Genomic DNA, 56,049 nt, shown 5'->3' on the forward strand with positions numbered 1-56,049 from the left:
TTCAGGTGGTCGAGCGCCCGGCTGACCTTGTCCCACTGTTTGTCGAGCCAGGGCTGGTGCACCTTGTCCTCGGGACGGCTGCGTTTCTCGTTCATGATCGCCAGCAGGCTGTCCATCATGCCGTCGCAGAGCGCCTCCAGCACCTCGACGTCGGTGCGCTTCGGCTCCTTCTTCGGATAGAGCATCCCGCCCGACAGCCGGTCGAGGTAGTGCATGATGGCGACGCTGTCGTAGATCGGCGGCTCGCCGTCGCGCAGCAGCGTCGGGATCTTGCCGAGCGGGTTGTTGGTCAGGAGTTCCGGCGGATTGTCGCCCGTGGCGGTGACCACGGTCTGGAGGTCGATGCCGGCCTGGCGGGCTGCCATGCGCACCTTGGCGGCATAGGGGGAGGCGGGGGAATAGAGAAGCTTCATGGATGTTTCCTTGGATGGTGATCTTGTTCAGTTGACCGGCGGCAGCTCGACGCGGTCGAGCCGGCAGCCGCGGCGGTCCACTTCCGCGCAGTCGCGGAACTGCAGGTCCTTGGTCAGGCAGATCCGTACCTCCTCCAGCAGCCGTCCCTCGCAGCTGGCGGCAATGCCGCCTGCGCTCATGCCGGGATTGGCCGTGACGAAGGCCGTCTCGATGTCCGCCGCCGAGAGCGTCAGCCGGTTTTCACCCTCGGCGAGCGCGGCCGGGATGACGACGCGCTCGAAGGCCGCCCGGGTCTGAGAGAGATAGTCGGACTGGCTGAGCCCGCTGCAGCTTCCGTGCTTGCGCCACTGGTGGCCGATCAGCCCCATCGACGGCATGATGTCGACCATTGCCTCTCCGAGTGCCTGGGGCACCCGCTGCGGCTCGCGGCTCGGGCAGAATTCCGGATAGCTCTGCTCGCGCTGCGGCCAGAGCCCATGCACGACGAAAGCATAATCGCCCTCGCCATCGCATTGTTGTGAACTACGTTCTCCCTGCGGAGATGCGCAGTAGGTGGGCGACCAGGAGAGGGAAAGGACATAGAAATCGAAGCCGGACGACTGCCCGAATGCGGCACCGGTCGATGCGGCAAGGCACAAGGCAGCAAAAACGACCCTGAAAGGTTGATACCTCAATCTATAGCCTCCAATGTAGGCGAGTCGGCGAACGCCCTGCAGTCGCTGATATGCTTTGGAGGAGCGAAGATCGGCAAGACGGAATGACCCTGAAGAAATATCTCTGGCCCGTGGTGGGCGCGGCGACGATAGCTGTTTGCGGCTGGCTTCTCTACAAGGAACTGCGTGGACTTTCGCTGGATGACGTCTGGGACAGCCTGATGGCGATTTCCGCCATGCACTGGCTGCTTGCGGGCGCGTCGACACTGGTCGCCTATGCCGCGCTCGCCGGCTACGACCGCATTGCGCTCATGCAGCTCGGCAAGAACGTGAACCTGTGGTTCATCACGGTCTCGTCCTTCACCACCTATGCACTGTCCCACAATGTCGGCGCCTCGGTTATCTCCGGCGGGGTGGTGCGCTACAGGGCCTATTCCTCCAAGGGATTGAGCGCCCGCGAAATCGGTGGACTGATCGCCCTCTGCTCCTTCACCTTCATCCTTGGGACGCTGGTGCTGGCCGGGCTGGTGCTGGTCCTGAAGCCTCACATCATCGAGCGGTTCGGCGACGGCTTCGCCATCAGCGCCTCATCCGCCACGGGATACCTGATCCTGGCGCTTGTTGCCCTCTACGTCGCCGCAAGCTTTCTGCGCCTGCCGCCGGTCACGATCGGCGGGACGCAGCTCACCTATCCGTCGCCCCGTTTCGTCCTGTCGCAGCTGATCATCGGCCCGCTCGAGCTGATCGGCGCCGCCGGCATCATCTATTTCGCGCTGCCCGAGGTGGGCAATCCCGGCTTCGTCGTCGTCCTCGGGATCTTCCTCGTGTCCTTCTCCGCCGCCCTGATCTCCCACGCGCCGGGTGGTCTCGGCGTTCTGGAACTGGTCTTCGTCATGGGACTGCCGGACATGGACCCGGCCGACGTGATCGCCGCGCTGCTGGTCTTCCGGCTTTTCTACCTGCTGATCCCGTTCGCCATCGCGCTCGGAGTGATCTTCGTGTTCGAGCGGACCCAGTTCCGGGCCACTCAGTCCTCGGAAGAATCCTGATCGACTTCCTCGCCGCGCAGCCAGAAGGCGCGCTGCGAGGCAAATCGATCCCGGGCCATGGCCTCCTTGAGGACAGGCAGCATCACGTGCAGTTCCTCCTTCAGCGTGAAGGGCGGATTGACGATGACGAGCCCCGATCCGTTCAGGCCTTCCGTCTCGCGGTCGCTGCAGACCGTCAGTTCGGTGCAGAGCATCTTCGGGATGTCGAGCGCCTGCAGTGCTTGGTGGAAGGCCTTGATCGGCGCAGTCTTCTTCAAGGGGTACCACAGGCAGTAGGTGCCGCCGGGGAAGCGGCGGTAGGCATTGGCCAGGCCGCTGACCAGGTGCTCGTATTCGCCTTCCGCCTCGAACGGCGGATCGACGAGCACGATGCCGCGCTTTTCCTTCGGCGGCAGATGGGCGCCGAGCGCCAGCCAGCCGTCGAGCTCCGTCACCCGCACCTGGTAGTCGCCCTCGAACAGCCGGGAAAGCCGGTTGTAGTCGTCCGGATGCAGCTCCATGGCCGACAGGCGGTCCTGCGGGCGAAACAGCATCCGCGCCAGCTTCGGCGAGCCGGGGTACAGCTTCAGGTCGGGGCCCGGGTTGAGTTCGCGGATGGCGGAAAGGTAGGGCGCCAGCAGCTCGGCTGCCTTGGGCGGCAGCTCGGCGGCCATCAGCCGCCCGATGCCGTCACGCCATTCGCCGGTCTTCTGCGCCTCCTCGGAGGACAGGTCGTAGAGGCCGATCCCGGCATGCGTGTCGAGCATCCGGAAAGCCTTGTCCTTCTTCTGCATGTAGACGACGAGACGCGAAAGCACCGCATGCTTGAGCACGTCGGCGAAATTGCCCGCATGGTAGATGTGCCGATAGTTCATGCCTGCTTCTGCCCCGGATGAATTAAATTGATGCACTGCAGATCACGCTTTTTGCAGCCTTCACCTTCGCATATAGAAAACCCATGAACCTTGCGACCCCGATCACGGCGAAAGCTGCCTCGAATGTCTCCCGTGTCGGCCATACGGTCTGCCCGCACGATTGCCCGTCCGCCTGCGCGCTCGATGTCGACCTGACGGCAGAGGGCCGCATCGGCCGTGTTCGCGGCTCCAGCGAGAACACTTATACCGCAGGCGTGATCTGCGCCAAGGTCGCCCGCTACACGGAACGCCTCTACCATCCGCGACGGCTGCTCACGCCCCGACGCCGTATCGGCGCCAAGGGCGAGGGCGCCTGGCTGGAAATTTCCTGGAACGACGCGCTCGACGAGATCGCCGAGGCCTTCGTGAAGGCGGAAGCCCGGCACGGCTCCGAAGCGGTCTGGCCCTATTTCTACGCCGGCACCATGGGCCAGGTGCAGCGCGACTCCATTGAGCGGTTGCGGCATGCGAAGAAATACTCCGGCTTCTTCGGCTCCATCTGCACCAACATGGCCTGGACCGGCTACGTCATGGGAACCGGCGCCCTGCGCGGCCCCGATCCGCGCGAGATGGCCAAGTCCGACTGCGTCGTCATCTGGGGCACCAATGCGGTCTCCACCCAGATCAACGTGATGACCCATGCGGTGAAGGCCCGCAAAGAACGCGGCGCGAAGATCGTCGTCGTCGACATCTACGACAATCCGACGATGAAGCAGGCCGACATGGGCCTCATCCTGAAGCCCGGCACCGATGCGGCACTCGCCTGCGCCGTCATGCACATCGCCTTCCGCGACGGCTATGCCGACCGCGACTATATGGACCGCTTCGCCGATGATCCGGCCGGCCTCGAGGCGCATCTGCGCACGAAGACGCCGGAATGGGCGTCGGCCATCACCGGGCTCTCCGTCGAAGAGATCGAGGCCTTTGCCCGCCTCGTCGGAACGACGCCGAAAACCTTCTTCCGCCTCGGCTACGGCTTTGCCCGTCAGCGCAACGGCACCGTCTCGATGCATGCCGCGCTCTCCATCTCCACGGTGCTGGGCTCCTGGCAGCACGAGGGCGGCGGCGCCTTCCACAACAACGGCGACATCTTCCGCCTGAACAAGGCCGAGCTGATGGGCACGGCCTATGCCGACCCGGACATCCGCATGCTCGACCAGTCGCAGATCGGCCGCGTGCTGACCGGCAACGCCGAGGCGCTGCGCCATCGCGGGCCGGTGACGGCGCTGCTGATCCAGAACACCAACCCGATGAACGTCGCGCCCGAGCAGCGCCTGGTGAAGCAGGGCTTCCAGCGCGACGACCTGTTCGTCGCCGTGCACGAGCAGTTCATGACCGAAACGGCGGAAATCGCCGATATCGTCCTGCCGGCGACGATGTTCGTCGAGCATGACGACCTCTACCGCGCCGGCGGCCAGAACCATATCCTGCTCGGCCCGAAGCTCGTTGAACCACCGGAAACGGTGCGCACCAACCTCTTCGTCATCGAGGAACTGGCGAGACGCCTCGGCGTCTCCGACTACCCCGGCTTCGGTCTGTCCGAGCGCGAGCACATCGACGGCATGCTCGCCGCCAGCGGCTGGCCGGGTTATGAGACGCTGGCGCTTGAGCGCTGGATCGATGCGCAGCCGGATTTCGAGACGGCCCATTATCTGAAGGGCTTCGGCTACCCGGACGGCCGCTTCCGCTTCAGCCCCGACTGGGCCAACGGCCCGTCGCCCAATCGTCCACCCAAGAGCATCGGCGCCATGGGCCCGGTGGCCGAGCTGCCGCAGTTTCCCGATTACGTCGAGGTGATCGAGGTTGCCGATGCCGAGCATCCGTTCCGCCTCGCCACGTCTCCGGCGCGCAGCTTCCTGAACTCCACCTTCGCCGAGACGCCAAGCTCCGTGCAAAAGGAAGGCCGCCCCGAAGTCATGGTCGAGCCCTCCGATGCCGCCGCTCTGGGCATCGTCGATGGCGACGTCGTCCGGCTCGGCAATAGCCGCGGCGAGATCCGCCTGCATGCGCGTATCGTGTCCGGCGCCCGGCCCGGCGTGCTGATCGCCGAGGGCCTGTGGCCGAACAAGGCGCATCTTGATGGCGAGGGCATCAATGTCCTGACCGGCGGCGATGCCGTGGCTCCCTACGGCGGCGCCGCCTTCCACGACAACCACGTCTGGCTGCGCAAGGATAGCGAATGACGAAACTCGAAAATGCCACGGTCGAGATCGTCGAGGACAGGACGCTTTCGGACAACTGGTACCACCTGCGCAAGGTCACCTTCGACTACACCGGCTCCGGCGGCCAGACGAACCGGCTGGAGCGTGAGGTCTATGATCGCGGCAATGGCGCCACCATCCTTCTGTTCGACCCGCAGCGGCAGGTGGTCATCCTCGTCAGGCAGTTCCGCATGCCGGCCTATGTCAACGGCCATTCCGGCTGGCTGATCGAGACGCCGGCCGGCCTCCTGGACGGCGACCACCCGGAGGAGGCGATCCGCCGGGAGGCGGTCGAGGAAACGGGCTATGAGGTCCGCCACGTCCGCTTTCTCTTCGAATGCTTCATGTCCCCCGGCGCCGTCACCGAGCGGGTGCATTTCTTCTATGCGCCCGTCGACATCACCCACAGGGTCAACGACGGCGGCGGGCTCGACGAGGAGCACGAGGACATCGAGGTCCTGGAAATCCCGCTTGACGAGGCGCTTGCCATGATTGGCACCGGCGAGATCTGCGACGGCAAGACGATCATGCTGTTGCAATGGGCCGCTCTGAACCGCGCAACGCTGTCGGCATAAATCAGGGCGCCTGCCCGAACAGCGGCACGTGCTCGCGCCTGGCTGCCTCCGAAAGCTTCCGGTCAAGCGTCGCCAGCGGCAAGTTCTGCTCCACCGCCAGCGCCAGATAGGCGGCATCATAGGCCGTCAGGCCATGGCGCTCGGCGAGTGTGAGGATCAGCGCGTTGTTAGCGGTCGCCGACGTGGTCACACGAAGCTGCTCCAGCCGATGCATCGAGCGCCAAACTTCTTCAAGGGAGAGCCTGTGGCGACGATAGGAGATCGTCAGCACGTTTCACATCTCGTGCCAGAAAAGATCCGGTACGACTGCGGTGTCGTTCTTCAGCTGTCTCAACGCTTCGTCTGCGGTATCGCTGACTTCATCCGGTAGGAACCAGACGACTGCGACCGAGGCGTCGACAACGAAACCCTCTATCGGCGTCCGATCTGCTTCCACTCCGCGATCTCTTGCTGGGTCACCGGCTTGCGGCCGCTACGTTCGCGGATGATGGTTTCGATCAGTTCTGCTCTGGTATCGATCTGCGCGACTGCAGACATCCTTGCAATCGGCGTGTTGTTGCGGGTGAGGACCACATCCTCTCCCGCTTCCACCTTCGCCAGCAGTTCAGTGAGATCGGCATCGCCGACATTGACAGTGATCGTCATCGCTCTGCTCCACCTATGCGGTGAAGCATAATCTGGCGGCGAAGCACAATCAATCGATCCGGTCAGAGGCCGGCGGAAACGAGCCGCTGGTCCGCAAGGCGCTGATCCGTGGCGGGCAGCGAGACAACCCTGCCATCCTCCATCCGCAGCGTGCCTTCGGCCACGAGCTTCAGCGCCAGCGGATAAAGCTTGTGCTCGACGCCGAGCAGGCGCGCGGCCAGCGTCTCGGCGGTATCGGTGCCGAGCACGGGAACGGCCGCCTGCGCGATGATCGGTCCTTCATCCATGCCCTCGGTCACGAAGTGCACGGTGCACCCGGCTATCTTCATCCCGGCGTCGATGGCGCGCTGGTGTGTATGCAGGCCGGCAAACAGAGGCAGCAGGGAAGGGTGGATGTTGAGGATGCGGCCGTCGTAGCGGCCGATGAAGGCGCCCGAGATCAGCCGCATGTAGCCTGCAAGGCAGAGGATGTCCGGCTGCAGTTCGTCGAGCGCGGCAAGGATTGCGGCCTCGTGCTCCGCCTTGCCGTCATAGTTTTTCCGTTCGAAGGCGAAGGTCGGAATGCCGCGGGCTTTTGCTTTCGCCAGCCCGGCGGCCTCAGCCTTGTCGGAAAAGACAGCGACGATTTCGGCCGGAAATTCGGGCGCGGCGCAGGCATCCGCCAGCGCCAGCATGTTGGAGCCGCCGCCCGAGATGAAGACGACGACGCGCTTGGCATTCCCCTTGGCCGGCGTGGCTGTCATAGGGCGAGCGTACCCTGGTAGATCGTGCCGGCGCCGCCCTCGGGACGGGCGACCATGCGGCCGAGCGGGACCACGACTTCGCCCTCGGCCGTCAGGATATCGGTGACCGCCTGGACATTCTCCGGGGCGACGACCGCGATCATGCCGATGCCGCAGTTGAAGGTGCGCAGCATTTCCTTGGCTTCCACACCCCCGGTCTTTGCCAGCCAGGAGAAGACCGGCGGCACGGGGATGGAGTCGAGATCGATCTCGGCCGCGAGGTTCTCAGGCAGTACCCGCGGGATGTTTTCCGGGAAACCACCGCCGGTGATGTGGGCCAGCGCCTTGATGGCACCGGTGTCCCGGATCGCCTTCAGGAGCGCCTTCACATAGATGCGGGTCGGCGTCAGCAGTGCCTCGCCCAGCGTCTTGCCTTCGGCAAACGGGGCCGCGTCTTCCCACTGCAGGCGGGAGACGGCGACGATCTTGCGCACCAGCGAATAGCCGTTGGAATGCACGCCAGAGGAGGTGAGGCCGAGGATAAGGTCGCCCTCGGCAATATCGCCGACGGGCAGGAGCTGGCCGCGTTCGGCGGCTCCAACGGCAAACCCGGCGAGATCGTAGTCGCCGCCGGCATACATGCCCGGCATCTCGGCGGTCTCGCCACCGATCAGCGCACAGCCGGCCTGGCGGCAGCCCGCAGCAATGCCCTGGACGATGGCCGCACCCTGGTCGGGGTCGAGCTTCCCGGTCGCAAAATAGTCGAGGAAGAACAGCGGCTCGGCGCCCTGGACCACGAGGTCGTTGACGCACATGGCCACGAGGTCGATGCCGACGGTATCGTGCCGGTCGGCGTCGATGGCGATCTTGAGCTTGGTGCCGACGCCGTCATTGGCGGCCACCAGCACCGGATCCGTGAAGCCCGCGGCGCGCAGGTCGAACAGGCCGCCGAAGCCGCCGATCTCGCCGTCGGCGCCGGGACGGCGCGTTGAGCGGACGGCGGGCTTGATCTTCTCGACCATCAGGTTGCCCGCATCGATGTCGACGCCGGCATCGCTATAGGTGAGGCCATTCTTGCCCGTCTCGCTCATCGCCTGTCTCCGCTCGCTCTGGTGTCACGCGCCATTGCACGGGACGCCGCTTTATGCAAGCGCTCGGCCACGGCTTTGCCCGGTCACACACAGGCGGCTGCGGTCATGCACAGGCACAAGGCGCCCGCACTTGACCTTCGCCACGCTGCCAGCCTATCGGTGTCGCAGGCTTGGCCATCATCGGGAAATGCAGGGATGCCATATCACATCAGCGGCGCCAGCCTTCGGCGCCATCTCCTGTTCTGGTTCGCCGCGCTGGTGGTCTTCATCATCTTTCTGTGGGCCTTCCGGTCGATCCTTCTGCCCTTCGTGGCCGGCATGGCGCTTGCCTACTTCCTCGATCCGATCGCCGACTGGTTGGAGCGGCGCGGCCTGAGCCGCATGATGGCGACGGTGGTGATCCTCGTCTGCTTCGTGCTCATCTTCGCGCTCTCGCTGGTGATCGTCATCCCGATCATCGTCGGCCAGTTGAACCAGTTCGCCCTGGCGCTTCCCGGCTACGTCACCCAGTTGCAGGCGCTGGTCGCAAGCCCGGACGCCTTCCTTCCGGACTGGCTGAGCGCGCAGATCGAAACCGTCAAGCAGAACTTCTCCGATGTCATGTCGGAGGGAGCCGGCTTCATCGGTGGCCTGATCAAGCAGATCTGGGCATCCGGCAAGACGCTCCTCGACGTCGTCTCGCTTCTGGTGGTGACGCCGGTCGTCGCCTTCTACATCCTGCTCGACTGGGACAAGATGGTTGCCAAGGTCGACAGCTGGATCCCCCGCGACCAGACGGTCACCGTCCGCCGGCTCGCCCGTGAAATGGACGCGGTGATTGCGGGCTTCGTGCGCGGGCAGGGGTCGATCTGCCTCATCCTCGGGATCTTCTATGCACTCGGCCTGTCGCTCATCGGGCTGAACTTCGGCCTGCTCATCGGCTTCGTCGCCGGCATGATCAGCTTCATCCCCTATATCGGCTCCTTCATCGGGCTGATCCTCTCGGTCGGTGTCGCACTCGTGCAGTTCTGGCCGGACTATACCTGGATCATCGCAACGGCCGCGGTCTTCTTTGCCGGTCAGTTCATCGAGGGCAATATCCTGCAGCCGAAGCTGATGGGCTCGCGCATCGGGCTGCACCCGGTCTGGCTGATGTTCGCGCTGTTTGCCTTCGGCGCCATGTTCGGCTTCGTCGGTCTGCTGATTGCCGTGCCGGCTGCCGCCGTCGTCGGCGTGCTTGTCCGCTTTGCCCTGTCGCGCTATCTTCAGAGCGATCTCTACTATGGCCAGGCTGCCGCCCCGTTGCCGTGGCAGGATATGCCGCCTCCGGCACTGGAGCAGTCTCAGGACGGCGAATGAAAGACATCCCCGATCAGGACCGGCGGCGCCAGGAACAGTTGCCGCTTGCATTCCCCTATGACGCAGCCACCGGTCGCGACGATCTGCTCGTGTCGGCGCGCCTGGGCGCGGCCGTGTCGATCGTCGACCAGTGGCCACACTGGCCGTCTCCGGTCGTGATCCTCGCCGGCCCCGTCGGCTCGGGCAAGTCGCATCTGGCGGCGATCTGGCGCGAGCGCAGCGGCGCGGCGAGCATCCATCCCAAGGCCGGCTCCGGTGCCGCTGTCCTGGCCGCCGAAGGCCCGGTGCTGTTCGAGGATGCCGATCGCCGCGGCTTCGACGACGCGGAACTCTTCCACGTCATCAACAGCGTGCGGGAAAACGGCCACAGCCTGCTGATCACCGCCCGCCTCTGGCCGATGTCCTGGCCGGTGACGCTGCCCGACCTCCGTTCGCGCCTCAAGGCGGCGACGGTGGTGGAAATCGGCGAGCCGGACGAGGAACTGCTGGCGCAGGTGATCGTCAAGCTGTTTGCCGATCGGCAGCTTTACATAGATGACAAGCTTGTCGGCTATATCGTCCATCGTATGGAGCGCTCGCTCGCCGCGGCCCAGACCGTCGTCGAGCGTCTCGACCGTCTGGCGCTGGCGCGGGGCACCAGGATTACCCGCCATCTTGCTGCGGAGGTCCTGAACGAGGTCGGGAATCCGGACGAGGGTGGTTGACTGTCATAGTTCGGTCGCCAAACTGTAATACTTGCGGGCAAGTGAATGGGGGTTGAGCGATGGATTTGACGACGGGTACCAACAGCGAGGACACGGAAGCGGCGGCCTTCGACGAGATGATGTCGAGCCCGGACCGCTTCATCAACCGCGAGTTCTCCTGGCTCCAGTTCAACCGGCGGGTGCTCGAGGAGACGCTCAACACGGCCCATCCCTTGTTGGAGCGGGTCCGCTTCCTGTCGATCTCTGCCGCCAACCTCGATGAATTCTTCATGGTCCGGGTCGCCGGTCTCGAGGGCCAGGTGCGTCAGGGCATCGCCGTCCGCAGTCCCGACGGCAAGACGCCGGCCGAGCAGCTCGACAGCATCCTTCAGGAAATCGACAACCTGCAGATGGAGCAGCAGGCTTCGCTTGCGGTTCTGCAGCAGTATCTGGCGCAGGAGGACATCCTCATCGTCAGGCCGGCGGCGCTGTCTGCCGAAGACCGCACATGGCTTGCCAATTCCTTCGACGACGATCTCTTCCCGATCCTGACGCCGCTCGCCATCGATCCGGCCCACCCGTTCCCCTTCATCCCGAACCTCGGCTTCTCGATCGTCCTGCAACTGCACAGCCTTCATGGGCGCGAGCCGATGACCGGTCTCCTGCGCCTGCCGCCGACGCTCGATCGCTTCATCCGTCTGCCCGATGAAGGCGTCACGATCCGCTACATCACGCTCGAAGACGTGGTCGGCATGTTCACCCAGCGCCTGTTCCCGGGCTACCAGGTCACCGGTGCCGGCACGTTCCGGCTGATCCGCGACAGTGATATCGAGGTCGAGGAAGAGGCGGAAGATCTGGTCCGCTTCTTCGAGACCGCCCTGAAGCGGCGGCGCCGCGGCAAGGTCATCCGCATCGAGACCGACAGCGAGATGCCTCCGGAGCTGCGGCAGTTCGTGGTGCAGGAGCTTGGCGTGCCGGACAACCGCGTCGCGGTTCTGCCGGGCCTGCTGGCCCTCAACACCCTCTCGGAAATCACGAAGGCGCCGCGCGAGGATTTGCGCTTCGAGCCGTACAATGCCCGATTTCCCGAACGGGTCCGGGAACACGCCGGCGACTGCTTCGCGGCGATCCGCGAAAAGGACATGGTGGTCCATCATCCCTATGAGAGCTTTGACGTGGTGGTGCAGTTCCTGCTCCAGGCGGCGCGCGATCCGGAAGTTCTGGCGATCAAGCAGACGCTCTACCGCACGTCGAACGACAGCCCGATCGTCCGGGCGCTGATCGATGCTGCCGAACTGGGCAAGTCGGTAACCGCCCTGGTGGAGCTGAAGGCCCGTTTCGACGAGGAGGCCAACATCCGCTGGGCGCGCGATCTGGAGCGGGCCGGCGTCCAGGTGGTCTTCGGCTTCATCGAGCTGAAGACGCATGCCAAGATGTCCATGGTGGTGCGCCGCGAGGAAGGCAAGCTGAGGACCTACTGCCACCTCGGCACCGGCAACTACCATCCGATCACCGCCAAGATCTACACCGACGTGTCCTTCTTCACCTGCAATCCGAAGATCGCCCACGACATGGCGAATGTCTTCAATTTCATCACCGGCTATGGCGAGCCGGAAGACAGCATGAAGCTTGCCGTCTCGCCCTATACCCTGCGTCCGCGCATCCTCCGCCATATCGAGGAGGAGATTGTGCATGCGAAGGAAGGGCGTCCTGCGGCGATCTGGATGAAGATGAATTCGCTGGTCGATCCGGAGATCATCGATTCGCTCTATCGCGCCAGCCGCGCCGGCGTCGACGTCGATCTGGTCATCCGGGGCATCTGCTGCCTGCGCCCGCAGGTGCCGGGCCTTTCCGACAACATCCGCGTCAAGTCCATCGTCGGCCGCTTCCTGGAGCACAGCCGCATCTTCTGCTTCGGCAATGGCCACGGCCTGCCGTCCGAGCACGCGCTGGTCTACATCGGCTCGGCCGACATGATGCCGCGCAATCTCGACCGTCGTGTCGAGACACTGGTGCCGCTTCTCAACCCGACTGTGCACGAGCAGTTGCTGTCGCAGATCATGCTCGGCAACCTGATTGACAATCAGCAGAGCTACGAGATATTGCCCGACGGCACGTCACGGCGCATCGAAGTGCGTCCTGGCGAGGAACCATTCAACACGCAACAGTATTTCATGACCAATCCGAGCCTTTCGGGCCGCGGCGAAGCTCTGAAATCGAGTGCGCCGAAACTCATTGCTGGCGTCATGTCAGGGCGCAAGAAATAGGCAGTATGGTACGATCTGAAGCCCAGGGGCGGTTGCCCGGTATCGCACCGGTCTCCGTCGTCGATATCGGCTCCAACTCCGTCCGTCTCGTGATCTACGAAGGCTTGTCGCGCGCGCCGGCCATGCTGTTCAACGAGAAGGTGCTCTGCGGCCTCGGCAAGGGCCTCGCGTCCACCGGACGCATGGAGACGACGGCCGTGGAGCGTGCGCTGAATGCGCTGAAGCGCTTCCGTGCTCTCTCCGCGCAGGCGCGCGCCAGCGAGATCTATGTGCTCGCCACCGCCGCCGCCCGCGAGGCCTCCAACGGGTCGAAGTTCATTCGCGACGCCGAAAAGATCATCGGCCGCAGGGTGCAGGTCCTGACCGGCGAGGAAGAGGCGCTGTATTCCGCCTATGGGGTCATCAGCGGCTTCCATGAACCGGACGGCATTGCCGGAGATCTCGGCGGCGGCTCGCTGGAACTGATCGACGTTCAGGGCGAGAAGATCGGTCGCGGCATCACGCTGCCGCTCGGCGGCCTGCGCCTGTCTGAGACCTCGGGACAATCGCTCGAAAAGGCCCGCGCGCTGGCCAACGAGCATGTCGCCCGGGCCACGTTCCTCAAGAACGGCGAGGGCCGGACCTTCTATGCGGTCGGCGGCACCTGGCGCAACATCGCCAAGCTGCACATGGAGATGACCGACTATCCGCTGCACATGATGCAGGGATACAAGCTCGGCCTCGACGAGATGCTGACCTTCCTGGACACGGTCATCGAGGGCAAGGACACGAAGCATCCCGCCTGGCAGGCCGTCTCCAAGAACCGCCGCACCCTTCTGCCGTTCGGTGCCGTCGCGATGCAGGAGGTCCTGCAGGTGATGAGGCCGTCCTATGTGACCTTCTCAGCCCAGGGCGTGCGCGAGGGCTATCTCTATTCGCTGCTTACGGACGAGGAAAAGGCGGTCGACCCCCTGCTGCTCGCCGCCGACCAGTTGGCGATCCTGCGGGCGCGCTCCCCCGAGCATGCCCGCGAACTGGCCGCCTGGACAGGCCGCATGGTGCCGCTCTTTGATGTCAACGAGAGCGAGGAGGAAAGCCGCTACCGGCAGGCCGCCTGCCTGCTCGCCGACATCAGCTGGCGCGCCCACCCCGATTACCGCGGCGCCCAGGCGCTCAACCTGATCGCCCATTCGTCGCTCGTCGGCATTACCCATCCGGGCCGCGCCTATCTGGCGCTGGCCAATTACTACCGCTTCGAAGGCCTGCAGGACGACAGTGCATCGAACAATTTCGCCTCGATCACCACGCCGCGGCTGGTGGAGCTCGCCAAGCTTCTGGGCGGCATCCTGCGGGTGCTCTACCTCTTCTCCGCGTCCATGCCGGGGATCATCAACAGCCTCGCCTTCCGCCCCGCGATCTCTCCGGACCTCGATCTGGAGTTCGTGGTGCCGCATGAGCACGCCGGCTTCGCCGGAGAGCGCCTGGACGGCCGGCTGCAGCAGCTCGCCAAGCTGACCGGAAAGCGCCTGGCGTTCCGGTTCGAGTAGATGGTGAAGTTCCTCTCCCCGCGAGCGGGGAGAGGGTGAGGGGCAGCAGCCCCCGCCTTACTTCGCAGCCAGGAACTCGCCCACTTCCAGCAGCACGAATTCGTTGTCGTCCGCCTTGTCGAGCGCGCGACCGGCCGAGAACGGCAGGTTGTTGTCGTTGCCGACGACGATATGCGTCGGATCGACGACATCGACGTTCTCGATCGTCACGAACGGCATCGTATAGCCGCCTTCGCTGCCGCCCTGGCGGGCAATACCCTGCGGGTCCTTGATCGCCATCAGGTCGATGTACCCGATCTTGCGCACGGCCTGATCAACGTTTTCGTCGGTCATCTCGATCTTGTAGATCCGCTTGTGCTTGGCTGGCGTCGCAAAGCAGGTCGGTTCCGGCTTCTTCGGATCGGCGCAGGCCCGGTCGGCATTGCCGGCGCCATTGTCGCGCTCGATCACCAGCGCCGTCGTCTCGTCGACCATGTTGAAGTCGCCGATCGCCTCGCCGCCTTCCGACAGCGGGTAGAGCCAGGAACGGCCGGTCCAGGCCTTGCCGGCCGTATCGAACTCGACGATGCGCAGCGCCGTCATGCCGTCGGCCGTCTTCTCCACGGTGCCGTCTTCCTTGTAGAGCGGGCCTTCGAGCAGGCCGTAGAGCTTGGTGCCGTCCTTCGACATCGCAAGGCCTTCGTAGCCGCCCGAGCGCTTCAGGTTGAAGCTCGGCATCTTGGCCGTCGGGTTGGCCGGCACGACGAGCGTCGCATTGTCCGGCGACTTCACCTCGGTCTCGCCGGCCTTGGTGGCGATCACGTCGGTGAGCTTGCCGTCGGTGGTGAACTTCAGGAGATAGGGGCCGAACTCTTCACCGACCCAGAAGCCGTCATCGACCGGCTGGATGGATTCCACGTCGAAGTCGGCGCCGGTGAGGTAGCGGTTGTCGCTGCCTTCGAGCACGATCGGGAAGGGCGCCTTCTTGTCCGGATCCGACAGGAACACGGTGTTCAGCCGCTCGACGGTGCCGGCCTCCCAGTCAAAGCGGATGTTGTGCAGCATCAGCGCCGCGTCGCTGGAGTTCGTCTTCGAGCCGAAGCCGTTGTCGGAAAGGCTCCAGAAGCTGCCGTCCGGCATCGTCTTGATGCCGGAAAAACCCTGCAGCGGCTGGCCGTCGAAGGGCAGCGACAGGCCGGTGGGGCGCACGCCGTCCTTGCCCGGCACGGTCCCGAGGCCATCCGCACGCTTGCGGTCGGCGGTCGAGAACTTGCCGGAGGTCTTCAGATGCGCCGGTGCATCTTCCGGAGCGGGAATGATGGTGTTTGCCGGCAGGATCGCATGCGACACCAGCGTGGCGGGAAAAGTCTTTTCTTGGGCAAAGGCCTGGCCGGCCAGAAGCGCGGCGATGGCAACAGACGCGAGCAATGGTCTCATCATGGGAGCCCCCAGTAAGAGGTTGAAACTCTCTCTCACTAGGGGTCATCCGTGACGCCGGATTGACGGCTCCGCGAAGCTTCCGTGACGCCTATTCTCGCTTCGTCAGTCGGCGTCGCCGGTCAGCGTCACGGCTTCCACCTTGCGGTCGACGAAGCGCAGTGCCACCCCGCCGGAGATCAGCTGCAGCGCCGTGTCGCCGAACAGCTCGCGGCGCCAGCCGTGGAGGGCGGCAACCTCGGCCATCTCGCCCTCGGCGGCGATCTTTTCCAGATCGTCGGTATTGGCGATCACCTTGGCGGCGACGCCCTCGCGGTCGGAGATCAGCTTCAGCAGCACCTTGAGGAGTTCGACGGCCGCACCCGTGCCTTCCGGCGAACGGGAGGATTTCGGCGCATGCGGCATCTCCGCCTTCGGAAGCGCCAGCGCCGCATTCACCGCCTCGATCACGCCGGTGCCGGAAGAGGAGCGCTCCCAGCCCTTCGGCACGGTCCGCAGCCGCGACAGCGCCTCGGTGTCCTTCGGTTGTTGCTGGGCGATCTCGTAGATCGCGTCGTCCTTCAGCACCCGCGACCGCGGCACGTTGCGGCTGCGCGCCTCGCGCTCGCGCCAGGCGGCGACGAACTTCAGGATCGCCAGTTCCTGCGGCTTGCGCAGGCGCGATTTGAGCCGCAGCCAGGCGTCATCCGGATGGATATCGTAGGTGCCGGGCGATTCAAGGATCGCCATCTCTTCCGTGAGCCACGAGGCGCGGCCCTCCCGTTCGAGCTGCTCCTTCAGCGACAGATAGACGTCGCGCAGATGCGTCACGTCGGCCATCGCATATTCGAGCTGCTTGTCGGACAGCGGTCGCCGGCTCCAGTCGGTGAAGCGCGAGGACTTGTCGATCTGCGCGCCGCTGATGCGCTGCACGAGCTGGTCGTAGGAGACGCTGTCGCCGAAGCCGCAGACCATGGCAGCCACCTGCGTATCGAAGATGGGATGCGGCACGAGCCCGCCCAGATGATGGATGATCTCGATGTCCTGGCGCGCCGCGTGGAAGACCTTGATCACCTTCGGGTCGGCCATCAGCGCGAAGAAGGGCGAAAGGTCCAGACCCTTGGCCAGCGGGTCGACCAGCACCTCGACGGTGGGGCTCGCCATCTGGATCAGGCAGAGCTGCGGCCAGAAGGTCGTCTCCCGCAGGAACTCCGTATCGATGGTGATGAAGTCCGATTGGGCAAGCGCCCGGCAGGCGTCCTCGAGGGCGGCAGTCGTTTCGATCATCAGTCCGGTCACAGCTAAGGGGTCAAAAGATCAGTCTTCCTTTCCCTTCCGGTCGCATATGTCAATATTGGCGCCGAAATCAGCGGTGGTCTTCGCGGTGGTCTTCCTTGTCCGGAGGTGCCGCCAGCTTGTTGAAATAGGCCGAGGTGCGCAAAAGCGCCCGGAACCGCCCCGGCCGCTCCTCCGGCGGAACCGGCGGCCGGGCCCCCATGCGCCGCACCGTGAACACGGCAAAGCCCGCGAAGATCACCGAGGTGTAGACGAAGAAGACGTCCGGCCCGTGGTATTCCAGCAGCAGCGCCGCGAGCAGCGGGCCGATGGTCGCTCCGATCGACCAGTAGAACAGCAGCCCGGCCGAAACGAGCGCATGCTGGCCCTCCCGGGCATGGTCGTTGCCATGCGCCGAGCACAGCGAATAGAGCGGCATCGAGAAGGCGCCGAACAGGAAGACGCCGATGATGTTGGCGGTCTCGCTCGACCCGGCCCCGAGCGAGAGATAGCCGCCGGTCAGGATCGAGCCGATCGTCGTCCAGAGGATCACCTTGCGCCGGTCGAGCCTGTCGGAATAGACGCCGAGCGGATACTGCAGCACCACGCCGCCGATGATCCCGGCGCTCATGAAGGTGGCGATCGAGGTGATGCTCATGCCGATCGCCTCGCCGTAGATCGGTCCGATGTTGCGGAAGGCCGCCATGGCCAGGCCGACGCAGGTGACGCCGACCACCGCCAGCGGCGAGATCCGCCACACCGCCACCGGATCGAAGCGGATCGCTTCCGGGGGCAGGGGGCTCGAGCGGTCGGCCAGCGAGATCGGCACCAGCGACAGCGTCATGGCGATCGCCACGATGCTGAAGATGACGGTCCCCTCGATCCCCGCCGCCGGGATGACGTATTGCGCCGCCGTCACCGACCCAAGATCGACGAGCCGGTAGATCGACAACGTCCGGGCGCGGTTGGCATTCGTCACCTTGGCATTGATCCAGCTCTCCACGGTCGCAAACAGGCTCGCCACCGCGATGCCGACGATGAAGCGCATCAAGAGCCAGGCGGTCGGATCGATGACGAGCGACATGGCCAGCGAACAGGAGGCGCCGATGGCGGCCATCGCGGCGAAGGTGCGGATATGGCCGATCTGCCGCAGGAGCCGCGTCACATAGATGCAACCGATCGCAAAGCCGATGCTGTAGCCCGCGCCGATCACCCCGATGATCGACGGCGAAAAGCCCTCGTAGGAGCCGCGCAGCGCAATGAAGGTGCCCTGCAACCCATTGCCGCCGATCAGGATGCCGGCGGTAATGAGCAGGGGAATGAGTGGACGGATCGCGGACATGAGATGCTTTGCAAAGGATTGTCAGGCCAGAAGGCATGGTCTCCACAAAGACAGATTCACGGCAGCTTGTCTTGCTGCATTATCATGCAGGCTCTGAGGAATTCGACCTCGCCGGCGACCGGGCCCGTCTCTAGAAGAACGGCCGTCCTGCTGCCGCCTGGGCGAACGTGCCGGCAACCACCGCCACGCAAAGTGTGCTTGCGGTGAGCAGCCCGGTGACCACGAGACGCGGCGCCAGCAGGTCGAGGGCAAGCCCGGCAATCGGCAGGGCCTGCATGATGTGGGTGGCGAAGAAATGCGGCACCCGCAGATCCCCGCCGCTGCGCGACCATCCGAGCAGGAACAGGCCGCCGGCATCGGTCCTGACGCCTCCGACCCAGTGTCCGGGACCGGCAATCTGGCCACTCCCGAGTGCCAGGGCGGTGACGAGCGTCAGCAGGCTCCCGAGAATGAGGCCCCAGGCGCCGCCCAGTTGCAGCCCGGGCAGCGCATCAGGGGCGGGTTTCAGCAGGATGTAGAGACCGACGACCAGGCTCGAGAGGACGAGCAGAACTGCGCCAAAGCCCATCAGCCCGTAGGCCAGCGCCTCGATCGGCGTCTCGGCGTTGAAATGCGACGCCCGTCCGCGCGCCGCCTGCAGCGTGATGTAGAGAATTTCGCCACTTGCGGTGATGCAGGCGACGAGACAGGCCAGCCAGACGCCCCGACCCTCCCGCGCCGTGGTTTCGATGAGCGGCAGCAGCAGCAGGACCGTTCCCAGCATCACGATCAGCGACGCCTGGAACTTCAGGGGCTTGCTCCAGACGCTGATGCCGTTGAGCAGCCGGTCGTCCAGCACCAGCGCCACCAGGCTCGGCAAGGCGAGCGCCACCTGCAGGCCGATCGCCACGACGAGCAGACGCTGGGCGCTGGTAAAGGTCATCTGCCCGGTCAATTCAGGGCCAGGCATGAGGGTCGTCGACCCATCGAACAGGAGGTTCATGGCTCAGGCCTTTCTGAAGGACAGCGCTGTCTCGGTGGCGCGGGTGAGATGGAAGAGGAGAAGGCCGAAGGGCCCGAACAGGAAGGTGGCGACGAGGATGGGCGCCTGCAGCAGGCGGTTGTAGCCACGCTGATCCGCTTCCTGGGCGATCCAGATGCCGACGAAGAGATCGAAGGCCAGGTAATGGATCCACCCGGCAACGAGCCCCGCATCGCTCGCGAAGATCGCCCGCACGTCGCTGATCGAACCGAAGCCCGCCCCGTCGATGCGGAAGAAAAAGACGAAGATCAGGACGGAGTAGGCGAGCGCCAGCCAGCCGATCAGGCCGTAGCGAAGCGAGGCGATCAAGAGCTGCCGCCGGGGGAGAACGATCAGCAGGAGCCAGCCGCCGAGGGCAGCGGTGCTTGCGAGGGAGAAGAGAGTTTCCATGTCGCCGACGCCCAACTTGACACTGTCAAGATAGGTTTCGCAGCTTATGTTGTCACTGTCAAGATTGGTTTTGACAGCACGCCATGCTGCGCGTAAGGGAGGATATGGCCCGGCAGAAGAACTATCATCACGGCGACCTGAGACAGGCCCTTCTGCAGGCGGGCCTGACCATGCTGGAAGAGGTGGGCCTCGAGGGCCTCTCGCTGCGCAAGATCGCCGCGCGAGTCGGCGTCTCCCATGCCGCGCCCGAGCATCATTTTCCGACGCTGAAGCACCTGCTGAATGCCATGGCCCGCCAGGGTTTCCGTCTGTTCGAGGGCGCCATGCGCAGGGAAATGGCTGCGGCGGACCCCTCCGCAGCGGCGCAGATGCGCGCGGCGTTCAACGGCTATCTTGCCTTCGCGACCGCGAACCCGCACCTGTTCCGGCTGATGTTCAATGCCAACCTGCTCGATTGGTCGGATGCGGCGCTGGGGGAGGCGGGAGATCTCGGATTTGCTGTCCTGCAGGAAATCTGCCGCCCGGTGGCGGTCAGGCGCGGTCTCGATACGCCGGAGGGTCGCGCCTCCATAGAGCAGCTCGTCTGGTCGCAGGTCCATGGTCACGCGCATCTTTCCATCGACCACAAGCTTCCGCTGATCGGCGCGCCGGCTCGCCCGACGTCGGCCGCAACGCTCGATCTGGCCGCAATCCTCTTGCCTGACTGAGCCGTCTGTGCCACGCATCGCCATGCGGCATTCGCGGGCGGACCGGATACGCGCCTTGACAAATCCGGTGCGCCATGCGCTTTTCCGCCCGATTTTCCCTTGCCGGCCGAACCCTCCAGCGTTGCGCCGGCACACGTGATTCCAGGATACATTTCATGCACCGTTACCGCAGCCACACCTGTGCCGCCCTGAGGAAGTCCGATGTCGGCTCCACCGTTCGTCTCTCCGGCTGGGTTCACCGTGTCCGCGACCATGGCGGCGTCCTCTTCATCGATCTGCGCGACCACTACGGCATGACCCAGGTCGTCGCCGATCCCGACAGCCCGGCCTTCAAGATGGCCGAGACGGTCCGCGGCGAATGGGTGATCCGCATCGACGGCCTCGTCAAGGCGCGCTCCGACGACACCGTCAACAAGAACATGCCGACCGGCGAGATCGAGCTCTACGCCCAGGAGATCGAGGTGCTGTCGGCGTCGAAGGAACTGCCGCTGCCGATCTTCGGCGAGCCGGACTACCCGGAAGACGTCCGCCTCAAGTACCGCTTCCTCGACCTGCGCCGCGAGACGCTGCACAAGAACATCGTCAAGCGCACCCAGATCATCGCCGCCATGCGCCGCGAGATGACCAATGTCGGCTTCACCGAATATTCGACGCCGATCCTGACGGCCTCCTCGCCGGAAGGCGCGCGCGACTTCCTGGTGCCGAGCCGCATCCACGAGGGCAAGTTCTTCGCCCTGCCGCAGGCGCCGCAGCAGTACAAGCAGCTGATGATGGTCGCCGGCTTCGACCGCTACTTCCAGATCGCCCCCTGCTTCCGCGACGAAGACCCGCGCGCCGACCGCCTGCCGGGCGAATTCTACCAGCTCGACCTGGAAATGAGCTTCGTCACCCAGGAAGACGTCTGGAACACCATGGAACCGGTGATGCGCGGCATCTTCGAGGAGTTTGCGCAGGGCAAGCCGGTCACCGGCGAGTTTCCGCGTATTCCCTATGACGAGGCGCTGCGCAAATACGGCTCCGACAAGCCGGACCTGCGCAACCCGATCGTCATGGAAGCCGTCACCGAGCATTTCGCCGGCTCCGGCTTCAAGGTCTTCGCCGGCATGATCGCCTCAAACCCGAAGGTCGAGGTCTGGGCGATCCCGGCCAAGACCGGCGGCAGCAGAGCCTTCTGTGACCGCATGAACGCCTGGGCGCAGAGCCAGGGCCAGCCGGGCCTCGGCTACATTTTCTGGAAGGAAGAGGACGGCAAGATCGCCGGTTCCGGCCCGCTTGCCAAGAATATCGGCGAGGAACGCACCGAAGCCCTGCGCGTCCAGCTTGGCCTGGAAGCGGGTGACGCCTGCTTCTTCGTCGCCGGCGAACCGGAGAAATTCTACAAGTTCGCAGGCGAGGCCCGCAACCGCGCCGCCGACGAGCTGAACCTCTCCAACAAGGACCAGTTCGCGCTGTGCTGGATCGTCGACTTCCCCTTCTACGAGTGGAACGAGGACGAGAAGAAGGTCGATTTCGCTCACAACCCCTTCTCCATGCCGCAGGGTGGCATGGACGCGCTGGAGAACCAGGATCCGCTGACGATCAAGGCCTTCCAGTACGACATGGTCTGCAACGGCTTCGAGATCGCCTCGGGCTCGATCCGAAACCAGTCGCCGGAACTGATGGTCAAGGCCTTCGAGAAGGTGGGCCTCAGCCAGACGGACGTCGAGGATCGCTTCGGCGGCCTCTACCGCGCCTTCCAGTACGGCGCACCGCCGCACGGTGGCATGGCCGCTGGTGTCGACCGTGTCGTCATGCTTCTGACGGGCGCCAAGAACCTGCGCGAGATCACGCTGTTCCCGATGAACCAGCAGGCCCAGGATCTCCTGATGAACGCGCCGGCACCGGCCTCGCCGCAGCAGCTGCGCGAGCTGGCGCTGCGCGTCGTGCCGACCCCGAAGAAGGACTGATCCTCGTTTCAGTAGTGTTATCGAAACGGCGGCCTCGTGCCGCCGTTTCTGCGTGCGCCGGAGCCGCTTCGACAGCCGCCGACCATCGCGACGTTGCGCCGCAGCAATTTCGCCGCTATAGACCCTCCATCACAAGGACTCGGGTGAAACTCCCGGGTGGCTCTTCCGGCCGCCGATCCGCCGGACAACGCAAAGCATCATCTTCTATCAGGCCCGAATGCCCCTTCCGGTCGATGCTTTTCTTTGCGAAATTATCCCATGATCAATTTGACTGAATACAAGCGCGAATGGTTTTCGAACGTTCGCGGCGATCTGCTGTCCGGCCTTGTGGTCGCACTGGCGCTCATTCCCGAAGCCATCGCCTTCTCCATCATCGCCGGCGTTGACCCTAAGATCGGCCTCTATGCCTCCTTCTCGATCGCCGTGCTGATCGCCTTCGTCGGCGGACGGCCCGGCATGATCTCGGCCGCCACCGCCGCCACCGCCGTCCTGATGGTGACGCTGGTGCGCGACCACGGCCTGCAATATCTTCTGGCCGCGACCGTGCTCGCCGGCCTCATCCAGATCGTCGCCGGCCTGCTGAAGCTCGGCTATGTGATGCGCTTCGTGTCGAAATCGGTGATGACCGGCTTCGTCAACGCGCTCGCCATCCTGATCTTCATGGCGCAACTGCCGGAACTGACCAACGTGCCGATGCTGACCTATGTGCTGGTCGCAGCCGGTCTCGGCATCATCTACCTCTTCCCCTATCTGACGAAGTCGATCCCGTCGCCGCTCGTCTGCATCGTCGTCCTGACGGCGATCACGCTCTCCTTCGGCTTCGATGTCCGCACCGTCGGCGACATGGGCGAACTGCCCTCGACGCTGCCGATCTTCCTGATCCCGCAGATCCCGCTCAACCTCGAAACGCTTCTGATCATCCTGCCCTATTCGGTGGCGGTCGCAGCCGTCGGCCTGCTGGAATCGCTGATGACGGCCCAGATCGTCGATGATCTCACCGATACGCCGAGCGACAAGAACCGCGAATGCGTCGGCCAGGGAATCGCCAATACGGCGACCGGCTTCATCGGCGGCATGGCCGGCTGCGCCATGATCGGCCAGTCGATCATCAACGTGAAGTCCGGCGGCCGCGGCCGCCTCTCCACCTTCGCCGCCGGCGTCCTGCTCTTGTTCATGATCCTCGTGCTCGGCGATCTCGTCAGCCGCATCCCCATGGCGGCGCTGGTGGCCATCATGATCATGGTCTCGATCGGCACCTTCTCCTGGTCCTCGATCAAGAACCTGAAGGACCACCCGCGCTCGTCCTCGATCGTCATGCTGGCGACCGTCGTCGGCGTCGTCTACACCCACAACCTGGCGATCGGCGTGCTGATCGGCGTTCTCCTCTCGGCCGTCTTCTTTGCCTGGAAGATTGCCCAGATCTTCCGTGTCACCTCGGCCCTCTCGGCCGATGGCACGCATCGCACCTACACGGTCGAGGGCCAGGTCTTCTTCGCCTCGGTCGAGGACTTCAATGCCGCGTTCGACTTCCGGGAAGCCCTTGATAAGGTAACGATCGACGTCAGCCGCGCCCATATTTGGGATATCTCCAGCGTCGCCGCGCTCGACATGATCGTGCTGAAATTCCGCCGCGAGGGCGCCGAGGTCGAAATCCTTGGCCTCAACCAGGCCAGCGAAACCATCGTCGATAGGCTTGCCATCCACGACAAGCCGGGTGCCATGGACCGGCTGATGGGACACTAGGGAGGAAGAACGATGACGAAGATACTCGCACTCATTGACGGTTCACCCTACGCGCAGAGCGTCTGCGATCACGTGGCGTGGATTGCCAGGCGAGCCGAGGCCTCGGTTGACCTGCTGCACGTGATCGGCCGCCGCGACACGGCCACGGAACCGGTCAACCTCAGCGGCAACATCGGGCTTGGGGCCAGGACCGCGCTGCTCGAGGAGCTCGCGGAACTCGATGCCCGCAAGGCCAAGGTTGCCCACACGCGCGGCCGCCTTCTGCTCGACGGCGGCAAGGATCTCCTCCTGGCTGCGGGCGTGGCGCAGGTCGACACGAAGCTGCGCAACGGCGATCTCGTCGACACGGTTCAGGAGCTCCAGTCGGGCGCCGACCTGATCGTCATCGGCAAGCGCGGGGAGGGGGCGGACTTCGCCAAGGGCCATCTCGGCTCCAACCTGGAGCGCGTGGTGCGCTCGACCCACAAGGCGATCGTGATCGCCTCGCGCGCCTTCAAGCCGATCGAGAAGGTCCTGATCGCCTTCGACGGCGGCGCGACCGCGCTGAAGGCGATCGACCAGGTGGCCCGTAACCCGATCCTCGCGGGCCTTCCCTGCAAGCTCGTCATGGCCGGCCCCGAGACGCCCGACAACCGCCGCAAGATCGAGGATGCCGCCATCATCCTGAAGGGCGCCGGCTTCACGGTCGAGACCGAGATCGGGCCGGGCGAGCCGACCACGGTGATCTCCGAGACGATCGATCGGGAAAAATTCGACCTGCTGGTCATGGGCGCCTACAGCCACTCACGCCTGCGCAGCCTCTTCCTCGGCTCCACCACGACGGAGATGATCCGCTCGTGCAAGGTGCCGGTGGTGATCTTCCGCTGACAGGGAGCGGTCGCGCGGCTGCGGCATACTTGGAAAGCCTCCACCGTTGGGTGGAGGCTTTTTCGTTGGCGCGATGTCTCGCTGTGGACGGTTTTGGCCGGCCGGGGAGGGATGCAGCCCGACTTCGTCATTCCAATCTATCCATCAATGCTTGCGGTTCCCGTCCCATGCAATGCCCCGCCCATGTTCCTTGCCCTTGCTTCCGACGATCCCCTTTTCGGCGCACAGGGCTATGGCCTCGCAGAAGCCTGGAAGGCTGCCGGATGTGCTGTTGAATTTCATCTCTTCGAGCGTGGTGGGCACGGCTTTGGCATGCGTCAACAAAACATGACGTCCGACCGTTGGCCGCATTATCTCCATGAGTGGATGCACATGCGGGGTTGGGCGCCACCGATAGGTGCCGCCCCACCACGTTGATGGTCGGGTTCAAGAAGCCGGCTGAGGTTTGCTGCGCTGAAAGGCAGCCGGTACGCTTGCATCCGGTGAAACCCGTCAGGTCGACGCAAGCTGCAACATCGGAAGTCATCATTGGCTTCCAGGCAGCCATCGTCCGCTTCGGGGGGGGGGGAACAGACGGGCAGGTCTTCTGCGGTATTGCCGGGACGCTGCCCTTCAACGGGCGAACCAGCCTGGGCAGCAACGCGTCTGCGATCCAGGCATTCGTCATCCAGGTGGACGGTCCCGAAAGCCATCGAGATCCAGCTTTTCCCTCTCACAGACCAGCTTTTAGAGTGACGAGCAAGTTGCACCGGCACCTTGGTGCCGGCGCGATCAAGAGCTATGCGGTATCAGGCCGCGCTGGCGAGTGCTTCGATGCCATGTCTCTCCATGGCAGCGCCAATTCGCGCAAAGTCCGGCACGCGCTTGTCGGCTCGGCGGATCCGATATCGCGAAAGAAAGCCACCATGCTTGCCTCAAGCACGACCAGCATGCGAACCGGCTTGCCGCTTTCATTGACATAGTTGTGAGGCACGCGGGACGGAATCGTCACCGATGTTCCAGGGCCGGCATGGATGACCACGGGAGGGATTTCCGAGCCGAACTGCCGCACGGTCAGGTCTCCTTCCAGCACATAAAAGAGCTCTGCTGCCTCGTGCGTGTGAGGCGGAGTACCGGAGCCCGCAGGCACCTCGATGTCCAGAAGCTCGATGGGGGAGCCCGGGAGGCTGCCCAGAAAGCGTATCCTGTCGGCGACCACCCAAAGGCGGTCGGCGTTGGAGGGAGTATTGACGTCTATGGTCATCGCGTATCTCCTTTGGCTGCGATGGTTGCGTCCGCCGCAGTTTCGCCGGAGTTGATCGCGGACAGGATCAGTTCGAGCGCCCAGGAAGCTGCCTCGCCGGCCTGGGTGCCGTCGAGACCGCCATAATCTTTGAGAACCTCCCATGCGGAGGCGGAGTAGAGCAGGTGAGCCAGTGCTTCGATCTTCTGGCGCTCCACGTGCGATAATGTGTCGAGGGCGGGAGCGAGTGCCGCCGAGAAGTCCCGGCGCCGATCCGCAATGGTGCCCGCCCGCATCTCCCGCCCGGTGCGGGAATGGAGCGCTGCCCGTATGGCGGCCTCATGCGCTTCGAAGAGAGGAAACGCCTGGCGCGGCCCGCCCGAAATCTCCTCCGGGGTCATCGGCTTGATCGAGGCCCCGATGCGGGCATTGAGCCATGGCCAGAATGCCCGCAGCAATTCTTCCTTGCTTTCGAAGTGCCTGAAAATCGTCCGGCGCTGCACACCCGCTTCGGCGGCGATTGCATCCATGCCGATGTCGTCCGGGGTAGCCGCCGACTCCATCAGAGAGAACAAGGCAGACAGTATGGCCTCGCGGGTTTCGCGGAACTGTGCCGCGCGTATCGGGCTGTTGTAGACGCGGGTTAGGGACAAGGGAGCATCTCCAAATTGGTGACGCAATATGTGTCATCAATTGAGCGATCTGTCAATTCGTGTCTCGTATGGTGCCGTCAATATTCGGCAGTGGCTGCTGGGCTGCGTCCAGCATTGCGAGCCCCGTCCAATGCCGGCCTCCGACGCCTCACCAATTCCTCACAAGACCCTGGTTTTTCGAAGCGTCTCCTTGAACAGTTCGAAGGCCGTCGTGCCCCGCCGGTCGGGGTAATAGAGATGGTAGCCGGCAAATGGCTCGCACCACGGCTCCAACAGGCGAGTGAGACGGCCATCGGCAATCGGCGCCGCCACCAGATCCTCCAGGATGTAGAGGATGCCGAAACCCTCAAGGGCGGCAGCCACCAGCAGGTCGCCATCATTGAACACCGGCCCACGGCCCGGCGTAACCGTCACCGCACGACCGTTGCGCTCGAACGACCAGGGAGACAGGTCGCCATGCGCGTCGCCATAGGCGATACAGCGATGCGCCGTGAGGTCAGCGGGCTCCATCGGCGCCGGATGGTCGCTCAGGTAGCCGGGAGCGGCGACCACCGCGACGCGAAGCGGAGGCCCGACTGCCAGCGCGATCATGTCCTTCTCCAGTCGCTCGCCGAGCCGGACGCCCGCATCGTAGCGACCTGCCACGACGTCGGCCATCCCGTCCTCCACGCACACCTCCACCTCGATGCCGGGGTGGCGGCGCATGAAGGCCGGGAGCATCGGCCACAGCACCGTATCCGCGGCGTGCTTGCCCGACGTGATCCGGACGGTGCCGATCGCTGCTCCGCGTGCCTGGGACAGCGCCTCGATCTCGTCGTCCAATCCGGCCAGTGCCGGCGACAAGGTGGCAAGCAGGCGCTCGCCGGCAGCGGTCGGAGCGACGCTTCGCGTCGTGCGGGAGAGCAGGCGAAAACCGAGCTGGCCCTCCAGTCGCTTCATGGTCTGGCTCAATGCCGACTGCGTGACGCCCAGCCGCTTTGCGGCACGCGTGAAGCTGCGGTCGGAAGCAATCGCCGCAAAGACGGCAAGGTCGCCGAGTTGGTCCGGGCGCATTGATAAATCCTGCTACTGAGGCCTATTACTTATTAGCTCATTATCTCGACCAATTAGCACACCTACCTAGCCGGTGGCAGCAGAAGAAACGAGGAGCAGATGATGGGCAATATCTGGCTGGTAACGGGCGCAAGCCGGGGACTTGGACGCGAGATCGCGCGTGCCGCGCTCGATGCGGGCGAAACGGTGGTGGCAACGGCGCGGTCCATTGATGCGCTGCGCGATGCCTTCGGGGGCGAACACGATCGTCTGCTCGCGCTCGCGCTTGATATCACGGACGCCGAAGCCGCGAACGCGGTCGCCCTCGAGACCATCGAGCGGCTCGGCGCGATCGACGTTCTGGTCAACAATGCCGGCTATGCCGAACTGGGCTTCTTCGAGACCTTCACCGATGCCGCGGTGCGGCGCCAGTTCGAGGTCAACCTGTTCGGCACGATGAACGTCGCGCGCGCGGTCATCCCCCACATGCGTGCGCGTCGCTCAGGCCTCATCGTCACCATCTCGTCGGTCAGCGGGCTGGTTTCCAACGGCGGGGGCGCGGTCTACTCGGCGTCGAAGTTCGCGGTCGAGGGCTGGATGGAGGGTTTTGCGCAGGAACTGGCGCCGTTCGGCGTCCGCTCGCTCCTGGTCGAGCCGGGAATGCTGCGCACGGACTTCATGGATGGCAAGTCGGCGAGCTTCGGCAGCATCGAGATCCCGGATTATGCTGAGGCGGTCGCGCAGTATCGCGCGTTCGTGGACGGAGCCAACGGCAACCAGCCGGGCGATCCGAAGCTGCTCGCCGCGCGGATCGTGGCGCTGGCTTCGCAGGGCGAGGCGCCCTCGCGGCTCATATTCGGCGACGACGCCCGGCAGTGGGCCGGAGCGAAGGTCGACCAGTTGCGGCAGGAGATCGCCCGGTCCGCCGATCGCGGCTGATATGACAGACCAAGGCCGCCAAGGAGGTGATCTCCGGCCCGGGCCGTCCCGATGACCGCTTGGGAGGAGACGCCGGAGGCTTGGGAACGGCGTGAATGGGTCGGAAGCGGACCTTCAGGCGCCGTCACTTCCTCAGCGCACGCGGCCTCCGGCCTTGCCGCCACCCCCTCTTGCCGAAACCCGCACCCTGCCTTAATCTCGGCACATGCGTGGTCGTATCCCATCCGACGTTCATCTGCGCCCAGACGATCTGGCCCTGCTCGAACGCGTGTTTGCACAAGTCATCCCGGAGCATGACACGCATCCGGACGAGCTGGCGATGCTGCTCGTGCGCCTCTTTCAGGATGGCATCCGGTCGGAGAGGGAACTTCTGGCCGCGGCCGAGAAGTGGTTTCACTGAGACGATAAGGCTGTCCCTGTCACGACTGAGGCCAGCGACGATGCCGCTGGCCCCTGATCCTGTGCCGCCTGAAGGCCGCTTGTTACTGGCGGCGGTTGGCTTCCACCGTCACGCCCAGCACGTCGGGCAGCGTGTTCGGCGCGCCCATGGCGGCACCCATGATCATCGGGAAGGGCACGGGGTTTTCCGGTGCGGCGCTGATGATGAAGTTGCCCGGGTTGTCGAGATAGGTGTTGACCGCCTGGCTCACCATGTTCTGCAGTTCCGGCACATTGTATTGCGCCAGCAGGAGCGGCGTCATGCCCTTCAGCATCTGCGCCATGGTATTACCCGAGACGCCCTGTTCCTTGCCGGCATAGTCCAGCGCCCGGTTGGTGAGGCCGGCATCCTGGAAGCTGATCTCGGCGCTGTTGAAGGTCAGCCGCTGCATCAGGCCGAGCATGGCGAGCCCCGCCGCATCCTGGGCCTGCTTGCCGGCCGCCGGCTGCATCGCCCGCGAGGTTTCCTCCGCCGCCTTGATGAAGTCGAGCGTATAGCCCGAGAAGCTGAGCGAGGTCGACAGCGTGCCGACATTGGCGAAATCGAGCGTGTAGTCCTCGATGTTGACGAGCCCATCCGCTGCCTGCCAGTCGCCGGACATAGTCATGCTGCCGTCGATCGAGGTAAGCCCGAGCGACTGGATCGCCTCGCGCGCCTTCGGATCCTCCACGGTCGAGAGGTCCGCCTTGATGCCTGCAACCTCGACATCAAAGCCGATGGAGGAATTGTCGTCGGCGATCTCGGTGGTCGATGTGGCAGAGGCCAGCGAGAAGAGGGACTTGCCGTCAACCGACACATTTACCGGTCCGGTCGTCGCCTCCTCGTAGACGAGGACGGAATCCAGCGTTCCGCCGGTGACGTCGGCCGGCACGGTGACATTGGTCATGGAGATGTCGGCAACGGTAACGGTGGTCTCTTCTTCGCGCATGCTGAGGTCGGGGAGGGTCACCGTCTCGATGAAATAGCCGCCGTCATCCTCTTCCTGGACGCCCTCCAGGGTGATGTCGCCGATCGCCATCGCCTCCTCGGCCGGCATCGGCTTGTAGGTCGCGCCGCGCAGCGTCACCGTCGTGCCGTTGACGTCAACCGACTGGGCCGTCACGGGTGTACCGGACATTCCCGTGGCGGCATTGATCTTCGCCAGAAGGTCGGCGCCATCGAGCGAAAAGGCAGGACCCGCCATCAGCAGCAGTCCGGTGCCGGCCATCAGGGCCTGCAGCTTGCTGGTGTGAGACATGTAAAGCTCCTCCGTCTTGGCCTTCCGGCCTCATGTTGCGTTTCTGCAGTTATAGGGGGAGGCAAACAAACGTCTATGGCTTTTGTGTTGCAGGCGGCCCTTCCTCACGGCGTGGTTATCGTCCGGTGACACGTCTGCGCGCGTCATCCACAGGCTCCTCGCGTGCGAATCTTGCCCGCAATAGGGCTTTCCGCTAGTCAAGGACCATGGGTAAAAATCTGACACCGCCGTCCGACGGCGAGGGTGGCGATCACATCGTCCCGATCGACCTCAAGGCCGCGCTCGAGGAGCGCTATCTGGCCTATGCGCTGTCGACCATCATGCACCGGGCGCTGCCGGATGTGCGCGACGGGCTGAAGCCGGTCCACCGCCGCATCATCCATGCCATGAGCGAGATGGGCATCCGCCCGAACTCCGCCTTCAAGAAATGCGCCCGCATCGTCGGTGACGTGATCGGTAAGTTCCACCCGCATGGCGACCAGTCGGTCTATGACGCGCTGGTGCGGCTCGCGCAGGATTTCTCGCAGCGCTATCCGATCGTCGACGGCCAGGGCAACTTCGGCAATATCGACGGCGACAGCGCCGCCGCCTACCGATATACCGAAGCGCGCATGACCGATGTCGCGGCCCTGCTGCTCGACGGCATCGATCAGGACGCGGTGGACTTCCGCCCGACCTACAACGAGGAAGACGAGGAGCCGGTGGTCCTGCCGGCGGCCTTCCCGAACCTTCTGGCCAACGGCGCCTCCGGCATCGCGGTCGGCATGGCGACCTCCATTCCGCCCCACAACGCCCATGAGCTCTGCGACGCGGCGCTCCACCTCATCAAACATCCCGATGCGACGGTGGAAAAGCTCGTCGAATTCATCCCCGGCCCGGACATGCCGACCGGCGGCATCATCATCGACAGCCGCGAATCCATCATCGAGTGCTACAAGACCGGCCGCGGCGGCTTCCGCGTCCGCGCCAAGTGGGAGATCGAGGATCTCGGCCGCGGCGGCTATCAGATCGTCGTCACCGAGATTCCCTATCAGGTCCAGAAGTCGCGGCTGATCGAGAAGATCGCCGAACTGCTGATCGCCCGCAAGCTGCCGCTCCTGGAAGACGTGCGCGACGAATCGGCCGAAGACGTGCGCGTCGTCCTCGTGCCCAAGAGCCGCACGGTCGATGCCACCCTGCTGATGGAATCGCTCTTCCGCCTGACCGATCTGGAAAACCGCTTCCCGCTCAACATGAACGTCCTCTCCATGGGCAAGGTGCCCCGGGTGATGGCGATCAACGAGGTGCTGCTGGAGTGGCTCGCCCACCGCAAGGAAGTGCTGGTCCGGCGTTCGAAGTTCCGGCTTGCCGCCATCGACCGTCGCCTCGAAGTCCTCGGCGGCCTGCTGATCGCCTATCTCAACCTCGACGAGGTCATCCGCATCATCCGCGAGGAAGACGAGCCGAAGCCGGTGATGATCGCCAAATGGGATCTCACCGACATCCAGGCCGAAGCCATCCTCAACATGCGGCTGCGCAACCTGCGCAAGCTCGAGGAGTTCGAGATCCGCAAGGAGCACGACGCGCTCTCGGCCGAGAAGGCGGAGATCGAGGCGCTGCTCGCCTCCGACGACAAGCTCTGGCAGACGGTCGCCTGGGAAATCCAGGAGGTGAAGAAGAAGTTCGCCAAGGCAACAGAACTCGGCCGCCGCCGCACCCAGTTCGCCGAAGCGCCGAATGCCGATCTCGATGCCATCCAGCAGGCGATGATCGAGAAGGAACCGGTCACCGTCGTCATCTCCCGCAAGGGCTGGATTCGCGCGCTGAAGGGCCATATTGCAGATACCGCCGCGCTCACCTTCAAGGAAGGCGACGCGCTGAAGCTGGCCTTCCCGGCCCAGACGACCGACAAGCTGCTGCTCGTCACCACCGGCGGCAAGGTCTATACGCTCGGCGCCGACAAGCTGCCGGGCGGTCGCGGCCATGGCGAACCGCTGCGCATCATCGTCGAGATGGAGAACGACCAGGATATCCTGACGGCCTTCGTGCACGACCCCTCGCGCAAGCTGGTGCTCGCCTCCACGGCCGGCAACGGCTTTGTGGTCGCGGAGAACGAGATGATCGCCAACACCCGCAAGGGCAAGCAGATCATGAACGTCGCCATGCCCGACGAGACGAAGCTGGTGGTGCCGGTTACGGGCGACCATGTCGCCGTTGTCGGCGAGAACCGCAAGCTCCTGGTCTTCCCGCTGGCGCAACTGCCGGAAATGACCCGCGGCAAGGGCGTGCGCCTGCAGCGCTACAAGGATGGCGGCATTTCCGACATCCGGTGCTTCGCCATCGACCAGGGTTTGACCTGGGAGGATTCCGCCGGCCGCCTCTTCACCAAGACGAAGGACGAACTGGTCGAATGGCTGGGCGACCGCGCCACCGCCGGCCGCCTCGTGCCGAAGGGTTTTCCCCGCAGCGGCAAGTTCTCCGGCTGATCAGGGGTAGGGGACGGCGTGGTCGCGCAGGAACCGCGTCGCGCCCTCCTCGTCGATCTCTCCGTCGGCAACGGCAAGAACGAATGCGATGACCTCTGCCTGCGTCGCTTCGATCAGGTGGCCGTTGATGAGCAGGAACGTGAAGGCGGCCAGATAGGCGGTCCGCTTGTTGCCATCCGCAAACGCATGGTTGCGGGCAAAGCCATAAAGATAAGCGGCCGCAAGGTGGAAGAGGTCGTCCTCCCCATAGGCGTTCTTGTGAAGAGGACGCGCCAATGCTGCTTCCAGGGCGTTTTCATCCTGTGTGCTGGGTAAGCCGCCATGTTCTGCTAGTTGTTCGCGGTGGATGATCTCTATGGCCTGCCGCGACAGCCACTTGATGCTGGTCACTTTGCCAGTTCTCGCAGGGCAACCCGGTATTTTTCCATCCCCAGGCGTGCCGCTTTGAGCTGTTCGGCAAGATCAGCCTGTTCGGTAATGAGGGACAGGCTTCCGTTCTCTTCCCGGATTTCGATCGTGTCCCCCGCCTTCAGCCCCATGCGGGCCAGGACCTCCTTGGGAATGATGATGCCTTCGGAGTTGCCGATCTTGCGAATGGTGACGTTCATGGTCGGGCCCTCATGTTGCAACAGAGTTATAACATGAGGGCTGCCCGACTGACAACGTCTGGCGGTCAGACGGCAGTTTGTGGCTTGACCGTGATCAAGGTCGCGCCCGTCGCAACGGGTACGCTCCCTCTGACGAGTGGAGTGACGGCCGATGTCCCGATCCATCAGCAGACGAGCGGTCCTGACCGGGGCGGGCGGTGCGCTGGCGCTGGGCGTCGGAGCCTCCGTCCTGTCCTGGCGCACCTCGGCCGACGCCTATCGGCGCTCCGTGGAGGATCAGCGAGCGGCGCTGTCCGGCCCCGCGGATGCCCATGCGCTGGTGCGCTATGCGACGCTGGCCGCCAGCGGTCACAACACCCAGCCCTGGCACTTCCGCATCGGGCCGGACGAGATCGCGATCTCTCCCGATACGACCCGCCGAACGCCGGTGGTCGATCCCGACGATCACCACCTCTATGTCAGCCTCGGCTGCGCGCTTGAAAACCTGGTGCTGGCGGCCGGCGCAACCGGGCAGGCCGCCGATGTGGTCATGGTCGAGGACGGGATGAGCGGAGCGTCCGTCAGGCTGTCCGGCAATTCTTCGCCGGGCGCCGACGATGCGGCGATGTTTCAGGCCATCCCCCGCCGCCAATCCTGCCGCGCCCTCTATGACGGCACCGCCGTCGCCACGTCCGATCTGGCACGTCTGGAGACGGCGTCGCAGGCGCCGGGCGTCGACCTGATCCTGCTGACCGATCGGCCGCAGATCGATGCCGTGCGCGATCTCGTCATCGACGGCAACGCGGCGCAGATGGCCGATCCGGCCTTCCTGCGGGAACTGAAGGACTGGCTGCGCTTCAGCCCGGACAGCGCCCGCGAGAGCGGCGACGGCCTCTATGCCGCGGCCAGCGGCAATCCCGCCCTGCCGGAGTGGCTGGGTCGGCCGGCCTTCGACCTGGTGTTCAAGGCGCCGGCGGAAAACGAGAAATATGCCCGGCAAATGGACAGTTCGGCAGGCGTTGCCGTGTTTTGTGCCGCCAGCGAAGGCCCTGCCGGCTGGATGGCGGTCGGCCGGGCCTGCCAGCGCTTCTGCCTGATGGCGACCGCGCTAGGTCTCCGGACTGCCTTCGTCAACCAGCCCGTGGAAGTGGCGGCACTGCGCCCGCAACTGGCGACGATCGCGGGGCTTGGCGCGCGCCGCCCGGATCTCGTCCTGCGGTTCGGCCGCACCAGCGAGGTGCTGCCGTTCTCGGCGCGCCGCCCGGTCGAGGCGGTGCTGCTCGCCTGAACACCCGCCGCAATCGGGCTCGGCACCTAGGTGTGGATCGAACGGTGTGCCGACTGTCCCTTGGCGCGCATCTGCCACGCCGAATGCAGGATCAGCGCCGACACCAGGATCGCGCCGCCGGCGACCGTCTGCGCCGTCGGCACCTCGGAGAAGATCAGCCACACCCAGATCGGCGCCAGGATGGTTTCGAGCAGGTAGAACATGCCCACTTCCGGCCCGCTGAGATAGCGCGGCCCGGTGGCCAGGCACCAGAAGGCAAGCGGGATCATCACCGCGCCGTCGAAGACGATCCAGACCGGTGCGGCGACGGCAAAGCCCTCGTTCCCCACCATCGCCAGGCCGATCAGCGCCGGCAGTGCGGTTGCCACCAGCGGCACGAAACCCATGTCGCTGCGCGTCTTGCGCGCGATGGTGATGGCACCGGCCAGCAGCGCCGAGGTGAGAGCCGCCAGCAGGTCGCCGAGCAGGCCGCCGGCCTCCAGCCCGCCGGCAACGATCAGCGCCACGCCGGCCGCCATCGCGACCATGGTCAGCACCGTCGACAGCGAGGGCACCTCCTTCAGCACCAGCCAGCCGAAGAGTGCCGCAAACATCGGGGTGAAGGCGACGATGAAGACCACGTTTGCGGTGGCCGTCAGGAAGACCGCGCCGAGGAAGGTCATCGTCGACAGGCCGTAGCACAGTCCCGCCAGCAGCCCCGCCCGGCCGGGGACCAGCACCGGCCGCCGCTTGGAAAAATATACGGCCAGCAACCAGAGGACGATTGCCGCCGCGCAGGTCACGAGACTGCGCAAGGCAATGACGGACCAGAGCTCGCCGTCGCCGAGCTTGACGAGCGGCACGTCGAAGGACAACGCCAGCCCGCCGATCGTGGTCAGCACCAGACCCTTCCTGTGATCACTCATGCATCTGCCAGTTCACTCGTCCGAGGCGGGATTGAAGCGTTCCCAGCCGCGCGCCGTCAGGTGCTCCTGCGGCTGGAACCGCGTCTTGTAGTTCATCTTCGGCGAACCGTGGACCCAATAGCCGAGGTAGACATGCGGCAGGCCGAGCGCCCGGGTCCGCCGGACGTGGTCGAGGATCATGAACGTGCCGAGCGACCGCTTTGCCAGATCCGTATTGAAGAAGGAGTAGACCATCGAGAGACCGTCGCTCATCAGGTCGGTCAGCGCCACGGCGAGCAGTTCGCCCTGCGGCCTTTCGCCGATGCCGTCGCCGGGCTGGCGCAGGCGGTATTCGATCAGCCGCGTGTTCACATGGGTATCCTCGACCATGATCGCATAGTCGAGCGCCGACATGTCGGACATGCCGCCCTGCTGGTGCCGGTCGTCGAGATAGTGCCGGAACAGCGAGAACTGTTCGGTCGAGGGCTGCGCCGGATAGATGGTCGAGATCACGTCGCTATTGGTCGAGAGAATGCGCCGCATCGTCCGCGTCGGCTGGAAGTCCTCCGCCAGGATGCGCACGGACACGCAGGCGCGGCAGGTCTCGCAGGCCGGCCGGTAGGCGATGTTCTGGGAGCGGCGGAAGCCGCCCTGGGTCAGAAGGTCGTTCATTTCCGCCGCGCGCGGCCCCACCAGATGGGTGAACACTTTCCGCTCCATCTGCCCGGGCAGATAGGGACAGGTTGCAGGCGCCGTCAGGTAGAACTGCGGGGAGGGCGTTGTCTGAGTGTTCATCGCGGCGCGTGCGGTCCTGTCTTGGCTTCGTGATGATGCCGTAACGACCATAGCATGGCGCAGATTGGCAAAAGGTCAACTGCGCCGGCGGCATGAGGCTGCCACCGGCACCGGACGGGCCGTCATCGAAGCATCAGTCGGCGCGCACCACGACGGTGCCCAGAAGCATGTCGTGGACGAGCCGCGAGCGCTCCGTAAACAGGCCGGCGAGCAGGATGAGCGGCGTCAGCACGGAGTTGATGATCCAGAACAGCACCGTGTGGACCATGGCGGTCAGGAAATCCATCCGCCGCCCGTCGAGCCGCATCATCATGATGCCCGCCGCGCGCATGCCGGGCGTCGCCTGGCTTGGTCCGCCGAGCGTCATCCCGAAGTAGAGAAGCGCCACGATCACGAAAAGGGCGGGGTAGAGGAAGAAGCCGAGCCCCAGCGTGATGATGCCGAGGAAGAAGACGACGACCGCCGCCGGGATGCACAGAAGCAGCACGATGGCGTAGTCGAGGATGAAGGCGAAGGACCGACGCGTCAGCACGCCGCTATAGGCGCGCCAGTCGTCCGGCGCGGTCTGTACGGGGGTCGGGTCGATGGCCATGTCTCTTGTCTCCAGTTGGTCCCTTGGATATGGGGGGCAATCGCCGCCGACGCAAGCGGTCGACCGGCCTCAGCCCTTCGCCAGCTTGCGTGCCACCTCGACGGAGAAATAGCTGAGGATCCCGTCGCAGCCGGCCCGCTTGAAGCAGAGCAGCGTCTCCATCATGATCCGGTCGCCGTCGATCCAGCCGTTCATGGCCGCGGCCTTGATCTGCGTGTATTCGCCCGAAACCTGGTAGGCGAAGGTCGGCAGGCCGAAGGCTTCCTTCATCCGCCAACAGATGTCGAGATAGGCGATGCCGGGCTTCACCATCAGCATGTCGGCGCCCTCCTGGACGTCCAGTTCCGCGTCCCGCAGCGCTTCCGTGCCGTTGGCCGGGCTGATGTAGTAACTGTTCTTGTTGCCCTTCAGCAGGCTGCCGGTGTTGATCGCCTCCCGGTAGGGGCCGTAGAACCCGGAGGAAAACTTCGTTGCATAGGACATGACGCCGACGTCCTGGTGGCCGGCGGCGTCCAGTCCGCGGCGGATCGCGCCGATGCGCCCGTCCATCATGTCGGAGGGGGCGATGATGTCGGCGCCGGCGTCGGCCTGCATCACGGCCGCCTTGATCAGCATGTCCACCGTCTCGTCGTTGACGATCTCGCCGTCGCGCAGGATGCCGTCATGGCCATGACTGGTGAAGGGGTCGAGCGCGACGTCGGTGATCAGGCCGATGTCCGGCACCGCTTTTTTGGTGGCGCGCACGAACTGGTTGATCAGATTGTCCCGCTGCAGGATCTCCGACCCCGTCAGGTCGCGCTTTTCCATTTCGACGTCGGGGAAGGGGGCGATCGCCGGAATGCCGAGATCGGCCGCCTCGCGGACCGCCTCGACCGCCTTGTCGACGCTCATCCGGTTGACGCCGGGCATGGCCTCGATCGGATCGACGATCCCGGAGCCGGGGACGAGGAAGATCGGCCAGATCAGGTCGTCGACGGTCAGCCGGTTTTCCTGCACGAGACGCCGGGTCCAGTCCGCCTTGCGGTTGCGCCGCATCCGTCGGTGGCCGGTGATCTCATCAACGAGATGGGTCCGATCGCTCATGAAATCCTCGCTTGCTTGAATGGGGTATGGGGTCCTTACCATTTTGGTGTCGGATTGCGAATGGTCAGATCGCCACGCCGCAGCTAGCGGCCCTCGCGCGGCCCCGCTATGATGGCCGCCATGGAGAATGATTCCCCGACAGTCCCGAAGCGCACGCTGACGGAGATCCTCTACGTGGTCTTCCTGCGTCTCGTCGCCGTCACCAGCCTCTGGTTCGGCCTGCAGTACTGGGGCATGCTCGTCGGCTATTCGCTGGACGGCCAGGGCCGCTTCGATCTTCTGACGGTTCCGTGGCAGGTGGCGGCGCCGACGCTCGCCGTCGTCTTCCCCGTCGCGGCGCTCGGCCTCTGGCTGGCGGTCTCCTGGGGGCCGGTGCTCTGGGCGCTTGCGGCCATCGTCCAGTTCCTCATGTATGAAACCTGGTCGGAGATCTTCGGCACCAACACCTTCGTGCTGCTGTTTCACGGCCTGGTGGCCGCCCTTTACGTGCTGTTTCGCATCGCCTTCTGGCTGGATGACCGCCGCAGGGCCGGGCAGGTAACCACCCATTTACCGTAAGTCGAAAGCTTTGACGGCTGCCAGTTGAATGAATTTCAGGGCTAAGCCTCTGATTTCTATAGGCGGATTTTGCGCCGTGCGACACCCGCCCCGGATCGGCCGCAATTGGAAGGATGGCTGTAACCTACTGTTAAACATATGTTTTAAGTCGAATTTTATGGGCTTCCGATAGTTTTGTTTTCAAGGCGGAAAAACAAATACCGCCAAGCAAAACAGTGAGGCAGAAACCATGAACACGAAACTGAAGCCGCAGACCGCTCCCGCCGCAGATCTCCGTGAAGATGCCATTCGTTCGCTCTACATGGAATCGCTCCACCTCGTCGAGCGTCTCCACCGCCGCCTTCTCGACGTCATCAAGGACGAGTTCGACCGCCAGGGCCGCGACGACATCAACGCCGTCCAGGCCCTGTTGCTCTTCAACATCGGCAACTCCGAACTGTCGGCCGGAGAGCTGCGCTCGCGGGGCTACTACCTCGGCTCCAACGTCTCCTACAACGTCAAGAAGCTCGTCGACCTCGGCTTCATCAACCACCAGCGCTCGCGCATCGACCGTCGCTCGGTCCGCATCAGCCTGACCGAACAGGGCCAGGACATCGCCGAGACGGTCGCCAAGCTCTACGAACGCCACATCGGCTCCATCGAAAAGGTCGGCGGCATCGGCGAGGGCGAATTCACCCAGATGAACAAGCTCCTGCAGCGCCTTGACCGCTTCTGGAACGACTCGATCGCCTACCGCCTCTAATCCACGAGAGGCCTGACATTGCTCCACTATTAGAATGCCCAAACTGGCGCGTGAATGCTTAAAGGGGCACGAGAATGCACGCGGTGGCGCCTAAATGCGCGCCACTCGCGCCAGTAATTCGCCGACCTCCAGTCGCACTTGCGCACCACGGTACCCACCATGGTGTGCTTTCTTTTCTCCTCAGATGCGACGGACCTCGATGCGCGATCCATTCTCACGTTTCATATCGCGGGCGATCGCGTTGGCCACGTCGCGGTCTCTAAAGGTGAAGCCGGTCGTTTTGCCATTTTCATAGATTTCGAACATTTCCGTTTTTCCTTCGGGCGGGATGCCCGCCAGTGGGAAAATATTAGATGAATCACACTTGGGGCTCGGCGGTCTTAAAAACTCGTCAGGGCGATCCCAGCTCGACCAGTTCAACATCGAGCGGGATAACGCCAAGGGTGATCCGCTGAACCTCGCCAGCCGGATCGAGAAGCTGACGAAGACGAAGCCGGACCAGGCTGACTACCTCAACGCCCTGCGCTGGCTGGGCAACGCTGGTAGCCACGACGGTATCGTGGAATTCGATGATCTCCTGTCCTGCTTTGACATGCTGGAGCACGCCATGATCGAGCTTTTCGAAGGGCGGGAGGAAAAGCGGCGTGCTGAGGCTAAGCGAATCTTTGCGGCAAAAGGCAAGCCTGCGCGCTAGCTGTCTTCCCAGAATTTCTTCAGCGCGGCCATGAATATCTGGAAATCACTCGGCGACCAGCAAACCGGATGTCCGCTTCGAAGCAGATAGTGGAACCCGTTGGCGCAGTAGAAATTGGACGTGTCAGCCGATAAGATGTGGTTGATGCAGTTCACGACCGTGCTCTGGTATGTGCCTCCAAAAAGGCCATTGGGTACGTTCGAAAGCAATCCTTCCAAAAAATAGGACGGAGCCAGCCCTTCCTTTAGCCGTCCATGTGCGATCATCCGATTGCGCATATTCTTGAAAATACGGACCGTAGGCTTGAAGTAGCCATTTGTGTTCTGATGTTTTGCAGTGCAGTTGGTTGAATGCTGCTTTGGGTAGTTGACGATTTTAGTGCCGTCTTTCATCCAAAACACGATTCCCTCCCGGTACGACGGGTTTCCGGTTGCTGGATAAGATAGATAACGGCGATGATCGGCACTCACTAACACGTCCGTATCGCGGCGTGAGTTGGTGCCAGGGATATAGATCGCCTTGCCGCCAGCTTGTACACCGGCTCCAAAATTGGCACTTAGCCAGCCCGTCACCTCTTCCTTGAATTTTGCCAAGGAGTACTGCGAAGCGGAGAAGTTTGAGTCGTAGCGAGCCTTATCATCCGGCGTCAGATCGCTTGTGTCGGTGTAATAGAGGGAAGACAGCCGAATGACTACGTCAACGTCGCTGTCCGCCCATATGTTGGTGTCGTTCCCGTAAGACCCCTGCAGGAACGTATCGAATGATTTCTGGTAATAGGGTGAGCTAGTGTCGTTTAGGACGTCGCGGACCGTTTTGTAGGTCGCGGCCGACTGCTGAATACTGCCCTGCGCGGACCACGTGTCCAACTGAGATTCACTGACTGCCATTTTTGCATCCGCTAAACTAGGAATTCGTGGAGGATAGCTTCATTCTTCGCGAAGGATTCTCGGCCGCGCTGCCGCAAAATGTTGAGCTTCTTCAGATCGTGCTCGAATAGGTCAGTGGCCATCTCGGGCTGCTCGAAGGTGTCATTCACCCGTACCGTAGGAACATCCTTGAAGAGGATGGCGCGGAGCTGATCCATCGACTGCGTGTTAATTTCCAACGTCTTTTGCAGGAGCTGGACGCTGAGCAGATATTTGGCCCAGTACATCTTGCTAAACAGGGAGGGTTTTGGGCTGGGGTACACGCCGACGCCGATGCTCACTACGCGAAGGTCCTGATGTGCCAGGTTCAGCGCGCGGGTTGCATCAGCGATTGCATAGAGGGTGGGGTTATTTGCACAGTATCCGCCGTCTACGAGCTTGATTTCGTCGTCACTGCTGGTGGTGATCGTCTTTGGGGCGAAGAACGGGAACGCGGAGCAGGAAGCCTGCACGGCATCTCCGATCCGAACGCCGAAGCCGGGTTGAAAGGTGCCTTTCCTACCATGAGCCTGCTCGATGCTGCCCTTGAAGATCATGGGCCGCTCGATCACCCACTTGGTTGTGACGATGCCCACGGCCGTTTTCACGTCGCTAAACTTGGCGTCGCCATAAATCTTCTCGGCAAGTTCGGCCAGCTTTGCCGATTTCTCATGAGGGGTTTTCAGTCTCATGATTTCGGGAACGTAGGTCTTATAGTTCTCGTAGATCTCATCGATCGACATGCCGAGGGCGATCATGGACGCGATGATAGCTCCAGTGCTGGTGCCGAAAACAAGATCGAACCTCTCATGGAGACGGCAACCGATAAGCCCCTCGATTTCGGCGAGTACGCCAATGGTGTAAAACCCTTTCGCGCCACCACCATCAAGGCTGAGAATGCGATAGGGTCCGGTTCTCTGCTCTGTTTCGGTCAAGCCGCGGGTCCTCCACAATACAACCAGTACCTGAATTTTGGTGACGGGTCATATGGGTGGTGGCATTGTCCACAGTATAACTTGAAGAGAAAACTTGAACCGTAAAGATCCCGCCCACCTCGCGCGTAACGCAGCTCTGCGATGCATTGTTGCTGACCGGTAGGCACATGAATGTTCCGGCCGTACTACTTGCCATCATCCTATAGCGGCGAGGGCTGGCCCTACTGGCGAATTGCTGAGAAGTTCGGTGTAAGCACGATGTGCATCCATAGACGACCACACGCCCCCGCAAATGATAACGTGGTTCGCTCGCGCCAAATACGCGCCAATCAGGAGAAATAGCGGAGTGTTTTCAATCGTGGAACACGTCTGGAACGACTCGATCGCCTACCGCCTCTAATCCACGAGAGGCTTGCCACAACCACCGCGTCCTCCAGCCGCGACCAAAACCGGATGCGTCCCTGCGCGTCCGGTTTTCGCGTTGCCGTTCTGCCACATCCTCGCGCCGAAAAAGCCATCACCTGTTTGTCACCGCGATCGCGCTGTTGCGGGCCTCTCCCAGACACGAATTGGCCATATTGCCATGGGATCGGCAGCTTGGGTCGCTGGGATACGAAACCCCCTTGGGGCCGTTGTCAGCAGCGCTCTTTGCGCCTTTGTTAACCACATCCCGCTATGCACTTTGAGTGCTGGACGGGAACAGATGGGTAGAATGATGTCGAAGAAAATCGGATCGGAAAATCTCTCGCGCCGGATGCTCCTGCGGTCGGCCGCTTCGGTCGGCGCCGTTGCCCTGGCCACGCCTGCACTCGCCCAGACGGCAATCGAGAGCCTGATCGCCGCGCCCCGTCGCGGCACCTGGGACGACCAGTTCGACGCCAAGGGCGCATCGCGGTCGGTGGCCGCCATTGCAACCAACAATCCGGTGCTCGGCGTCAACGCCACGGCCAACATCCAGCAGGCGATCATGGATCACCAGATGATCGTCTCCAACGGCGGCTGGCCTCAGGTCAATACCAGCCAGGCGCTGCGCATCGGCGTCTCCGATCCGGCCGTCCAGCAGCTGCGCCAGCGGCTGATCATTTCCGGTGACATGCCGCAGTCGGCTGGCATGTCGCCCTCCTTCGATTCCTACGTCGATGGCGCCGTCAAGCGCTTCCAGTCCCGCCACGGCCTTCCGGCCGACGGCGCGATCGGCGAGTTCACGCTGAAGGCGATGAACGTTTCGGCCGACACGCGCCTGCGCCAGCTGGAAACCAACCTCGTGCGCCTGCAGACGATGTCGGGCGATCTCGGCCGCCGCTACGTCATGGTCAACATCCCCGCCGCCTACATCGAGGCGGTCGAGAATGGCCGCGTCGCGCTGCGCAACACCGCCATCGTCGGCAAGATCGACCGCCCGACGCATGCCATCAATTCGAAGATCTACGAGGTCATCCTCAACCCCTACTGGACGGCGCCGCGCTCGATCATCGAGAAGGACATCGTGCCCTTGATGCGCAAGGATCCGACCTATCTGACGCGCAACAACATCCGCCTGTTCGACGGCAACGGCACCGAGGTGTCGCCGGAGACGGTCGACTGGAATGCCGCCAAGGCGCCGAACCTGATGTTCCGCCAGGACCCCGGCAAGATCAACGCCATGTCCTCGACGAAGATCAACTTCCACAACCCGCACAACGAATACATGCACGACACGCCGCAGCAGGGCCTGTTCAACAAGCTGATGCGCTTTGAATCCTCCGGCTGCGTGCGCGTCCAGAACGTCCGCGACCTCACCAGCTGGCTGCTCAAGGAGACCCCCGGCTGGGATCGCCAGCAGATGGAGCAGGTCATCGCCAGCCGCGTCAGCACGCCGATCAAGCTGACCGAGGAAGTGCCGGTCTATATCGTCTACGTCACCGCCTGGTCGGCGGAGGATGGCGTCGCCCAGTTCCGCGACGACATCTACCAGATGGACGGCGCGACCGAGCTTGCGCTGCAGACCACGACCGGCATCGAACAGTCGGCCGGCCCGATCAGCGAGCAGGACTTCCTGCCACCGCAATAAGCCGGCAGCCTTCGCCCGATCTCGAGCCGCGGCCCTGTGCCGCGGCTTTTTCGTTGCCGCGAGGCCGGTCCGGGTCGCGCAAATGTCGCGCCCTGTATTGCCGAATTCCGGGCCACCCGCTAAGACGCGGTGGCACACGCATCCGATCTCCCGAGGAGCCTTGTCCATGTCGCACACCGACGCTTTCTTCTCCCGTCCGCTGGCCGAATCCGATCCGGACATCTTTGGCGCCATCGAGAAGGAGCTGGGTCGCCAGCGCCACGAGATCGAACTGATCGCCTCGGAAAACATCGTCTCGCGCGCCGTGCTCGAGGCCCAGGGCTCGATCATGACGAACAAATATGCCGAGGGCTATCCGGGCAAGCGCTACTACGGTGGCTGCCAGTTCGTCGACATCGCCGAGGAACTCGCCATCGAGCGCGCCAAGAAGCTGTTCGGCGTCAACTTCGCCAACGTCCAGCCGAACTCCGGTTCGCAGATGAACCAGGCCGTCTTCCTGGCGCTCCTGCAGCCCGGCGACACCTTCATGGGCCTCGACCTCAACTCCGGCGGCCACCTGACCCACGGCTCCCCGGTCAACATGTCCGGCAAGTGGTTCAACGTCGTCTCCTACGGCGTGCGCGAGGAAGACCACCTCCTCGACATGGACAAGGTTGCCGAGGATGCCCGCAAGCACAAGCCGAAGCTGATCATCGCCGGCGGCACCGCCTATTCGCGCACCTGGGACTGGAAGCGCTTCCGCGAGATCGCCGATGAGGTCGGCGCCTGGCTGATGGTCGACATGGCCCATATCGCCGGACTCGTCGCCGGCGGCCAGCATCCGTCGCCGTTCCCGCATTGCCATGTGGCCACCACCACCACCCACAAGTCGCTGCGCGGCCCCCGCGGCGGCATGATCCTGACCAACGACGAGGATCTTGCCAAGAAGTTCAACTCGGCCGTCTTCCCCGGCCTCCAGGGCGGCCCGCTGATGCATGTCATCGCCGCCAAGGCCGTCGCCTTCGGTGAAGCTCTGCAGCCCGAGTTCAAGGATTACGCCGCCCAGATCGTCAAGAACGCCAAGGTGCTCTCCGAGACCCTGGTGAAGGGCGGCGTCGACATCGTCTCCGGCGGCACCGACAACCACCTGATGCTGGTCGACCTGCGCAAGAAGAACGCCACCGGCAAGCGCGCCGAAGCAGCGCTCGGCCGCGCCTATATCACCTGCAACAAGAACGGCATTCCCTTCGATCCGGAAAAGCCCTTCGTCACCTCGGGCATCCGTCTCGGCACGCCGGCCGGCACCACCCGCGGCTTCAAGGAAGCGGAATTCACCGAGATCGGCAATCTGATCGTCGAGGTCCTGGATGGCCTGAAGGCAGCCAATTCCGACGAGGGCAATGCCGCGGTCGAGGCCGCCGTGCGCGACAAGGTCGTGGCGCTCACCGGCCGCTTCCCCATGTACCCCTATCTCTGAGCAGTCCCGGGGGAGGCCGCGGCGCGGTTTCCCCGGACATGCGTGACGACAAGAAGTTGGAGAGGCAATGCGCTGCCCCTATTGCGGTTCGGAAGACACGCAGGTCAAGGATTCGCGGCCGGCGGAGGATAACACCTCCATCCGCCGGCGGCGCATCTGCCCCGATTGCGGCGGCCGCTTCACCACCTTCGAGCGGGTGCAGCTGCGCGAGCTGATGGTCGTCAAGAAGACCGGCCGCAAGGTCCTCTTCGACCGCAACAAGCTGGTGCGCTCCTTCCAGATCGCCCTGCGCAAGCGCCCGGTCGACAACGACCGCATCGAGCGCGCCGTCTCCGGCATCGTGCGGCGCCTGGAAAGCTCCGGCGAGGCCGAGATCTCCTCGGAACAGATCGGCCTGCAGGTGCTGGAAGCGCTGAAGAGCCTCGACGACGTCGCCTTCGTCCGCTACGCCTCCGTCTACCGCGACTTCTCCCACGCCGAGGATTTCGAGAAGGTCATCGAGGAAATCAACGCCAAGATAGCCCGCGATCCCGGGCTCGAGCCGTAAAGCCATGGCCGTCACCCCAGAGGACCGGCGCTATATGGCGGCTGCCCTGCGCCTGTCGCGCTGGAACACCGGCCTCACCGCCACCAATCCCTCCGTCGCCGCCCTCGTCGTCCGCGATGGCGCCATCGTCGGCCAGGCAGTGACCGCGCCGGGTGGCCGCCCGCATGCCGAAACCCAGGCGCTTGCGATCGCCGGCGACCGGGCGAGGGGGGCCACCCTCTACGTCACGCTCGAACCCTGCTCGCACCACGGCCGGACGCCCCCTTGCGCCAACGCCATCGTCGCGGCCGGCGTCGCCCGCGCCGTCGTCTCGCTGACCGATCCGGATCCGCGCGTCTCCGGCCGCGGCCTTGCCATCCTGCGCGAGGCGGGCATCACGGTCGAAAGCGGCGTGATGGAGGAGGAGGGCCGCCGGGCGCTGTCGGCCTACCTGATGCGCCAGACCCGCGGCCGCCCGCATGTCACCCTGAAGCTTGCCGTCTCCGCCGACGGCATGATCGGCAGGCAGGGCCATGCTCCAGGGGAGGGGCAGCTTGCCATCACCGGCCCCGCCGCCCGGGCGCAGTCGCATGTCCTGCGTGCCGAGAGCGACGCCATCCTCGTCGGCATCGGCACGGCCCTCGCCGACGACCCCGACCTCACCTGCCGCCTGCCGGGCCTTGAACACCGCTCGCCGCTGCGCATCGTGCTCGACCGCCACCTTGCCCTGCCGGTCACGTCGAAGCTCGTCCGCACCGCCGACGCCGTCCCCGTCCTCATCGCCGCGCTCCCTTCTCCCCCCCGGGGAGAAGGTGCCCGAAGGGCGGATGAGGGGGCCACCCCCGCCGAGCGCGCCGCCCGCCACCAAGCCCTCACCGCCGCCGGCGTCGAGATCCTCGTGCCCGAATCTCTCCCCATGCTGCTGGCGGCCCTGGCCGCCCGCGGCATCTCCTCGCTGCTGGTCGAGGGCGGTGCCACGGTGGCAAAAAGCTTCCTCGCGGCTGGCCTCGTCGACCGCATCCTCCTCTTCACCGGCGCAACCACCGTCGGCGAGGGCGGCATTGAATCGCCGCTGCGCCATCCCGATATCGGAGCCGAAAACAGCACCGCGGCCCCGGCCGGCTTCCGCCTGATCCGTACCGCCACCTTCGGGCCCGACCGGCTCGCCGAATACGAAAGGTCCTCCTGATGTTCACCGGTATCGTCACCGACGTCGGCACGGTTGCCGCCACCACGCAGATGGACGAGGGCGTCAAGCTGCGCATCGCCACCAGCTACGATCCGGCGACCATCGACATCGGCGCCTCGATCGCCCATTCCGGCGTCTGCCTGACGGTCACCGCGCTCTCCGACGAGACGTCGAACACGCGCTGGTTCGAGGTCGAGGCCTGGGAGGAGGCGCTGCGGCTGACCACCATCGGCGGCTGGACGGAAGGCACCCGGGTCAACCTCGAACGGGCGCTGAAGATCGGCGACGAGCTCGGCGGCCACATCGTCTCCGGCCATGTCGACGGCCGCGCCGAGATCCTCTCGGTCGAGCCGGAAGGCGAGGCGGTGCGCATCCGCCTGCGCGCGCCTGAAGCACTTGCCCGCTTCGTGGCGCCCAAGGGCTCGATCGCGCTCGACGGCACCTCGCTCACCGTCAACGCCGTCAACGGCGCCGATTTCGACATCCTCCTCATCCGCCACACGCTTGCCGTCACCACCTGGGGCGACCGCAAGCCCGGCGATTTCGTCAACTTCGAGGTCGACACCATGGCCCGCTACGCCGCACGCCTCGCCGAGTTCCAGGGGTAAGGCCAGCCGGCGGCGAAAAATTCCTCCGCCGCCCTGTCGGATTGCCGGCAGCCCGTCCGTCTTCCACACTGTCGGCGCGTAAGCCGCGATACGGCAAGGAAACGATCGGAGGAGAATGCGATGGCCAGGAACACCATCTGCCTGTGGTACGAGAGCGACGCCGAAAGCGCCGCCCGCTTCTATGCACAAACCTTTCCCGACAGCGCCGTCGGCGCCGTCATCCGCGCCCCCGGTGATTTTCCCGACGGCCGCGAGGGCGACGTCCTCGTCGTCGAGTTCACCGTTGTGGGTGTCGCCTGCATGGGCATCAACGGCGGCCCCCAGTTCAAGCAGGACGAGGCCTTCTCCTTCCAGATCGCCACGGAGGATCAGGCCGAAACCGACCGCTACTGGAACGCCATCGTCGGCAATGGCGGGAAGGAAAGCGAATGCGGCTGGTGCAAGGACAGATGGGGCGTCTCCTGGCAGATCACGCCGCGGGTCCTCATGGAAGCGCTCGCCGCCGGCGGCGCCCCCGCCAAGCGCGCCTTCGACGCGATGATGACGATGCGCAAGCTCGACGTCGCCCGGATCGAGGCCGCCATCCGCGGCTGAGCCGGGCAGGGGCGGCGACAGCGGGGCTGGGTCACACGGTCAGGACAGGCGAGGCGCCGCACCGGCCGCGCCCGCCTTCGCAATCTCTGCCAAAAACCTCTATCTAGGGGGCAACGCAGAAGGACGACCGTCATGCACCCCGATCTCACAGCAAGAGCCGCGCGCAATGCCGCCATCCAGGAACGGGCGGCGGCCGAAATGCGGGCGATCGGCGTGGACCAGGCCTTCGTTACCACACTCGTCAACACATTCTACGACCGCGTGCGCGCCCATCCCGCGCTCGGCCCCGTCTTCGACGCCCGCCTCGAAGGCCGCTGGCCGCAGCACATGGAAAAATGGTGGCCTTCTGGTCCTCGCTCGCCTTCCGCACCGGCGCCTACGGCGGCAAGCCCGTCCAGGCCCACCACGGCGTAGCCCACATGACCCCCGACCTCTTCCCGCAATGGCTGGCACTCTTCTCCGCAACCCTCGACGACATCGCCCCGAGCCCGGAGGCCAAGGCCTGGTTCATGACCACCGCCGAGCGCATCGCCAAAAGCCTGACGCTGTCGCTGTTTTATGATCCGGCAGCGGATGATCCGGCGGGGCGGTGAGGGTGGGAGACCGGCACCTGGGCGAACCAGACGGCCTCGGCAGGCAAGCGGGCAGCCCTCACCCTGAGGTGGGAGCGCAGCGACCCTCGAAGGGCAAGGGCGGGATGTGGAGCAAGCCGGATCCTTCGAGGGCCGGGCTTTGGCCCGTCCACCTCAGGATGAGGGGCGTTTCAGCACCGTCACTCTTCAGGTATTGAGTAACATACGCCACCAATGGCCGCAGTGGGGCCGGCATGGGACTGGCGGGTTCTGGAGACCGATGCTCAATAGCCGTCATTAAGCGCGGCAATCCCTATGGCTGGTCTCGACCCCATTGTTGCCGTTAGGGGGCTTCAGTCGCCGCCCAAATCTTGACATTCGCTCGGCCATCTAAGGATGGCAGAGCCGCAGCCAAGATTGGATTGACTGTTTTAGCATCCATGATGTGATAGCGAATGTTCAACCGGGCGGATAAAGGTTTCAGACTGACTCGCTCGCTCCAACCCATCCATCTGCGAAGCGAACAAGCGCGGTGCACTTCATGGATGCTTGAACCCGACGGCTCAACGGGAACAACCCTTGAGCCGACAGGTCAGCATGATCTTCTCCTACAGTGCGGGAGACTGGTCTATACCATTCGGTGATTGCGCTCAAACGCATCGCTATCGATCAGAACGCCGACGTAATGGCTCCCAGGATGCCGGAAAATAAGACCTCAGATAATAAGGGATATTTGAGAATGGGAGGCGCATAGATATGACACTTGGAAAAATGAAAATCTGGCGGCTATTTGTGCCAGCCGTCCTCATCGTCATTTATGGAATGGTTTTGGCCCATATCGTTGCTAACGTCCAACTTGGGATGCCGGACCTTTCTAAAGCCCCATACCTCATCATATTCCTCATTCCAGCAGTTCTCTACTACATCACCCCCATACGGAGCTGGATCAATGAGGGTTCGCACACAAAAATTGTGGAGAATCTGCGTTCTGGGATGGTGAAGATTGCTGGCTACGACGATGATCCCCAGAAGTACAGTTGGATCAATCTTAGGTCCTTGTTCTTCAAGCTCGTTGACGAGGATAAAACCCTCTCCACCAAGGCATCACTCGCTTATTTCAACGGTCTGATCTGGACTGGGCTCGCCGATTCCGCGGCAATCTCCTTCGGCTATGCGCTGGTGTCGATTGGCTTGTTTTATTTCGACGCGCCCAACGCGCTCGTTGCCTTGGTTTTGTTCACTACTGTCGTCATTATATCTCTGCTCGGCAACCGCGTCGCGGCCAACCGTCAAATCTCAATCGGTAATGAACAGCTAGAGGTGATGAAGTTCGAGCACAAGGCCGCCATTGAAAAGCGACTGAACCAACTTGACCAATGATCCCATTCTACACGCGATCGATACGACCGTGGGCGCATTGCGCTCGCGGGCTAATGCGCATTGGGTCGTCGCATTCTCTGGAGGGAAGGATTCTACCGCTGCCTTGAAGATCCTCTTGGCCGCCTATCGGCGATCCGGCCTCCAGACTCTCAATCTCACAGTGATCTACTGCGACACAGGTGTCGAAAATCCAATCCTAGACCTGTATGTGAAATCAGTTCTCGACGACCTCGGTGGAGAACTTGCCGAACTCGGGCCGTCATTCGAGACCCGTATCCTGAGAGCGCCGGTGCAAGATCGTTTTTTCGTGCGTATCATCGGTCGAGGTTATCCCCCGCCAACAAACAGTTTTCGATGGTGCACAACAGGACTACGAATCCGGCCGGTTTCTCGCTTCATTGAAACTCAGGATCCAAAGAACACCGTCGTTGTGCTTGGCCTCAGGCGCTCGGAGAGCCAGCAGCGTGACCGGACATTGAATGGTGCGGCCGAAGGGCCCTGGCAAAAGCAGCGTGAGGGAAACAAGGACTATGACTTGTTTCTGCCGATCTTGGATCTTTCCGTCGCCGAGGTTTGGGACGCCACATTTTGGCTGTCGAAGCCTCGGTCGATCAATGCGACGATGCTCCAAGACCTTTATCGCGATGCGTCAGGTGAATGTCCCGTAATCAGGGCACCACAGTCTCCACCATGCGCGTCAGGCCGGTTCGGATGCTGGACCTGCACCGTAGTGAGGCAGGACAGATCGGCAAAAAAGCTTATTGAAGCCGGATATTCTGAGTTGAAGCCTTACTTCGAGTTTAGGTCTTGGCTATCGGAAATCCGCAACGACCCCGCCATGCGGTGGCCCAAACGCCGAAACGGAGCTGCCGGCATGGGTCCTTTCACGCTGGACGCTCGCCGCGAGATTCTCGAACGATTGAACCAACTCGAGGCCGTGACAAGAACCGAGATCCTCGATTCCGAAGAACGTGGCACCATAGCAGGTCTCTGGCGGCTCGACCACTATCCTCGGCTCAGCTTCCAGGTCTTCTGATCGACCCTTGTGCCGCGGTTTTGTAGTCTCAAGCTCCTTAGGATCTGGAGGGGTTCCATTCTCGTTCGAGCTATGACTGCTTGCCGCCACGACCATCCAAAAGCCGCCTGTCCGCAAACCACCCCGATGTCCACGTTGCCTCGAACGAAACGGAATAACGGAATGTCTGCATCCAGGAAAATGGTTAGGTAGCCTGAGCGTCCGAAACGAGGCGCGAAGCCGCCTCAACGTTGCATCCTCCTTCGGCGGCAGCTGCTACCGAACTCCCCACCTTCGCCATCCCACCCACCTTCGTCATCCTCGGGCTTGACCCGAGGATCCAAACCCAAGCCCTCCTCGCTCCCATCATCACGCTACTCCGCCAAACCGGTTGGCCTCACTGCCCTTCGCGTGGATCCTCGGATCAAGTCCGAGGATGACGAAAGAGAGGGATGTGCCATGGGTGGCTCACGGGACGCCGGAGCGAGACGGATCCTTCGAGGGCCGGGCTTTGCCCGCCCACCTCAGGATGAGGGGAGCCTGCGGCACCCACCACTCCCCGAAATCGCACCCCCACCCTCCAAAAATCAACCACTTACCCCCCTCCACATCCACCCCCTCCCAACCCGCCGCATAATCCCCCCGTTCCACTTTCGGATACACCCGCAGGCGTGCTGGCGAGGTGGGGCCGGCGCGGGGCATGAGGGGCAGACGCAGAACCTCATGCACCGGGTCCGCGGAAAATGGTCTCCCTCCGGCGACACGGGGAGAGGCGCGGGGTTACGGACCGGCCCCCGTCTCTTGAAGCCCGAAAGAGCGCGCCGGGCGTGCCTGTGCGGCACACAGGGGGGTCGACGAGGATGGTGTCGCCGGATGAATACGTCCGTCGTGACCACGAGCGTTCGGCGAAGGCGCCGGAGTGTTGGCGGTAAATCGGTCCGCCCGTGCTTCGGAAGGCCAGACGAACACCGCCTCGAAGACCCTTGCAGAGGGGCCGAAGTCGCGGGCAGAAACCGCCGAACGGGGCGCTGAGAGGTGTCACATAAAACTAACTTACGAGGCAGCTTTCAGCGCCCCGTCCGAACTTTGAAATTCTCAGGATCGCCAAGGGGGTAGTCTGTCCGCGCGTCATCCTCGGGCAAGCGGAGCACACCCCACACCCCGCGTCCTGTCGCCGCTGCAGCCCTGTTATGCCTAAAAACGCTTGCCTTCCACCCGGCGCCGTGGTTTGACCCGCGCCATTCCGATTGCAGTGCCGCCGCACCCGTTTTGCGCCAAGGATCTCCCGATGTCCGAACAGTCCAAGCCCCATCTCCTGATCGTCGAAGCCCGGTTCTACGACGACATGGCCGACGCGCTGCTCGACGGCGCGACGTTCGCGCTGAAGGAGGCGGGCGCAACCTACGACGTGGTGACGGTTCCGGGTGCTCTCGAAATCCCGCCGGCGATCGCCATGGCGCTCGATGCGGCCGAAAACGACGGCACGCACTACGATGGCTTCGTGGCGCTCGGCATGGTCATCCGCGGCGAGACCTATCACTTCGATATCGTCGCCAATGAATCCTCCCGCGCGCTGATGGATCTCGCCGTCTCCGAATCGCTGTCGATCGGCAACGGCATCATGACGGTGGAAAACGAGGCGCAGGCCTGGGCGCGCGTGCGCCGCACCGAGAAGGACAAGGGCGGTTTTGCCGCCCGCGCGGCGCTGACGATGATTGCGCTTCGCGAGAAGCTGAATGGTTGATCCGATGACGAATGCAGACAAGCCGGCGGTCAAGACCGCCAACCAGCGTGGCGCGGCGCGTCTTGCCGCCGTGCAGGCCCTCTACCAGATGGATGTCGGCGGCGCCGGCGTGCTGGAAGTGGTCGCCGAATACGAGACCCACCGCCTCGGCCAGGAGCTCGACGGCGACACCTACCTGAAGGCGGATGCCTCCTGGTTCCGCTCGATCGTGTCGGGCGTCGTGCGCGACCAGGTCAAGATCGATCCGGTGGTGCGCGGCGCGCTGCAGGAAGACTGGCCGCTGTCGCGCCTCGATTCCACGCTGCGCGCCATCCTGCGCGCCGGCACCTTCGAGATCCTCGAGCGCAAGGACGTGCCGATCCCGGTGATCGTCACCGAATATGTCGAGATCGCCCAGGCCTTCTTCGAGGGCGAGGAGCCGAAGATCGTCAACGCGGTCCTCGACCGCATCGCCAAGCAGGTCCGCGGGCCGACCGCGAAATAGGCCTGGCCGCGAAATAGGCCAGACGGCCAAATAGGAGAGACCGCGTCATGGAAGGCAGCGTCGACGGGCTACAGGCGCAGGTCAGTGCCGCACGGCGCAACGTCTTCCTGCTGTCTGCCGTCCAGGCGCTGCTCGGCTCCGCTCCGCCGCTCACCTTCGCGCTCGGCGGCCTTGCCACCTACCAGATGCTCGGCGACGACAAGTCGCTGGCCACCGCACCGCTGACCGGCTTCAACATCGGCGTGGCGCTCGGTGCCGTCGGCGTTGCCATTGCTTCGCGCTATCTCGGCCGCCAGGCGGGCTTCATGCTCGGCGCCCTGATGGGGGCGACCGGCGCGGCCGTTGCCGCCGTGGCGCTCTTCCGCGCCGATTTCTGGCTCTTTGCCACCGGCCTGATGCTGATCGGCGTCTCCGGCGGCTTCACCCAGAAGATCCGCTTTGCCGCCGCCGACGTCTCGCCGAGCTTCTACAAGCCGCGCGCCATCTCGTGGATCCTCGCCGCCGGCATCGTCTCGGCCATTCTGGGGCCGCAGCTGGCGATCTTCGCCAAGGATCTCCTCTTCCCCGTCACCTTCGCCGGCGCCTTCGTGGCGCTGATCCCGCTCAGCCTGATCGCCATCGCCATCCTCTCTGCCCTGAATCTGCCGGAGACGGGGGTGCGCGCCGCGGGCGACCTCCCGGCGCGGCCGCTGAAGGAGATCGTGCTGACGCAGCGCTTCATGACCGGCATGATCTGCGGCATCGGCACCTATGCGCTGATGACCTTCATGATGACCGGCGCGCCGCTCGCCATGGTCATCGGCTGCGGCTTCTCCACCGATCTCGCAACCCTCGGCATCCAGTGGCACGTGCTGGCGATGTTTGCGCCGAGCTTCTTCACCGGCATGCTGATCACCCGTTTCGGCACCGAAAAGGTGGTGGCCGCCGGCCTGGTGATCCTGATGGCCTGCGCCGTCGTCGCCCACGCCGGCATCGAGCTCTGGAACTTCTGGGGCGCGCTGGTGCTGCTCGGCATCGGCTGGAACTTCGGCTTCATCGGCTCCACCGCCATCGTCGCCTCCAGCTACCGCCCGCACGAGGCCGACAAGGTGCAGGGCTTCCACGACATCATCCTCTTCGGCACCGTGGCGCTCTCCTCCTTCTCCTCGGGCAAGGTCTTCACCGCCTGGGGCTGGGAAGCCATGAACCTCGTCATCTGGCCGGTGACGATCCTCTGCCTCGTCCTCATTCTGCTCCTGATGCGCAAGCGGCCGGCCAAACAGCCCTGACCTCCCCGTTTTGTAGGGCTTGACGCAGCCTTGTCCGCGCGGGCACTCTCCCTCCCGCGGGCAGCCCTTGGTTCCTTGGGAGGGGAGGCGGTTGCCGGCCACTGTCGGGGGACTTGCCTGCCGGCGCAAGGGAGAGGGAAAAGCGAATGACCGTTCTATTCGGTGTGATCGTGTGCGGCTTGCTATCGATCATCTATGCCGCCTGGGCGACGCGGGCCGTGCTCGCCGCCGATCAGGGCAATGCCCGCATGCAGGAAATCGCAGGCTACATCCGTGAGGGGGCGCAGGCCTATCTGACGCGCCAGTACATGACCATCGCCATCGTCGGCGCCGTGGTGACCGTCATCACCTGGCTGCTCCTCTCCGTCACCGCCGCCATCGGCTTCGTCATCGGCGCGGTGCTCTCCGGGGCTGCGGGATTCATCGGCATGCACGTCTCGGTGCGCGCCAACGTCCGCACCGCCCAGGCCGCCTCGCAGAGCCTCGGCGCCGGCCTCGACATCGCCTTCAAGTCGGGCGCCATCACCGGCATGCTGGTGGCGGGCCTCGCCCTTCTCGGCGTCGCGATCTACTTCTGGATCCTGACCGCCGGCCTCGGCCACGAAAGCGGCTCGCGCCAGGTCATCGACGCGCTGGTGGCGCTCGGCTTCGGTGCCTCGCTCATCTCCATCTTCGCCCGCCTCGGCGGCGGCATCTTCACCAAGGGCGCCGATGTCGGCGGCGATCTCGTCGGCAAGGTGGAAGCCGGCATTCCGGAGGACGATCCGCGCAACCCCGCCACCATCGCCGACAACGTCGGCGACAACGTCGGCGATTGCGCCGGCATGGCCGCCGATCTCTTCGAGACCTATGCGGTCTCCGTCGTCGCCACCATGGTGCTCGGCGCCATCTTCTTTGCCGGCGCGCCGGTGCTCGAAAGCGTGATGATCTATCCGCTCGCCATCTGCGCCGCCTGCATCGTCACCTCCATCATCGGCACCTTCTTCGTCAAGCTCGGCACCAACGGCTCGATCATGGGCGCCCTCTACAAGGGCCTGATCGTCACCGGCCTCCTGTCGATCGTCGGCCTCGGGGCCGCCACCTCGCTCACCATCGGCTGGGGCACCATCGGCACCGTCGCCGGCATGGAGATCACCGGCACCAACCTCTTTCTCTGCGGCATCCTCGGCCTCGTCGTCACGGCGCTGATCGTCGTCATCACCGAATACTACACGGGCACCAACAAGCGCCCGGTCAATTCCATCGCCCAGGCCTCCGTCACCGGCCACGGCACCAACGTCATCCAGGGCCTGGCGGTCTCGCTGGAATCGACGGCCCTGCCGGCCATAGTCATCGTCGGCGGCATCATCTCGACCTACCAGCTCGCCGGG

Annotated in this window: 56 protein-coding genes, 1 pseudogene and 1 other annotated feature (2 of these 58 cut by a window edge); of the genes and pseudogenes, 31 read left to right on the forward strand and 26 right to left on the reverse strand. The window is 64.1% G+C overall.

Annotation, left to right across the window (positions count from 1 at the left end):
- Positions 1-413: the 5' portion of a glutathione S-transferase gene (locus EO99_RS0109870; RefSeq protein ID WP_029618481.1), read on the reverse strand. 187 nt of this gene lie to the left of the window's left edge; the window shows 413 of its 600 coding nt (coding positions 1-413); the start codon lies at positions 411-413; the stop codon falls past the left edge of the window.
- Between the two features lie 27 nt (positions 414-440).
- Entirely contained in the window at positions 441-1,052 is a 612-nt protein-coding gene (locus EO99_RS0109875; protein WP_051679792.1) for a ribonuclease T2 family protein, read from the reverse strand.
- Between the two features lie 119 nt (positions 1,053-1,171).
- Between EO99_RS0109875 and EO99_RS0109880 the strand changes: the two genes are divergently transcribed.
- The gene (locus tag EO99_RS0109880; protein WP_029618483.1) at positions 1,172-2,116 is read left to right on the forward strand and encodes a lysylphosphatidylglycerol synthase domain-containing protein; all 945 of its coding nucleotides are present in this window, start codon (positions 1,172-1,174) and stop codon (positions 2,114-2,116) included.
- On the opposite strand, the gene EO99_RS0109885 is transcribed toward EO99_RS0109880, so the two are convergent.
- The gene (locus EO99_RS0109885; RefSeq protein ID WP_029618484.1) at positions 2,095-2,970 is read right to left on the reverse strand and encodes a 23S rRNA (adenine(2030)-N(6))-methyltransferase RlmJ; all 876 of its coding nucleotides are present in this window, start codon (positions 2,968-2,970) and stop codon (positions 2,095-2,097) included. The genes EO99_RS0109880 and EO99_RS0109885 overlap by 22 nt on opposite strands.
- A gap of 83 nt (positions 2,971-3,053) precedes the next feature.
- On the opposite strand from EO99_RS0109885, the gene EO99_RS0109890 reads away from it, so the two are divergent.
- On the forward strand, positions 3,054-5,192 hold the full coding sequence (locus EO99_RS0109890; RefSeq protein WP_029618485.1) for a molybdopterin-containing oxidoreductase family protein: 2,139 nt from the start codon (positions 3,054-3,056) through the stop codon (positions 5,190-5,192).
- Positions 5,189-5,785 (forward strand): NUDIX domain-containing protein, encoded by a 597-nt coding sequence (locus EO99_RS0109895; RefSeq protein WP_029618486.1) that lies wholly within the window; start codon positions 5,189-5,191, stop codon positions 5,783-5,785. Before EO99_RS0109890 ends, EO99_RS0109895 begins: the two co-directional genes overlap by 4 nt.
- Before the next feature lies 1 nt (position 5,786).
- Here the strand turns inward: EO99_RS0109895 and EO99_RS25635 are convergent, their stop codons facing one another.
- The 5 genes from EO99_RS25635 to purM all read right to left on the reverse strand — a co-directional run bounded on the left by EO99_RS25635 (position 5,787) and on the right by purM (position 8,243).
- Positions 5,787-6,056 carry a PIN domain-containing protein gene (locus EO99_RS25635; RefSeq protein ID WP_235776799.1) on the reverse strand — a complete coding sequence of 90 codons (270 nt, stop codon included), beginning with the start codon at positions 6,054-6,056 and terminating at the stop codon, positions 5,787-5,789.
- A 3-nt stretch (positions 6,057-6,059) separates the two neighbouring features.
- Positions 6,060-6,221, reverse strand: a complete 162-nt coding sequence (locus tag EO99_RS28195; RefSeq protein ID WP_235776800.1) for a type II toxin-antitoxin system VapC family toxin — start codon at positions 6,219-6,221, stop codon at positions 6,060-6,062.
- Entirely contained in the window at positions 6,197-6,430 is a 234-nt protein-coding gene (locus tag EO99_RS0109905; RefSeq protein WP_029618487.1) for a type II toxin-antitoxin system Phd/YefM family antitoxin, read from the reverse strand. Before EO99_RS0109905 ends, EO99_RS28195 begins: the two co-directional genes overlap by 25 nt.
- Before the next feature lie 62 nt (positions 6,431-6,492).
- Positions 6,493-7,173: a phosphoribosylglycinamide formyltransferase gene (purN, locus tag EO99_RS0109910; protein WP_029618488.1), complete on the reverse strand. Its 681-nt coding sequence runs from the start codon at positions 7,171-7,173 to the stop codon at positions 6,493-6,495.
- Entirely contained in the window at positions 7,170-8,243 is a 1,074-nt protein-coding gene (purM, locus tag EO99_RS0109915; RefSeq protein ID WP_029618489.1) for a phosphoribosylformylglycinamidine cyclo-ligase, read from the reverse strand. The genes purN and purM overlap by 4 nt, the downstream gene beginning before the upstream one ends.
- Positions 8,244-8,438: 195 nt before the next feature.
- Between purM and EO99_RS0109920 the strand changes: the two genes are divergently transcribed.
- Genes EO99_RS0109920 through ppx form a run of 4 tightly spaced genes read left to right on the forward strand, consistent with a single transcriptional unit; the run spans position 8,439 to position 14,057 of the window.
- A complete protein-coding gene (locus EO99_RS0109920) occupies positions 8,439-9,581 on the forward strand; it encodes an AI-2E family transporter (RefSeq protein WP_029618490.1) in 1,143 nt (380 codons plus the stop codon).
- On the forward strand, positions 9,578-10,285 hold the full coding sequence (gene hdaA / locus EO99_RS0109925) for a DnaA regulatory inactivator HdaA (protein ID WP_029618491.1): 708 nt from the start codon (positions 9,578-9,580) through the stop codon (positions 10,283-10,285). Before EO99_RS0109920 ends, hdaA begins: the two co-directional genes overlap by 4 nt.
- Positions 10,286-10,344: 59 nt before the next feature.
- A complete protein-coding gene (locus EO99_RS0109930; RefSeq protein WP_029618492.1) occupies positions 10,345-12,531 on the forward strand; it encodes an RNA degradosome polyphosphate kinase in 2,187 nt (728 codons plus the stop codon).
- 5 nt (positions 12,532-12,536) lie between these two features.
- A complete protein-coding gene (gene ppx / locus EO99_RS0109935) occupies positions 12,537-14,057 on the forward strand; it encodes an exopolyphosphatase (protein WP_029618493.1) in 1,521 nt (506 codons plus the stop codon).
- Between the two features lie 57 nt (positions 14,058-14,114).
- On the opposite strand, the gene EO99_RS0109940 is transcribed toward ppx, so the two are convergent.
- The 5 genes from EO99_RS0109940 to EO99_RS0109965 form a co-directional block, all read right to left on the reverse strand.
- The gene (locus EO99_RS0109940) at positions 14,115-15,476 is read right to left on the reverse strand and encodes an esterase-like activity of phytase family protein (protein ID WP_029618494.1); all 1,362 of its coding nucleotides are present in this window, start codon (positions 15,474-15,476) and stop codon (positions 14,115-14,117) included.
- Between the two features lie 102 nt (positions 15,477-15,578).
- Positions 15,579-16,739, reverse strand: coding sequence for a ribonuclease D (gene rnd, locus EO99_RS0109945; RefSeq protein ID WP_029618495.1), 1,161 nt, complete (start codon positions 16,737-16,739; stop codon positions 15,579-15,581).
- A 79-nt stretch (positions 16,740-16,818) separates the two neighbouring features.
- Positions 16,819-18,069: an MFS transporter gene (locus tag EO99_RS0109950; RefSeq protein ID WP_029618496.1), complete on the reverse strand. Its 1,251-nt coding sequence runs from the start codon at positions 18,067-18,069 to the stop codon at positions 16,819-16,821.
- A gap of 130 nt (positions 18,070-18,199) precedes the next feature.
- Complete coding sequence (locus EO99_RS0109960; protein WP_156034702.1) at positions 18,200-18,991, reverse strand: hypothetical protein; 792 nt, start codon at positions 18,989-18,991, stop codon at positions 18,200-18,202.
- Between the two features lie 63 nt (positions 18,992-19,054).
- The gene (locus EO99_RS0109965; protein ID WP_029618498.1) at positions 19,055-19,480 is read right to left on the reverse strand and encodes an ABA4-like family protein; all 426 of its coding nucleotides are present in this window, start codon (positions 19,478-19,480) and stop codon (positions 19,055-19,057) included.
- A 104-nt stretch (positions 19,481-19,584) separates the two neighbouring features.
- Between EO99_RS0109965 and EO99_RS25640 the strand changes: the two genes are divergently transcribed.
- The 4 genes from EO99_RS25640 (at position 19,585) to EO99_RS0109985 (ending at position 24,743) form a co-directional block, all read left to right on the forward strand.
- Entirely contained in the window at positions 19,585-20,187 is a 603-nt protein-coding gene (locus EO99_RS25640; RefSeq protein WP_162179302.1) for a TetR/AcrR family transcriptional regulator, read from the forward strand.
- Between the two features lie 155 nt (positions 20,188-20,342).
- Entirely contained in the window at positions 20,343-22,133 is a 1,791-nt protein-coding gene (gene aspS, locus EO99_RS0109975; RefSeq protein WP_029618500.1) for an aspartate--tRNA ligase, read from the forward strand.
- A gap of 132 nt (positions 22,134-22,265) precedes the next feature.
- Positions 22,266-22,323 (forward strand) — a sequence feature (sul1 is cis-regulatory element that is thought to sense ions involved in sulfur or methionine metabolism; They are found in Alphaproteobacteria).
- Positions 22,324-22,391: 68 nt separating this feature from the next.
- Complete coding sequence (locus tag EO99_RS0109980; RefSeq protein ID WP_029618501.1) at positions 22,392-23,876, forward strand: SulP family inorganic anion transporter; 1,485 nt, start codon at positions 22,392-22,394, stop codon at positions 23,874-23,876.
- Between the two features lie 12 nt (positions 23,877-23,888).
- Positions 23,889-24,743 carry a universal stress protein gene (locus EO99_RS0109985; RefSeq protein WP_029618502.1) on the forward strand — a complete coding sequence of 285 codons (855 nt, stop codon included), beginning with the start codon at positions 23,889-23,891 and terminating at the stop codon, positions 24,741-24,743.
- A 778-nt stretch (positions 24,744-25,521) separates the two neighbouring features.
- Here the strand turns inward: EO99_RS0109985 and EO99_RS25645 are convergent.
- From EO99_RS25645 to EO99_RS0110005, 3 genes are all read right to left on the reverse strand, one after another.
- Positions 25,522-25,986: a cupin domain-containing protein gene (locus EO99_RS25645; RefSeq protein WP_051679794.1), complete on the reverse strand. Its 465-nt coding sequence runs from the start codon at positions 25,984-25,986 to the stop codon at positions 25,522-25,524.
- Positions 25,983-26,618 carry a TetR/AcrR family transcriptional regulator gene (locus tag EO99_RS0110000; RefSeq protein ID WP_051679795.1) on the reverse strand — a complete coding sequence of 212 codons (636 nt, stop codon included), beginning with the start codon at positions 26,616-26,618 and terminating at the stop codon, positions 25,983-25,985. The genes EO99_RS25645 and EO99_RS0110000 overlap by 4 nt, the downstream gene beginning before the upstream one ends.
- Before the next feature lie 159 nt (positions 26,619-26,777).
- A complete protein-coding gene (locus EO99_RS0110005; RefSeq protein WP_029618504.1) occupies positions 26,778-27,671 on the reverse strand; it encodes a LysR family transcriptional regulator in 894 nt (297 codons plus the stop codon).
- Positions 27,672-27,770: 99 nt separating this feature from the next.
- On the opposite strand from EO99_RS0110005, the gene EO99_RS0110010 reads away from it, so the two are divergent.
- Both EO99_RS0110010 and EO99_RS0110015 read left to right on the forward strand, forming a co-directional pair.
- Positions 27,771-28,589, forward strand: a complete 819-nt coding sequence (locus EO99_RS0110010) for an SDR family NAD(P)-dependent oxidoreductase (protein ID WP_029618505.1) — start codon at positions 27,771-27,773, stop codon at positions 28,587-28,589.
- Between the two features lie 205 nt (positions 28,590-28,794).
- A complete protein-coding gene (locus tag EO99_RS0110015) occupies positions 28,795-28,989 on the forward strand; it encodes a hypothetical protein (RefSeq protein ID WP_029618506.1) in 195 nt (64 codons plus the stop codon).
- Positions 28,990-29,071: 82 nt separating this feature from the next.
- Here EO99_RS0110015 and EO99_RS0110020 read toward each other — a convergent pair whose 3' ends face one another.
- Positions 29,072-30,265 carry a hypothetical protein gene (locus tag EO99_RS0110020; protein ID WP_029618507.1) on the reverse strand — a complete coding sequence of 398 codons (1,194 nt, stop codon included), beginning with the start codon at positions 30,263-30,265 and terminating at the stop codon, positions 29,072-29,074.
- Positions 30,266-30,471: 206 nt separating this feature from the next.
- Between EO99_RS0110020 and parC the strand changes: the two genes are divergently transcribed.
- The gene (gene parC / locus EO99_RS0110025; protein WP_029618508.1) at positions 30,472-32,730 is read left to right on the forward strand and encodes a DNA topoisomerase IV subunit A; all 2,259 of its coding nucleotides are present in this window, start codon (positions 30,472-30,474) and stop codon (positions 32,728-32,730) included.
- Here the strand turns inward: parC and EO99_RS0110030 are convergent, their stop codons facing one another.
- Both EO99_RS0110030 and EO99_RS0110035 read right to left on the reverse strand, forming a co-directional pair.
- A complete protein-coding gene (locus EO99_RS0110030) occupies positions 32,731-33,120 on the reverse strand; it encodes a type II toxin-antitoxin system death-on-curing family toxin (RefSeq protein WP_029618509.1) in 390 nt (129 codons plus the stop codon).
- Entirely contained in the window at positions 33,117-33,338 is a 222-nt protein-coding gene (locus EO99_RS0110035; RefSeq protein ID WP_029618510.1) for an AbrB/MazE/SpoVT family DNA-binding domain-containing protein, read from the reverse strand. The genes EO99_RS0110030 and EO99_RS0110035 overlap by 4 nt, the downstream gene beginning before the upstream one ends.
- Positions 33,339-33,489: 151 nt before the next feature.
- Here EO99_RS0110035 and EO99_RS0110040 point away from each other — a divergent pair, with 151 nt between their 5' ends.
- On the forward strand, positions 33,490-34,605 hold the full coding sequence (locus EO99_RS0110040; RefSeq protein ID WP_235776801.1) for an Acg family FMN-binding oxidoreductase: 1,116 nt from the start codon (positions 33,490-33,492) through the stop codon (positions 34,603-34,605).
- A gap of 26 nt (positions 34,606-34,631) precedes the next feature.
- Here the strand turns inward: EO99_RS0110040 and EO99_RS0110045 are convergent, their stop codons facing one another.
- From EO99_RS0110045 to hemB, 4 genes are all read right to left on the reverse strand, one after another.
- Positions 34,632-35,510, reverse strand: a complete 879-nt coding sequence (locus EO99_RS0110045; RefSeq protein WP_029618512.1) for a DMT family transporter — start codon at positions 35,508-35,510, stop codon at positions 34,632-34,634.
- Positions 35,511-35,522: 12 nt separating this feature from the next.
- Complete coding sequence (locus tag EO99_RS0110050) at positions 35,523-36,284, reverse strand: arginyltransferase (protein ID WP_029618513.1); 762 nt, start codon at positions 36,282-36,284, stop codon at positions 35,523-35,525.
- A gap of 133 nt (positions 36,285-36,417) precedes the next feature.
- A complete protein-coding gene (locus EO99_RS0110055) occupies positions 36,418-36,876 on the reverse strand; it encodes an RDD family protein (protein WP_029618514.1) in 459 nt (152 codons plus the stop codon).
- Positions 36,877-36,945: 69 nt separating this feature from the next.
- Positions 36,946-37,959, reverse strand: a complete 1,014-nt coding sequence (hemB, locus tag EO99_RS0110060; protein ID WP_029618515.1) for a porphobilinogen synthase — start codon at positions 37,957-37,959, stop codon at positions 36,946-36,948.
- Between the two features lie 108 nt (positions 37,960-38,067).
- On the opposite strand from hemB, the gene EO99_RS0110065 reads away from it, so the two are divergent.
- Together EO99_RS0110065 and ldtR are read left to right on the forward strand one after the other, a co-directional pair.
- A complete protein-coding gene (locus EO99_RS0110065; protein WP_077067059.1) occupies positions 38,068-38,517 on the forward strand; it encodes a DUF6163 family protein in 450 nt (149 codons plus the stop codon).
- Between the two features lie 229 nt (positions 38,518-38,746).
- On the forward strand, positions 38,747-39,259 hold the full coding sequence (gene ldtR / locus EO99_RS0110070; RefSeq protein ID WP_029618517.1) for a transcriptional regulator LdtR: 513 nt from the start codon (positions 38,747-38,749) through the stop codon (positions 39,257-39,259).
- 180 nt (positions 39,260-39,439) lie between these two features.
- On the opposite strand, the gene EO99_RS28435 is transcribed toward ldtR, so the two are convergent.
- Positions 39,440-39,565: a hypothetical protein gene (locus tag EO99_RS28435; RefSeq protein ID WP_268871297.1), complete on the reverse strand. Its 126-nt coding sequence runs from the start codon at positions 39,563-39,565 to the stop codon at positions 39,440-39,442.
- A 58-nt stretch (positions 39,566-39,623) separates the two neighbouring features.
- Between EO99_RS28435 and EO99_RS0110080 the strand changes: the two genes are divergently transcribed.
- Entirely contained in the window at positions 39,624-39,953 is a 330-nt protein-coding gene (locus EO99_RS0110080) for a DUF4145 domain-containing protein (RefSeq protein WP_051679796.1), read from the forward strand.
- Here EO99_RS0110080 and EO99_RS0110085 read toward each other — a convergent pair.
- Positions 39,950-40,840, reverse strand: coding sequence for a nucleotidyltransferase domain-containing protein (locus EO99_RS0110085; protein ID WP_029618519.1), 891 nt, complete (start codon positions 40,838-40,840; stop codon positions 39,950-39,952). The genes EO99_RS0110080 and EO99_RS0110085 overlap by 4 nt on opposite strands.
- An 11-nt stretch (positions 40,841-40,851) precedes the next feature.
- Positions 40,852-41,793 (reverse strand): patatin-like phospholipase family protein, encoded by a 942-nt coding sequence (locus EO99_RS0110090; RefSeq protein WP_029618520.1) that lies wholly within the window; start codon positions 41,791-41,793, stop codon positions 40,852-40,854.
- Positions 41,794-42,508: 715 nt separating this feature from the next.
- Between EO99_RS0110090 and EO99_RS0110095 the strand changes: the two genes are divergently transcribed.
- The 13 genes and pseudogenes from EO99_RS0110095 to EO99_RS0110155 form a co-directional block, all read left to right on the forward strand.
- Entirely contained in the window at positions 42,509-43,843 is a 1,335-nt protein-coding gene (locus EO99_RS0110095; protein ID WP_029618521.1) for a L,D-transpeptidase family protein, read from the forward strand.
- A gap of 166 nt (positions 43,844-44,009) precedes the next feature.
- Positions 44,010-45,299: a serine hydroxymethyltransferase gene (gene glyA, locus EO99_RS0110100; RefSeq protein WP_029618522.1), complete on the forward strand. Its 1,290-nt coding sequence runs from the start codon at positions 44,010-44,012 to the stop codon at positions 45,297-45,299.
- A gap of 67 nt (positions 45,300-45,366) precedes the next feature.
- Positions 45,367-45,846 (forward strand): transcriptional regulator NrdR, encoded by a 480-nt coding sequence (gene nrdR / locus EO99_RS0110105; protein ID WP_029618523.1) that lies wholly within the window; start codon positions 45,367-45,369, stop codon positions 45,844-45,846.
- Between the two features lie 4 nt (positions 45,847-45,850).
- Positions 45,851-47,014 carry a bifunctional diaminohydroxyphosphoribosylaminopyrimidine deaminase/5-amino-6-(5-phosphoribosylamino)uracil reductase RibD gene (gene ribD, locus EO99_RS0110110; protein WP_029618524.1) on the forward strand — a complete coding sequence of 388 codons (1,164 nt, stop codon included), beginning with the start codon at positions 45,851-45,853 and terminating at the stop codon, positions 47,012-47,014.
- Positions 47,014-47,622 carry a riboflavin synthase gene (locus tag EO99_RS0110115; RefSeq protein ID WP_029618525.1) on the forward strand — a complete coding sequence of 203 codons (609 nt, stop codon included), beginning with the start codon at positions 47,014-47,016 and terminating at the stop codon, positions 47,620-47,622. The genes ribD and EO99_RS0110115 overlap by 1 nt, the downstream gene beginning before the upstream one ends.
- Positions 47,623-47,742: 120 nt before the next feature.
- Entirely contained in the window at positions 47,743-48,216 is a 474-nt protein-coding gene (locus tag EO99_RS0110120; protein ID WP_029618526.1) for a VOC family protein, read from the forward strand.
- A 132-nt stretch (positions 48,217-48,348) separates the two neighbouring features.
- Positions 48,349-48,809: pseudogene (locus tag EO99_RS25650) on the forward strand (group III truncated hemoglobin).
- Between the two features lie 735 nt (positions 48,810-49,544).
- The gene (locus EO99_RS0110130; RefSeq protein ID WP_156034706.1) at positions 49,545-50,168 is read left to right on the forward strand and encodes a hypothetical protein; all 624 of its coding nucleotides are present in this window, start codon (positions 49,545-49,547) and stop codon (positions 50,166-50,168) included.
- The gene (locus EO99_RS0110135) at positions 50,158-51,204 is read left to right on the forward strand and encodes a phosphoadenosine phosphosulfate reductase domain-containing protein (protein ID WP_051679797.1); all 1,047 of its coding nucleotides are present in this window, start codon (positions 50,158-50,160) and stop codon (positions 51,202-51,204) included. Before EO99_RS0110130 ends, EO99_RS0110135 begins: the two co-directional genes overlap by 11 nt.
- Positions 51,205-52,471: 1,267 nt before the next feature.
- Positions 52,472-52,927, forward strand: coding sequence for a 6,7-dimethyl-8-ribityllumazine synthase (ribH, locus tag EO99_RS0110140; protein WP_029618529.1), 456 nt, complete (start codon positions 52,472-52,474; stop codon positions 52,925-52,927).
- Between the two features lie 4 nt (positions 52,928-52,931).
- The gene (gene nusB, locus EO99_RS0110145; RefSeq protein ID WP_029618530.1) at positions 52,932-53,411 is read left to right on the forward strand and encodes a transcription antitermination factor NusB; all 480 of its coding nucleotides are present in this window, start codon (positions 52,932-52,934) and stop codon (positions 53,409-53,411) included.
- Positions 53,412-53,458: 47 nt separating this feature from the next.
- Positions 53,459-54,679: an MFS transporter gene (locus EO99_RS0110150; RefSeq protein WP_029618531.1), complete on the forward strand. Its 1,221-nt coding sequence runs from the start codon at positions 53,459-53,461 to the stop codon at positions 54,677-54,679.
- Positions 54,680-54,825: 146 nt separating this feature from the next.
- Positions 54,826-56,049, forward strand: the 5' portion of a protein-coding gene (locus EO99_RS0110155; protein ID WP_029618532.1) for a sodium-translocating pyrophosphatase. 915 nt of this gene lie beyond the right edge of the window; only the first 1,224 of its 2,139 coding nucleotides appear in the window; it begins with the start codon at positions 54,826-54,828; its stop codon lies beyond the right edge, outside the window.

This window comes from Pseudorhizobium marinum (genome assembly GCF_000705355.1).
In the GTDB taxonomy this organism is placed as follows: Bacteria; Pseudomonadota; Alphaproteobacteria; order Rhizobiales; family Rhizobiaceae; genus Neorhizobium; species Neorhizobium pelagicum.

Coding starts and splice junctions, on each gene's coding strand:
- EO99_RS0109880 (WP_029618483.1), top strand. CDS start 1,172: ATGACCCTGAAGAAATATCTCTGGCCCGTGGTGGGCGCGGCGACGATA.
- EO99_RS0109885 (WP_029618484.1), bottom strand. CDS start 2,970: ATGAACTATCGGCACATCTACCATGCGGGCAATTTCGCCGACGTGCTC.
- EO99_RS0109890 (WP_029618485.1), top strand. CDS start 3,054: ATGAACCTTGCGACCCCGATCACGGCGAAAGCTGCCTCGAATGTCTCC.
- EO99_RS0109895 (WP_029618486.1), top strand. CDS start 5,189: ATGACGAAACTCGAAAATGCCACGGTCGAGATCGTCGAGGACAGGACG.
- EO99_RS0109905 (WP_029618487.1), bottom strand. CDS start 6,430: ATGACGATCACTGTCAATGTCGGCGATGCCGATCTCACTGAACTGCTG.
- purN (WP_029618488.1), bottom strand. CDS start 7,173: ATGACAGCCACGCCGGCCAAGGGGAATGCCAAGCGCGTCGTCGTCTTC.
- purM (WP_029618489.1), bottom strand. CDS start 8,243: ATGAGCGAGACGGGCAAGAATGGCCTCACCTATAGCGATGCCGGCGTC.
- EO99_RS0109920 (WP_029618490.1), top strand. CDS start 8,439: ATGCCATATCACATCAGCGGCGCCAGCCTTCGGCGCCATCTCCTGTTC.
- hdaA (WP_029618491.1), top strand. CDS start 9,578: ATGAAAGACATCCCCGATCAGGACCGGCGGCGCCAGGAACAGTTGCCG.
- EO99_RS0109930 (WP_029618492.1), top strand. CDS start 10,345: ATGGATTTGACGACGGGTACCAACAGCGAGGACACGGAAGCGGCGGCC.
- ppx (WP_029618493.1), top strand. CDS start 12,537: ATGGTACGATCTGAAGCCCAGGGGCGGTTGCCCGGTATCGCACCGGTC.
- EO99_RS0109940 (WP_029618494.1), bottom strand. CDS start 15,476: ATGATGAGACCATTGCTCGCGTCTGTTGCCATCGCCGCGCTTCTGGCC.
- rnd (WP_029618495.1), bottom strand. CDS start 16,739: ATGATCGAAACGACTGCCGCCCTCGAGGACGCCTGCCGGGCGCTTGCC.
- EO99_RS0109950 (WP_029618496.1), bottom strand. CDS start 18,069: ATGTCCGCGATCCGTCCACTCATTCCCCTGCTCATTACCGCCGGCATC.
- EO99_RS0109960 (WP_156034702.1), bottom strand. CDS start 18,991: ATGACCTTTACCAGCGCCCAGCGTCTGCTCGTCGTGGCGATCGGCCTG.
- EO99_RS0109965 (WP_029618498.1), bottom strand. CDS start 19,480: ATGGAAACTCTCTTCTCCCTCGCAAGCACCGCTGCCCTCGGCGGCTGG.
- EO99_RS25640 (WP_162179302.1), top strand. CDS start 19,585: ATGGCCCGGCAGAAGAACTATCATCACGGCGACCTGAGACAGGCCCTT.
- aspS (WP_029618500.1), top strand. CDS start 20,343: ATGCACCGTTACCGCAGCCACACCTGTGCCGCCCTGAGGAAGTCCGAT.
- EO99_RS0109980 (WP_029618501.1), top strand. CDS start 22,392: ATGATCAATTTGACTGAATACAAGCGCGAATGGTTTTCGAACGTTCGC.
- EO99_RS0109985 (WP_029618502.1), top strand. CDS start 23,889: ATGACGAAGATACTCGCACTCATTGACGGTTCACCCTACGCGCAGAGC.
- EO99_RS25645 (WP_051679794.1), bottom strand. CDS start 25,986: ATGACCATAGACGTCAATACTCCCTCCAACGCCGACCGCCTTTGGGTG.
- EO99_RS0110005 (WP_029618504.1), bottom strand. CDS start 27,671: ATGCGCCCGGACCAACTCGGCGACCTTGCCGTCTTTGCGGCGATTGCT.
- EO99_RS0110010 (WP_029618505.1), top strand. CDS start 27,771: ATGATGGGCAATATCTGGCTGGTAACGGGCGCAAGCCGGGGACTTGGA.
- EO99_RS0110015 (WP_029618506.1), top strand. CDS start 28,795: ATGCGTGGTCGTATCCCATCCGACGTTCATCTGCGCCCAGACGATCTG.
- EO99_RS0110020 (WP_029618507.1), bottom strand. CDS start 30,265: ATGTCTCACACCAGCAAGCTGCAGGCCCTGATGGCCGGCACCGGACTG.
- parC (WP_029618508.1), top strand. CDS start 30,472: ATGGGTAAAAATCTGACACCGCCGTCCGACGGCGAGGGTGGCGATCAC.
- EO99_RS0110035 (WP_029618510.1), bottom strand. CDS start 33,338: ATGAACGTCACCATTCGCAAGATCGGCAACTCCGAAGGCATCATCATT.
- EO99_RS0110040 (WP_235776801.1), top strand. CDS start 33,490: ATGTCCCGATCCATCAGCAGACGAGCGGTCCTGACCGGGGCGGGCGGT.
- EO99_RS0110045 (WP_029618512.1), bottom strand. CDS start 35,510: ATGAGTGATCACAGGAAGGGTCTGGTGCTGACCACGATCGGCGGGCTG.
- EO99_RS0110050 (WP_029618513.1), bottom strand. CDS start 36,284: ATGAACACTCAGACAACGCCCTCCCCGCAGTTCTACCTGACGGCGCCT.
- EO99_RS0110055 (WP_029618514.1), bottom strand. CDS start 36,876: ATGGCCATCGACCCGACCCCCGTACAGACCGCGCCGGACGACTGGCGC.
- hemB (WP_029618515.1), bottom strand. CDS start 37,959: ATGAGCGATCGGACCCATCTCGTTGATGAGATCACCGGCCACCGACGG.
- EO99_RS0110065 (WP_077067059.1), top strand. CDS start 38,068: ATGATGGCCGCCATGGAGAATGATTCCCCGACAGTCCCGAAGCGCACG.
- ldtR (WP_029618517.1), top strand. CDS start 38,747: ATGAACACGAAACTGAAGCCGCAGACCGCTCCCGCCGCAGATCTCCGT.
- EO99_RS28435 (WP_268871297.1), bottom strand. CDS start 39,565: ATGTTCGAAATCTATGAAAATGGCAAAACGACCGGCTTCACCTTTAGA.
- EO99_RS0110085 (WP_029618519.1), bottom strand. CDS start 40,840: ATGGCAGTCAGTGAATCTCAGTTGGACACGTGGTCCGCGCAGGGCAGT.
- EO99_RS0110095 (WP_029618521.1), top strand. CDS start 42,509: ATGTCGAAGAAAATCGGATCGGAAAATCTCTCGCGCCGGATGCTCCTG.
- glyA (WP_029618522.1), top strand. CDS start 44,010: ATGTCGCACACCGACGCTTTCTTCTCCCGTCCGCTGGCCGAATCCGAT.
- nrdR (WP_029618523.1), top strand. CDS start 45,367: ATGCGCTGCCCCTATTGCGGTTCGGAAGACACGCAGGTCAAGGATTCG.
- ribD (WP_029618524.1), top strand. CDS start 45,851: ATGGCCGTCACCCCAGAGGACCGGCGCTATATGGCGGCTGCCCTGCGC.
- EO99_RS0110115 (WP_029618525.1), top strand. CDS start 47,014: ATGTTCACCGGTATCGTCACCGACGTCGGCACGGTTGCCGCCACCACG.
- EO99_RS0110120 (WP_029618526.1), top strand. CDS start 47,743: ATGGCCAGGAACACCATCTGCCTGTGGTACGAGAGCGACGCCGAAAGC.
- EO99_RS0110130 (WP_156034706.1), top strand. CDS start 49,545: ATGACACTTGGAAAAATGAAAATCTGGCGGCTATTTGTGCCAGCCGTC.
- ribH (WP_029618529.1), top strand. CDS start 52,472: ATGTCCGAACAGTCCAAGCCCCATCTCCTGATCGTCGAAGCCCGGTTC.
- nusB (WP_029618530.1), top strand. CDS start 52,932: ATGACGAATGCAGACAAGCCGGCGGTCAAGACCGCCAACCAGCGTGGC.
- EO99_RS0110150 (WP_029618531.1), top strand. CDS start 53,459: ATGGAAGGCAGCGTCGACGGGCTACAGGCGCAGGTCAGTGCCGCACGG.